The 57,671-nt window shown below is 72.6% G+C and carries 44 protein-coding genes, 1 tRNA gene and 2 pseudogenes (1 of these 47 running past the window's edge); 34 read left to right on the forward strand and 13 right to left on the reverse strand.

The window, feature by feature from the left end; genetic code table 11:
• Positions 1–72: 72 nt before the first annotated feature.
• The 4 genes from ACX6XY_RS12315 to ACX6XY_RS12330 are packed head-to-tail and all read right to left on the reverse strand — an operon-like array spanning position 73 to position 4,061.
• On the reverse strand, positions 73–921 hold the full coding sequence (locus ACX6XY_RS12315; RefSeq protein WP_460329296.1) for a phosphonate ABC transporter ATP-binding protein: 849 nt from the start codon (positions 919–921) through the stop codon (positions 73–75).
• On the reverse strand, positions 918–1,850 hold the full coding sequence (locus ACX6XY_RS12320) for a putative selenate ABC transporter substrate-binding protein (protein ID WP_460329298.1): 933 nt from the start codon (positions 1,848–1,850) through the stop codon (positions 918–920). The genes ACX6XY_RS12315 and ACX6XY_RS12320 overlap by 4 nt, the downstream gene beginning before the upstream one ends.
• A 2-nt stretch (positions 1,851–1,852) precedes the next feature.
• On the reverse strand, positions 1,853–2,878 hold the full coding sequence (locus tag ACX6XY_RS12325) for an Rv1678 family membrane protein (protein ID WP_460329300.1): 1,026 nt from the start codon (positions 2,876–2,878) through the stop codon (positions 1,853–1,855).
• Entirely contained in the window at positions 2,871–4,061 is a 1,191-nt protein-coding gene (locus ACX6XY_RS12330) for a radical SAM protein (RefSeq protein ID WP_460329302.1), read from the reverse strand. The genes ACX6XY_RS12325 and ACX6XY_RS12330 overlap by 8 nt, the downstream gene beginning before the upstream one ends.
• A gap of 126 nt (positions 4,062–4,187) precedes the next feature.
• On the opposite strand from ACX6XY_RS12330, the gene ACX6XY_RS12335 reads away from it, so the two are divergent.
• Positions 4,188–4,832 (forward strand): class I SAM-dependent methyltransferase, encoded by a 645-nt coding sequence (locus ACX6XY_RS12335; protein ID WP_460329304.1) that lies wholly within the window; start codon positions 4,188–4,190, stop codon positions 4,830–4,832.
• 36 nt (positions 4,833–4,868) lie between these two features.
• On the opposite strand, the gene ACX6XY_RS12340 is transcribed toward ACX6XY_RS12335, so the two are convergent.
• Positions 4,869–5,558 (reverse strand): GntR family transcriptional regulator, encoded by a 690-nt coding sequence (locus ACX6XY_RS12340; protein ID WP_460329443.1) that lies wholly within the window; start codon positions 5,556–5,558, stop codon positions 4,869–4,871.
• 155 nt (positions 5,559–5,713) lie between these two features.
• Here ACX6XY_RS12340 and ACX6XY_RS12345 point away from each other — a divergent pair, with 155 nt between their 5' ends.
• Positions 5,714–6,505, forward strand: coding sequence for a hypothetical protein (locus tag ACX6XY_RS12345; protein ID WP_460329306.1), 792 nt, complete (start codon positions 5,714–5,716; stop codon positions 6,503–6,505).
• A gap of 87 nt (positions 6,506–6,592) precedes the next feature.
• On the opposite strand, the gene ACX6XY_RS12350 is transcribed toward ACX6XY_RS12345, so the two are convergent.
• A complete protein-coding gene (locus ACX6XY_RS12350; protein ID WP_460329308.1) occupies positions 6,593–7,645 on the reverse strand; it encodes a methyltransferase domain-containing protein in 1,053 nt (350 codons plus the stop codon).
• Between the two features lie 227 nt (positions 7,646–7,872).
• Between ACX6XY_RS12350 and ACX6XY_RS12355 the strand changes: the two genes are divergently transcribed.
• The 9 genes from ACX6XY_RS12355 (at position 7,873) to ACX6XY_RS12395 (ending at position 20,305) form a co-directional block, all read left to right on the forward strand.
• Positions 7,873–9,387 carry a dihydrolipoyl dehydrogenase family protein gene (locus ACX6XY_RS12355; protein WP_460329310.1) on the forward strand — a complete coding sequence of 505 codons (1,515 nt, stop codon included), beginning with the start codon at positions 7,873–7,875 and terminating at the stop codon, positions 9,385–9,387.
• Positions 9,388–9,474: 87 nt separating this feature from the next.
• The gene (locus ACX6XY_RS12360; RefSeq protein ID WP_460329312.1) at positions 9,475–11,745 is read left to right on the forward strand and encodes a TIGR04283 family arsenosugar biosynthesis glycosyltransferase; all 2,271 of its coding nucleotides are present in this window, start codon (positions 9,475–9,477) and stop codon (positions 11,743–11,745) included.
• On the forward strand, positions 11,745–13,439 hold the full coding sequence (locus ACX6XY_RS12365) for a radical SAM protein (protein ID WP_460329314.1): 1,695 nt from the start codon (positions 11,745–11,747) through the stop codon (positions 13,437–13,439). Before ACX6XY_RS12360 ends, ACX6XY_RS12365 begins: the two co-directional genes overlap by 1 nt.
• 160 nt (positions 13,440–13,599) lie before the next feature.
• Positions 13,600–13,875, forward strand: a complete 276-nt coding sequence (locus ACX6XY_RS12370) for a hypothetical protein (RefSeq protein WP_460329316.1) — start codon at positions 13,600–13,602, stop codon at positions 13,873–13,875.
• Complete coding sequence (locus tag ACX6XY_RS12375) at positions 13,875–16,274, forward strand: heavy metal translocating P-type ATPase (protein ID WP_460329318.1); 2,400 nt, start codon at positions 13,875–13,877, stop codon at positions 16,272–16,274. Before ACX6XY_RS12370 ends, ACX6XY_RS12375 begins: the two co-directional genes overlap by 1 nt.
• Positions 16,271–16,891, forward strand: coding sequence for a copper chaperone PCu(A)C (locus ACX6XY_RS12380; RefSeq protein ID WP_460329320.1), 621 nt, complete (start codon positions 16,271–16,273; stop codon positions 16,889–16,891). The genes ACX6XY_RS12375 and ACX6XY_RS12380 overlap by 4 nt, the downstream gene beginning before the upstream one ends.
• Positions 16,892–17,084: 193 nt before the next feature.
• Positions 17,085–18,167 carry an ABC transporter substrate-binding protein gene (locus ACX6XY_RS12385; RefSeq protein ID WP_460329322.1) on the forward strand — a complete coding sequence of 361 codons (1,083 nt, stop codon included), beginning with the start codon at positions 17,085–17,087 and terminating at the stop codon, positions 18,165–18,167.
• A 188-nt stretch (positions 18,168–18,355) separates the two neighbouring features.
• Positions 18,356–19,375 (forward strand): FecCD family ABC transporter permease, encoded by a 1,020-nt coding sequence (locus ACX6XY_RS12390; protein ID WP_460329445.1) that lies wholly within the window; start codon positions 18,356–18,358, stop codon positions 19,373–19,375.
• Positions 19,376–19,399: 24 nt separating this feature from the next.
• Positions 19,400–20,305, forward strand: coding sequence for an ABC transporter ATP-binding protein (locus tag ACX6XY_RS12395; protein ID WP_460329325.1), 906 nt, complete (start codon positions 19,400–19,402; stop codon positions 20,303–20,305).
• A 99-nt stretch (positions 20,306–20,404) separates the two neighbouring features.
• Here the strand turns inward: ACX6XY_RS12395 and ACX6XY_RS12400 are convergent, their stop codons facing one another.
• On the reverse strand, positions 20,405–20,623 hold the full coding sequence (locus ACX6XY_RS12400; RefSeq protein ID WP_460329327.1) for a heavy-metal-associated domain-containing protein: 219 nt from the start codon (positions 20,621–20,623) through the stop codon (positions 20,405–20,407).
• A 233-nt stretch (positions 20,624–20,856) separates the two neighbouring features.
• Between ACX6XY_RS12400 and ACX6XY_RS12405 the strand changes: the two genes are divergently transcribed.
• From ACX6XY_RS12405 to ACX6XY_RS12470, 14 genes are all read left to right on the forward strand, one after another.
• Entirely contained in the window at positions 20,857–22,374 is a 1,518-nt protein-coding gene (locus tag ACX6XY_RS12405; RefSeq protein ID WP_460329329.1) for an MFS transporter, read from the forward strand.
• Positions 22,375–22,654: 280 nt separating this feature from the next.
• A complete protein-coding gene (asnB, locus tag ACX6XY_RS12410; protein ID WP_460329331.1) occupies positions 22,655–24,487 on the forward strand; it encodes an asparagine synthase (glutamine-hydrolyzing) in 1,833 nt (610 codons plus the stop codon).
• Positions 24,488–24,548: 61 nt separating this feature from the next.
• Positions 24,549–25,844 carry a cytochrome P450 family protein gene (locus ACX6XY_RS12415; protein WP_460329333.1) on the forward strand — a complete coding sequence of 432 codons (1,296 nt, stop codon included), beginning with the start codon at positions 24,549–24,551 and terminating at the stop codon, positions 25,842–25,844.
• A 175-nt stretch (positions 25,845–26,019) separates the two neighbouring features.
• Positions 26,020–27,000 carry an L-tyrosine/L-tryptophan isonitrile synthase family protein gene (locus tag ACX6XY_RS12420; protein WP_460329335.1) on the forward strand — a complete coding sequence of 327 codons (981 nt, stop codon included), beginning with the start codon at positions 26,020–26,022 and terminating at the stop codon, positions 26,998–27,000.
• A 127-nt stretch (positions 27,001–27,127) separates the two neighbouring features.
• On the forward strand, positions 27,128–28,855 hold the full coding sequence (locus ACX6XY_RS12425) for a CoA transferase (protein WP_460329337.1): 1,728 nt from the start codon (positions 27,128–27,130) through the stop codon (positions 28,853–28,855).
• Positions 28,856–28,916: 61 nt separating this feature from the next.
• Complete coding sequence (locus ACX6XY_RS12430; RefSeq protein ID WP_460329339.1) at positions 28,917–29,513, forward strand: RNA polymerase sigma factor; 597 nt, start codon at positions 28,917–28,919, stop codon at positions 29,511–29,513.
• Positions 29,510–30,670: a zf-HC2 domain-containing protein gene (locus ACX6XY_RS12435; protein WP_460329340.1), complete on the forward strand. Its 1,161-nt coding sequence runs from the start codon at positions 29,510–29,512 to the stop codon at positions 30,668–30,670. Before ACX6XY_RS12430 ends, ACX6XY_RS12435 begins: the two co-directional genes overlap by 4 nt.
• 149 nt (positions 30,671–30,819) lie before the next feature.
• Positions 30,820–31,806 (forward strand): alpha/beta hydrolase, encoded by a 987-nt coding sequence (locus tag ACX6XY_RS12440; RefSeq protein ID WP_460329342.1) that lies wholly within the window; start codon positions 30,820–30,822, stop codon positions 31,804–31,806.
• A 57-nt stretch (positions 31,807–31,863) separates the two neighbouring features.
• Positions 31,864–32,043 carry a hypothetical protein gene (locus ACX6XY_RS12445; RefSeq protein ID WP_460329344.1) on the forward strand — a complete coding sequence of 60 codons (180 nt, stop codon included), beginning with the start codon at positions 31,864–31,866 and terminating at the stop codon, positions 32,041–32,043.
• Between the two features lie 780 nt (positions 32,044–32,823).
• Positions 32,824–33,597: an FHA domain-containing protein gene (locus tag ACX6XY_RS12450; RefSeq protein ID WP_460329346.1), complete on the forward strand. Its 774-nt coding sequence runs from the start codon at positions 32,824–32,826 to the stop codon at positions 33,595–33,597.
• A 3-nt stretch (positions 33,598–33,600) separates the two neighbouring features.
• The gene (locus ACX6XY_RS12455) at positions 33,601–35,232 is read left to right on the forward strand and encodes a serine/threonine-protein kinase (protein ID WP_460329348.1); all 1,632 of its coding nucleotides are present in this window, start codon (positions 33,601–33,603) and stop codon (positions 35,230–35,232) included.
• Between the two features lie 502 nt (positions 35,233–35,734).
• Positions 35,735–37,096 carry a peptidoglycan DD-metalloendopeptidase family protein gene (locus tag ACX6XY_RS12460; RefSeq protein ID WP_460329350.1) on the forward strand — a complete coding sequence of 454 codons (1,362 nt, stop codon included), beginning with the start codon at positions 35,735–35,737 and terminating at the stop codon, positions 37,094–37,096.
• Positions 37,097–37,177: 81 nt separating this feature from the next.
• On the forward strand, positions 37,178–38,911 hold the full coding sequence (locus tag ACX6XY_RS12465; RefSeq protein ID WP_460329352.1) for a family 43 glycosylhydrolase: 1,734 nt from the start codon (positions 37,178–37,180) through the stop codon (positions 38,909–38,911).
• A gap of 50 nt (positions 38,912–38,961) precedes the next feature.
• Positions 38,962–40,296, forward strand: coding sequence for a M23 family metallopeptidase (locus tag ACX6XY_RS12470; protein WP_460329354.1), 1,335 nt, complete (start codon positions 38,962–38,964; stop codon positions 40,294–40,296).
• Positions 40,297–40,379: 83 nt separating this feature from the next.
• Here the strand turns inward: ACX6XY_RS12470 and ACX6XY_RS12475 are convergent, their stop codons facing one another.
• The 5 genes from ACX6XY_RS12475 to ACX6XY_RS12495 form a co-directional block, all read right to left on the reverse strand.
• Positions 40,380–43,220: a type 2 lanthipeptide synthetase LanM family protein gene (locus ACX6XY_RS12475; RefSeq protein WP_460329356.1), complete on the reverse strand. Its 2,841-nt coding sequence runs from the start codon at positions 43,218–43,220 to the stop codon at positions 40,380–40,382.
• 116 nt (positions 43,221–43,336) lie between these two features.
• Positions 43,337–43,540: a DUF6229 family protein gene (locus tag ACX6XY_RS12480; RefSeq protein ID WP_460329358.1), complete on the reverse strand. Its 204-nt coding sequence runs from the start codon at positions 43,538–43,540 to the stop codon at positions 43,337–43,339.
• Between the two features lie 389 nt (positions 43,541–43,929).
• A complete protein-coding gene (locus ACX6XY_RS12485; protein WP_460329359.1) occupies positions 43,930–44,445 on the reverse strand; it encodes an enoyl-CoA hydratase/isomerase family protein in 516 nt (171 codons plus the stop codon).
• A gap of 169 nt (positions 44,446–44,614) precedes the next feature.
• The gene (locus ACX6XY_RS12490) at positions 44,615–45,910 is read right to left on the reverse strand and encodes an MFS transporter (RefSeq protein ID WP_460329361.1); all 1,296 of its coding nucleotides are present in this window, start codon (positions 45,908–45,910) and stop codon (positions 44,615–44,617) included.
• Between the two features lie 140 nt (positions 45,911–46,050).
• Positions 46,051–46,656 (reverse strand): PadR family transcriptional regulator, encoded by a 606-nt coding sequence (locus ACX6XY_RS12495; protein ID WP_460329363.1) that lies wholly within the window; start codon positions 46,654–46,656, stop codon positions 46,051–46,053.
• A gap of 328 nt (positions 46,657–46,984) precedes the next feature.
• On the opposite strand from ACX6XY_RS12495, the pseudogene ACX6XY_RS12500 reads away from it, so the two are divergent.
• The 3 genes and pseudogenes from ACX6XY_RS12500 to ACX6XY_RS12510 form a co-directional block, all read left to right on the forward strand.
• Positions 46,985–49,108: pseudogene (locus tag ACX6XY_RS12500) on the forward strand (condensation domain-containing protein); the annotation flags it as partial.
• Between the two features lie 62 nt (positions 49,109–49,170).
• A pseudogene (locus tag ACX6XY_RS12505) lies at positions 49,171–49,890 on the forward strand (phosphopantetheine-binding protein); the annotation flags it as partial.
• 63 nt (positions 49,891–49,953) lie between these two features.
• Entirely contained in the window at positions 49,954–50,790 is an 837-nt protein-coding gene (locus tag ACX6XY_RS12510) for a methyltransferase domain-containing protein (protein ID WP_460329365.1), read from the forward strand.
• Between the two features lie 78 nt (positions 50,791–50,868).
• Here ACX6XY_RS12510 and ACX6XY_RS12515 read toward each other — a convergent pair.
• A tRNA-Arg gene (locus ACX6XY_RS12515) sits at positions 50,869–50,940 on the reverse strand.
• A gap of 149 nt (positions 50,941–51,089) precedes the next feature.
• Here ACX6XY_RS12515 and ACX6XY_RS12520 point away from each other — a divergent pair.
• The 6 genes from ACX6XY_RS12520 to thrB all read left to right on the forward strand — a co-directional run.
• Positions 51,090–51,629: a response regulator gene (locus ACX6XY_RS12520; RefSeq protein ID WP_460329367.1), complete on the forward strand. Its 540-nt coding sequence runs from the start codon at positions 51,090–51,092 to the stop codon at positions 51,627–51,629.
• A gap of 131 nt (positions 51,630–51,760) precedes the next feature.
• Entirely contained in the window at positions 51,761–52,825 is a 1,065-nt protein-coding gene (gene nrtL / locus ACX6XY_RS12525; RefSeq protein WP_460329369.1) for an ArgS-related anticodon-binding protein NrtL, read from the forward strand.
• Between the two features lie 28 nt (positions 52,826–52,853).
• The gene (gene lysA, locus ACX6XY_RS12530) at positions 52,854–54,245 is read left to right on the forward strand and encodes a diaminopimelate decarboxylase (protein ID WP_460329371.1); all 1,392 of its coding nucleotides are present in this window, start codon (positions 52,854–52,856) and stop codon (positions 54,243–54,245) included.
• Positions 54,246–54,409: 164 nt separating this feature from the next.
• Positions 54,410–55,708, forward strand: a complete 1,299-nt coding sequence (locus tag ACX6XY_RS12535; RefSeq protein WP_460329447.1) for a homoserine dehydrogenase — start codon at positions 54,410–54,412, stop codon at positions 55,706–55,708.
• A gap of 6 nt (positions 55,709–55,714) precedes the next feature.
• A complete protein-coding gene (thrC, locus tag ACX6XY_RS12540; protein ID WP_460329373.1) occupies positions 55,715–56,800 on the forward strand; it encodes a threonine synthase in 1,086 nt (361 codons plus the stop codon).
• Between the two features lie 254 nt (positions 56,801–57,054).
• On the forward strand, positions 57,055–57,671 hold the 5' portion of the coding sequence (gene thrB, locus ACX6XY_RS12545; protein WP_460329375.1) for a homoserine kinase. It continues 301 nt past the right edge of the window; only the first 617 of its 918 coding nucleotides appear in the window; the start codon lies at positions 57,055–57,057; the stop codon falls past the right edge of the window.

Here is a 57,671-nt window from a genome sequence, read left to right on the forward strand (position 1 = left end):
GGGCGGACGCGGGCGGCGGCGACGGCGCGGCGGGCGGCGGCGGTGGCGGCGGGGCGGCGCCGAGTCGGAGCGTCACGCGAGCGTGTCGAGTGTGTAGAGCTCGTGCAGGGCCGCGTCGCTCACGTCGGCGGCCGGGCAGTCCAGGACGATCTCGCCCTGCCGCAGGCCCACCACCCGTGTGCAGTGCTCGCGCGCCAGCGCGGGCTGGTGCAGGCTGACCACCAAGGTGCGCACCTGGGCGTGCACCTGGGTACGCACCGGCGGCTCGGCCGCGCGCGGTGCGGTGCCGAGCAGGGCGAGGATGCCCGCCGCGCGCACCGGGTCGAGGCTGGACACCGGCTCGTCGGCCACCACCAGCTCAGGCGACTGCACAAGGAGCCGGGCGATCGCCACCCGCTGCCGCTCGCCGCCGGACAGCCGCTCGGTGCGCTCGTGCAGCGCCCAGCCCAGGTCGACGCGGTCCAGCGCGTCCTGGACCTGGTCCAGCGCGCGCGGCCAGACCAGCGAGGCCAGCGCGCGCGGCGTGCTCCACCGGCCGAGCCTGCCCGCGTTGACGTTGTGCAGCACCCGGACCTGCTCGATCAGGGCGAGGCGCTGGCTGACCGAGCCGATCCGCCGCTGGAGCAGCCGCCGCCGTGGCGCGGTCAGGCGCGCCGGGTCCTCGCCGAACACCTCCAGCGCGCCGCTGGTCGGCTCAAGCGACCCGTTGAGCAGCGCCAGCAGGGTGCTCTTCCCGGCGCCGCTGGTGCCGAGCACCGCCACCCGCTCACCCGCGTACACGGTCAGGTCAAGGCCGCGCAGCGCCTCGTGCGCGCCGAACCGGCGACCCGCGCCGCGCAGTCGCAGCACCGGCGCCGCGTCCGCCGCGTCGGCCGTGCCCATCGCGTCCGCCGCATTCGCCGCGTCCGCCGCGTGGCTCACCGGAGCAGCCCCAGGTCGCGGGCCACGTCCTCGATCTGGTCGTAGGCCGAGTCCTCGGCGGCGATGAACGACCTGGCACCGAAGAGCTTCAGGAGTTCCGCGTCGTCGGGGTCCTGGTGGTCGAGGCCCAGGAGCAGATCCCGCACCTTCCGCGAGGTGCCCGCGCCGTAGGTCTCGTCGAGATCCGGGCGGGCCAGCCAGTGGTAGTCGGCGTAGCCGGGGGTGCGCCAGAGCACGCTCACCGTGTCCTGGTCGACGTCGCCCGCCGCGACGGCCGACTTCCAGACCTGCTCGTTGACGGCCCCGGTCTCGTAGCTGCCGCTGGCGACGAGTTCGATGGTCGCGTCGTGGGAGCCGGAGAAGCCCGGTTTCCCGCGCAGGTCGCTCGGCTTGAGCCCCGCCTGCCGCATGAAGTACTCGGGCATCAGACGGCCGGATGTGGAGGTCTCGCTGCCGAAGGTGAGGGTGTGGCCCGCGAGGTCGCGCAGCCCGTCGACCGTCGTGAAGGGCCGCAGGCCCGCCTTGCTGTGGGCGATGAACAGGCTGTGGAAGTCGGCGTCGATGTCCCGCTGCGCGAGCGCGGTCGCGCCCGGCCTGCGGGCGCGCGCCTGGACGCCGGTCAGCCCGCCCATCCAGGCCAGATGGATGTCGCCGATCTCGAAGGCGCGCACCACGGCGGTGTAGTCGGTGACAGGGCGGTAGACCACGTCCAGCCCGGTCGCGTCGGCGAACCGCTCGGCCACGGCGGGATAGAGCCGGTTGAGCAGCTCCGGGTCCTGGTCGGGAATCGCCGTGATCCCGAGCGGCCGCGCGCCCGAACCAGACCCGCCGCCGCTGCCGCCGTCGCCGCCGCTGCCGCAGGCGCTCAGCAGCAGGGTCGCTCCAGCGCCGAGCAGCAGGGTACGGCGGCCTATCGGCCTCATGGGCATGGTCACTTCCCTGCGCTGGACGGAGTGCCGGACGGATTACGGGACGGGGTACGGGGCTGAGGTGGCGCGGCCACCGTCGCGGCGACCAGGGCGACGGACAGCAGGAACGCCGCCGACGTCGCGTTGCCGCCCAGCAGCGGATCGCTGAAGCCGATCTGCGCGTACAGCGACACCGCGGCCGCGACGCCCAGGGCCGCCGCCGCCCACCCCAGTACGCCGGTCCGGGTCCGGGCGGCCACCAGCGTCAGTACGCCGACCAGCACCAGCACCAGCCCGCCGACGAGGTTGTACCGGCCCAGACCGAGCGACCAGTCGGTGGAGGTCAGCCCGGAGCCGACGCGGGCCAGCGGCTCGTCCGCCGACGCCACCGCGCTGAACACGCCCACGGCCACCGCCACCGCGCCCCACACCTGGCCGAGCGTCCGCGCGGAGCCCGTACCGGACCGCACCGCGTCCACCGCGAACACCCGCCCGGCCGACGAGAACAGGATCACCAGATGCGCGCCGATCATCAGCCAGTAGGACCAGGTCCATTCGTGTGGCGCGAAGGCGACCGAGAAGCCGATGGCGAGGGACTGGGCCACTCCGAGGGCGGCCGCCGCCCGCACCCACGCGCCGGTCAGCAGCAGCACCGCGAGCGCGGTCTCGGCGAGCAGCACCAGCCACCCGAAGACCGCCATGTTGGGCAGTACGGCGTGTTCCACGACCCAGCTGTACGGCGGGAGCACCGGGTCGCTCACGGCGAACGAGGTGAAGTGGAACAGTCCCCGGTCGGCGTCCTCGCCGAAGTCCGGCGGGCGCTTCCAGGCCACGTTGTAGAGCCACATCAGGCCGAGCAGCACGCGCAGGAACGCCGCCGCGCAGGCCTGTTCGCGCCGGACTTCGTCGGTCGCGGGGGCGAGCAGCCAGCGTACGGGCGCGAGCAGCGAGCGGGTTCGCGGTGTCTCAGGCTCAGGTGTCTCAGGCCCTGGAGTCTCAGGCCCTGGTGTCTCAGGCCCTGGTGTCTCAGGCTCAGGCGTCTCAGGCACAGCGGAACACCTCGCGTCCCGCCCGCGCCGCGGCGTCCTGGACGGCGAGCGTGTCCCGTACGACGCCGAACACCTCGGACAGCGGCAGCGGATCGTCGGCGATCCGCATATGGGGGTCGGTGACCGCCACGGGATGCCACCAGGCGCCGTCCACGGTGAGCGTCGGCTCGGGCTCCAGGCCCTCCAGGGAGACATGTACGCCCCCGTCGGCGAAGCCCTCGTGCGCCACCGGCCGGATGATCCGGTCGGGCAGGGCGATCCCGGCGTCGTCGAGCCGCCGGTGCAGCGCCGCGACGCCCTCGGGGTCCTCGTCGTACAGCGTGGCGGCCACCCGCACCCGGAACCCGAGCGAACGGGCCAGCGTGATGCCGTCGACCGCGCGCTGCCACGAGCCCGCGCCGCGCTGCCGGTCGTGCAGCTCGGGGGTGGCCGAGTCGAGGCTGATCTGGAGCACCACATCGCGGTCCAGGCTCTCCAGGGTCTCCCGGCGCGTGCCCTTGCCGAAGATCATGCCGTTGGTCAGCACGGTGCGCTCCAGACCGGCCGCCGCGCCGATCAGGGCGGCCAGCTCGGGGTGCATGAACGGCTCGCCGCCGGTGAAGAACACCTCGCGCCCGCCCTGGGCCGCGAACTCCTCGAACGCCTTTGCGGCGAGGTCCGCGCCGAAGCGGCGGGCCGCCGCCTTCGGGGACGACTCGGCACAGCAGTACGCGCACGCCAGGTTGCAGTCGAAGTTGGTGTAGATCCACAGCCGTCGGCCCACCGGCGACCGCTCACCCGGAGTGAACACCGTGGCGGCCTGGTCTGGATCACCCGCCCCGACCGCCGCGCCCGCCTTGTCCGCCGCGCCCGTCCGGCCCGCCTTGCTCACCGCGAACCACCACGGCCCTTCGGGTGACTCGGCCACCTCGGCGACCACGTCATGCCCGACCAGATCCGCCCAGGCGGGCAGATCGGTGGCGACGCTGGCCTCCGCGCTGCGCACCCCGAGCACCTGGCCGGGGCCGAGCCGCCGCATCGCGCGGGTGATCAGCAGCAGGAGACCGCTGCCGCAGTCCATGTCGCCGCCGTCGACCAGCGCCGCGACCTCACCGAGCGGGTTCGGCTCCTGACCGGGCGCCTGACCAGTTGCCTGACCGGCCGCCTGACCGCCCGTCTGACCAGCATGTGTCCGTTCGACCATGGTTTCACCGTAGCGACGGCGGACAGGGCACGCATCGGCTCCGCTCCTTACGAAACGCTGACGCCGGACCCCGGCGGCGACCCTCCGTACTGCCGTGGCCCACGCACTCGGTCTACCCTCGCCACCATGACCGATCACGGCACACCGCGCCCCGACGACGCCGACGCCCGGACGGAGTTCTGGGAAGGCGTACACCACAGCAAGGACGTCGACGGAGTCTCCTGGTGGCAGTCCGTGCCGGGGCTCTCGCTCGACCTGGTGGACCGGACCGGCCTCGGCCCCGACGAGCCGATCATCGACGTCGGCGCCGGATGGTCGACACTCGTGGACCATCTGCTCGAACGCGGCTACCGCGACCTGACGGCCGTCGACCTCTCCACCACCGCCCTGCGGACCGTCCGCGACCGGCTCGGCCCGTCCGGCTCGGACGTCGTCCTCGCCATGGCCGACGTACTCGACCTGGACATGGGCCGTACGTACGCCCTGTGGCACGACCGCGCGGTGTACCACTTCCTCACCGAGCCCGAGGAGCGCGCCGACTACGCGGCCTCGCTGGAGCGTCAGCTGCGGCCCGGCGGCTGGCTGGTGGTGGCCACCTTCGGGCCGGACGGCCCCACCACCTGCAGCGGCCTGCCGATCGTCCGCTACACGCACGCCGAACTCGCCGCCGAGTTCCCCGATTACGAGCTCGTCGGCACGGCGGGCGAGGACCATCTCACCCCGTGGGGCGCGTCCCAGCAGTTCACGGCGGTACTGATGCGCCGCCGCTGAGCACGAACCGCTGAGCGCCGACCGGGTCCCGGCCTCTTACCGGGTCTCGGTCTCGGCCTCGGCCCGGCTTCTGGCCCAGAGCGAGCGGACGTGCCCCAGATGCTTGGCCATGCACGCCTCAGCGCCCCGCGCGTCGCCCGCCAGCATCAGGTCGAGGAGCTCCAGGTGCTCCTCGGCCGACGGCAGCAGCTCGCCCCGCTCGTCCAGCGCGGTGAGCCCGTACAGCCGCGAGCGCTTGCGCAGCTCGCCGACGGTCTCGACCAGCCGGTCGTTGCCGCACAGCGCGAGCAGCGAGAGATGGAAGCGCCGGTCGGCCTCCAGATAGCCGATCAGGTCGTGTTCGCGCGCGGCCCGCACGATGTCCTCGGCGACCGGCCGCAGGGCCTCCAGCTCGGCACGGTCGGCGGACCCGGTGATCTGGCCGATGACCGGGATCTCGATGAGCGCGCGGATCTCGGTGTACTGGTCGAGGTCGCGCTCGTCGACCTCGGTGACCCGGAAGCCCTTGTTGCGTACGGGCTCGACCAGGCCCTCCCGCGCCAGGTCGAGCATCGCCTCGCGCACGGGCGTGGCCGAGATGCCGAAGTCCTGGGCGAGTACGGGGGCCGAGTACACCTGGCCTGGGCGGAGTTCGCCGGAGATCAGGGCGGCCCGCAGGGCGTGGGCGACCTGGTCGCGCAGTCGCTCGCGGGCGGCGCCGAGGTTGTGGTGTTGCAGGTGCCCCATGGCGGTGGTGGTCCCTTCCTGGCGGAGCGAAGCCACCAGCTTACAATGTCACATTGTTTCCGCAGGTCACGGAGTCAGCGGGGCAACCCTTACGTGAGGGTAGGCTTGTGGGAGGCGGCCAGGGGAGACCGAAGGGGCGGAAGGGGTGAGGGCCGGTGGCGGGTGAGCTGCGATGCCCGTCCTGTGGCGAGCGGGAGGAACTGCGCGGCGAGCCGACCGACGGAGACATCCGGGTCACCTGCCTGCGCTGCCAGGCCCGGTGGATGCGCGGAGCGCCGCGCTGCGCGGGGTGCGGCGGGGCGGACATCGTGGAGCGGCCGCAGGCGATGACCCGTCACTCCCGTGGCACACAGCTGTCGATCATCGGTTGGCGGCAGACACCGCTGTGCCGCGCGTGCGACGCGGACGCCGTCGCCACGTCCATCGAGCAGAACGTCCCCGTCCCTGGCGACTATGTGCCGGTGTGCCTGTGCGGGGACGGAACGGCCCCCGCGCCACCGGCCTCCGCCCCCGAGCCAGCGCGGGCCGCCCCGGCACGTACGCCCGCGCCAGAGCGGAAGGCGCCCGCGCCAGCGCAGAAGGCACCCGCGGCGCGGCGGAAGGCCGCCGGGTCGGCCAAGTCCGCCGCGCCGCGCGGAGTGCCGCGGACCGCCCAGGCCGCGGCGCCCACCGTGCGCCAGGCCATCGCCGCCTTCCTCGGCGAGGCGTCCGGGCAGGCCGACGCCACGGCCATGCTGCTGCTCGGCACGCATCTCGGCTCGCACAACCGCCTGGCGGTGCTGGAGGAGCCCGGCGCGGCCGACGATCTCGCCGACTGGTGCGACGGCCACTGGGCCGATCGCGGAAGTGACCAGGCCCGGCGGGCACTCGGCACCATCTGCCGCGCCGTCGACTTCTGGGGAGCCCGCGGCTGGCTGGCCTCCGACCCGGCACGAAGGCTCCGCTGACCACACGTCCCGCCTCGGGCCTGTCCGGCGGGGGCTGAGAGCACGCACCGCGGGCGACGAAGGGGCTCCCGGAACACGCCCTGGCGGTCAGCAGCACGCGGCACCGGAGTCGACGGCCCCCGCCGACCCCGACCCCGCCCCCGCGACGGGCGCGCACGGGAACAGGCCGTGGTGGGTCGTCTTGTCGCCGGTGACGGTGAAGTGGGGCGCGAAGCGGGTGGCGCTCAGCATGTCGGCGGTGTTGCCGCACACCAGCATCGGCTTGCCGTTGTGGAAACGGTGGTGGTCGTCGAGGTCGAAGGCGTGCGGGTGCTCGGGCAGCGTGCCGTGGTAGACGGCGACCTGGCCGTAGTCCTCGCAGCGGTCCTCCAGCGGCAGCTTGAAGGCGCGCACGGTCCGCGACGAGAAGGCGGCGAAGCCGATCTTCCGGTCGACGTCCGGGTCGTCGATGGTCACCGGCGTGTCGCTGACGGTGCGGGGGTCCGGGCACCCGGCGCGGGCCAGTACCCGGCGGAAGTCCTCGGTGTACAGGGCTCCAGCCAGACACTCGCCGAGCAGGACCGGGTCGTCACGGAGCGCGGCGGGCAGTCGGCGGTCGGCGAAGATGTCGGAGAAGTACAGCTCGCCGCCGGGCCGCAGGACGCGGAAGACCTCGGCGAACACCCGCGGCTTGTCCGGGGACAGGTTCACCACGCAGTTCGAGACGACCACGTCGACGGAGTCGTCCGCGATCCCCGCCGCCCCGAGGTCCTCGATATAGCCGTGCCGGAACGTGACGTTGCCGTAGCCGAACCGCCGGGTGTGCCAGTCCTGGTGGCGCAGCGCGACGTCGAGCTGCTCCTCGGTCATGTCGACGCCGATCACCCGGCCGGTGGGGCCGACCAGCTGGGACAGGACGTACGCGTCGCGGCCGCTGCCGCAGCCCAGGTCGAGCACGGTCGCGCCGTCCAGCGCGGGCGGAAGGGGGGACCCGCAGCCGTAGAAGCGGTCGGCGACCTCCTCGTGGACGCGAGCGAGCGCGGCGGCGATACGCGGCGGCGGCGCGGTCGCGGTGCAGCAGGCGCTGGTCTTCAGGTCAGCGGAGGAAGCGAGTACCCGGCCGTAGTAGTCCTTGACCGAGGCGGCGATGTCGATGGACATGTGGGGCTCCCGTACGGGGTAGGGCGGTGGGGTGACGGCTGACGTGGGCGGGATGGGGAACCTGGTCGGCCGACTGGAGCATTCCCGCTGGACGAGACGGGACGCACGCCGAAAATCTGTGCCCAGACGGAAGGCGACGGCCGTCCCGGCAGGTTCCCTGCCCACACTTTGCTCACACCTTGCTCACACCTTGCCCACACCCTCCCGACTCCCGGAGTACGACTGCGATGAGCGCGAGCGCATACGACCTGGTGGTCATCGGCGGCGGCAGCGCGGGCCTCACGGCGGCCCGCACCGCCGGACGCCTCGGCGCGCGCACCCTGCTCGTCGAACGGGCCCGGCTGGGCGGCGACTGCCTCTGGACCGGCTGCGTGCCCAGCAAGGCTCTGCTGCACACGGCGAGTGAGGTGAGCGCGGCCCGCCGCGCCGGGGCCTACGGCCTCACCGCGCCGAGCGGCCCCGCTGGCCTCGCGGCCGCCATGGCGCACGTCAGGCGGGCGATCGCGGCGGTCGAGCCGCATGACTCCGCCGCGTCCCTGCGCCCGCTGGGCGTGGAAGTGGCCAGCGGCGCGGCCGAGTTCACCGGTCCGCGCACGCTGTCCGTGGCGGGCGGGACCCCCTTCGCCGGTACGGAGTCAGGCGGTACGGCACCGGGCGGTACGGAGTCGGGCGGTACGGCACCGGACGACACGGAGCCGGGCGGCGCGGCACGAGAGGTCTCCTTCCGGTACGCCCTCATCGCGACCGGCTCCGCGCCGACCCTGGCCCCGATCGCGGGCCTGGCCGAGGCGAACCCGCTGACCAGCGACACCGTATGGGCGCTGACCGCGCTGCCCGGCCGTCTGGTGGTCCTGGGCGGCGGTCCCGTCGGCTGCGAGCTGGGGCAGGCGTTCGCCCGGCTCGGCTCGCGGGTGACGCTCGTCGAGGCGCTGAACCGGCCGCTGCCCCGCGAGGAGCCGCGCGCCTCCGCGACCGTCCGGGCCGCCCTGGAGGCGGACGGCGTCCGGGTCCTGACCGGCTACCGCGCCGAGCAGGTCGCCGACGGGGCGCTGCACGGGCCGGGCGGCCCCGTCCCGTACGACCGGCTGCTCGCCGTCACCGGCCGCCGTGCGAACACCGCCGGTCTCGGCCTGGAACGCGCGGGGGTGCGCCTGGACGCGCGGGGGCGGCTCCGTACGGACGGACGGCTGCGTACGACCAACCCGCGGATCTACGCGGCCGGGGACGTCACGGGCCGGTCCGCGCTGACCCACCTGGGCGGGGTGCAGGGCGCGGCCGCCGCCGTGGACGCGCTGCTCGGCGTGCGTCGGCGGATCGACTACGCCGCGGTGCCGTCGGTGACGTACACCGATCCGGAGGTCGCCCGCGTCGGCCTGACCGCCGACGAGGCCCGCACCCGGTACGGGCACGGGGTACGGGTGCGCACGCTGGACCACGACCGGGTGGACCGGGCGGTCGCCGACGGCCGCGCCGACGGCTTCAGCAGCCTGGTGCTCGCACCGCGCGGGAAGATCGTCGGGGCCACGGTGGTCGCGCCCCGCGCGGGGGAGACCATCGCCCATCTGGCGGCCGCCGTACGGCTGGGCTGGACAGCCGCCCAGTACGCCAGGACGGTGCACCCGTACCCGACCTACGCGGACGGGCCCTGGCACGCCGCGCTCCAGGACGTCTACGCCCGCGTCGACGGTGCCCGCCGGGCCACCGACGCGCTGCTCGGCCTGCGCAGACGGATCCGGCGCTGAACCCGCGCCCCACAGAACAGACGACGGCGGAGAGACCGGCGGAGAGACCGGCGGAGAGACCGACGGAGAGGCAGGGGACGTACGCTGATGGGACTCGTCGCGACACTGCGCGCCTGGGCGCGCGCCACCCGACCCTACGACCCCGAGTTCGTCGCGGCCATGGCACGCCGCTGGGCCGAACTCCCCGCCACGGCCCGGACCCCGGCCCAGGTCATCGGCCGGCACGGCGTGGGCTGCGAGGGCACCCACGGCGTCTTCCCCAAGTGCGACCTGAAGTGCACGCCCTGCTACCACTCCCGAGACGCCAACGCCGTACGCGTCGACGGGATGCACACCCGCGAACAAGTCGCCGCCCAGATGGGCCTGTTGCGCGAGCTGCGCGGCCCCAGGGCGCACACCCAGCTGATCGGCGGCGAGGTCAGCCTGCTGCCGCCCGACGACCACGCCGCCGCGCTCCAGGTGATGCGCGAGCACGGCCGTGAGCCGATGAGCTTCACGCACGGCGACTTCGACTACGCCTACCTGGAGCGGCTCGCCCTCGGTCCGGACGGAAAGCGGCGCTTCGACCGGCTCTCGTTCGCCGCGCACTTCGACAAGTTCATGTACGGGCGGCGCGGCATCGAACGCCCGCCGAGCGAGCGGGCGCTGACTCCCTACCGGGCCCGGTTCGCCGCCTTGTTCACCCGGCTGCGGCGCGAGCACGGGGTGCGGTTCTTCCTCGCCCACAACATGACCGTCACGCCCGGCAACCTCGACGAGGTCCCCGAGGTCATCCGCTCCGCCTGGGATCTGGGATACGGCATGTTCTCGTTCCAGCCCGCCGCCTTCGTCGGCGACGAGCGCCGCTGGAAGGAGCGCTACCGGGAGGCCACCCCGGACGCGGTCTGGGAGCGGATCGAGCGCGGCGTGGGCGCCCGCCTCGACTACGACGTCTTCCACAACGGCGACGTGCGCTGCAACCGCACCGCCTACGGCTTCGCCGTCGGCCGCCGCTGGTTCCCCTTCCTGGACGGCGACGACCCCCGCGACCTGGCCGTACGCGACGCCTTCTTCCGGCACCTGGGCAAGGTGAGCTTCACCGGGCCGCCGCCGCTGCTGGTCGCGGCCAGGGTGGCCCGAGTAGCCGCCCGGCACCCGTCGGTGATCGGTACGGCGCTGGGGTGGCTGGCGCGTACGGTGCGCCGCGTCGGCGTCGGCAGGCTGGTGCGCCATCGGCTGCGGGTGCGGCCGCTGTCGTTCGTGATGCACGTGTTCATGGACGCCGAACAGGTAGCCCCGGCATGGGAGTCGACGCGGCGCGGCGAGACGAGCGACGACCCGGCGGTGCGCGCCGCACAGGAGCGGCTCGCCGCCTGCCACTACGCCATGGCGCACCCCGAGGACGGCACCCTGGTACCCGCGTGCGTCCAGCACTCCGTGCTCGACCCGGCCGAGAACGCGGCCCTGCGCAAGCTGCTGCCGATCGTCGACGTGCGAGACGGAGACCGAGACGGAGACCGAGACGGAGACGGAGACCGAGACGGAGACGGAGACCGAGACGGAGACACCCAAGAGAAGGAAGGGCCGGAGACGCGCGGGAAAGCCCGGAGCGTGAACGTGTCGATCGTCGTCCCCGTGCTCAACGAACAGGACACCGTCCAGACCGCTCTGGCTCGCCTGTGCCGGGACTTCCCCGACTGCGAACTGATCGTCGTGGACGGCGGATCCACCGACGCCACGCGCGAACTGGCCGCGCATTACGGCACATTGGTGTCATCCCCGCGCGGCCGGGCCCGGCAGATGAACGAGGGCGCCCGGCACTGCGCCGGCGACGTGCTGTGGTTCGTCCATGCCGACACACGCGTGGACCCGGCCGCCCTCGAACAGATCAGGAGCGCGCTCGCCGACCCGCGGACCGTCGGCGGCGGCCTGACCCTGCGCTTCGACCGGCGCGGCCTCGGCCTGGACTACCTGGCGTGGACGTCCAACGCCCGCGCCCGCCGCCTGCGCCAGGTCTTCGGCGATCAGGCGATGTTCATCCGCCGCACCGCCTTCGACGGGCTCGGCGGCTTCCCCGACCTGCCGATCATGGAGGATCTGGAGATGTCCCGGCGTCTCGCGCGGTGCGGCGGCCTCGTCGTACTGCCCGCCACCGCCACGGCCTCCGCCCGGCGGCTGACCGCGCACGGGGTGTGGCGAATGATCGTCTTCATGCAGTACCTGAAGCTCCTGTACTTCGCCGGAGCCGACCCCGAGTCGCTGCGCCGCCGTTACGCCGCTGGCCCGCGGTCGATGCTGCCTGCCCGTTTCCCTGCCCGTTTCCCTGCCCGCTTCCCTTCCCGTTCCCTGTCCCGGCCCGCCTCGGGGAGTGACTCCTGATGCGCATCGCGGTGTGCGGCGGCCCCTACGGCAACCCGTACGCTCTACGGGCCTTCGCCGACGACGCGCGCGCCCGTGGCGCCGAGCGGCTGTACTGCCTGGGTGACCTCGGCGGCTTCGGCGCCGAAGTGGACGCTCTGTGGCCGATTCTGACGGGGCGTGACATCACCTGCGTCGCCGGGAACTACGACGTGGCCATCGCCCGTGGCGACACCGACTGCGGCTGCGGGTACCGAGACCCGAAGGACAACGAGTACGCCCAGCTCATCTACGACCACACCCTGGCCACCACCAGCCGCGCCTTCGCCGCGTGGATGGGCGGCCTGCCCACCGAACGCCGCGAGACGCTCGACGGCGTCGACGTGCACCTGGTGCACGGCTCCACGCTCGCCCTCAACGACTTCTGGTGGGAGTCCCTGCCCGACGAGCAGCACCGGGCACGCGTCGACGCCAGCGGCGCGGACGTCGTCCTGTGCACGCACAGCGGCCTGCCCTGGCAGCGGCGCGTCAAAGACACCCTGGTCGTCAACGTCGGCGTCCTGGGCAAGCCCGCCAACAACGGTCGGCGCACCGTCTGGTACGCCCTGCTGGACCTCGCCGACGGGCGGGCGAGCGCGGAGCTCGCCGAGCTGCCGTACGACTGGCGGGCGCAGGCGGCCTCCATGCGCGCCGCCGGGCTGCCCGAGGTCTTCGTGGAGACGATCGAGACCGGCTGGTGGACGACCTGCCTGGAGATCCTGCCGCCGCGCGAGCGCTCCCAAGGCCGTTACCACCTGTACCGCTCCACCCTCCCCACCGGTTTCACGCCCGCCGACGACGGCTGGGGGCCGACCACGGCCACAGAACCGGAGGGCGAGCGCCCGGTGGTCCCGCTGTTCGGCAGCCCGTACTTCCCCTCCCGGCTGTGGCTGTACACCAACTTCCACTGCAACCTCGCTTGCGACTACTGCGCCGTCGCCTCCTCGCCGAAGGCCGCCCCCCGCACGCTCCCCGCCGACGCCTGCCGCGCCTTGGTGGACGAGGCCGCCGCGGCTGGCTTCACCGAGCTGTACGTCACCGGGGGCGAGCCGTTCCTCCACCCGGCCATCGTCGAGCTGCTCGACCACGCCGCCGCCCGGCTCCCGACCACCGTGATGACCAACGCCATGCTGCTGCGCGGCCGCCGCGCCACCGGACTCGCCGAACTCGCCGGTCTCGCCACGCGCGCGGGCCGCGAGCTCACCGTCCAGACCTCTCTGGACGGCGCCACCGCCCGCACCCACGACGCCCACCGGGGCCGGGGCTCCTTCCAGCGCACCCTCGACGGCATCCGCCACCTCATCTCGCTCGGCCTGCCGCCGCGCGTCGCGCTCACCGAGACCCCGGAGAACTCCGCCGAGATCCCGGCGACCGCGGCCCTGCTGGCCGGACTCGGCCTGCCCGCCGACCGCTTCGCCGTACGTCCGCTGCTGCGCCGTGGCTTCGCCGACACCGGCGTCGAGATCGGCGCGGACACCTCGGTTCCCGAACTCACGGTCACCGCCGACGGGCTGCACTGGCACCCCGCCGGGGCCGACGCCGTCACCAGCCCCGACCTGCACATCGCGCCCGCGGGCACGTCGCTCGACGCGGGCAAGCGGCTGGTGACCGAGCGGTTCTTCGCCGCCCGCCTGGCCGACGGAAGCCTGCCGCGCCCCGTCCACTGCGCCGTCTGACCCGACGGGTGTGTGACGCGCGCCACGGCAGAGGGCTGGAACCCGTCCATATCCCCGTCCGACTCCTGAATCGGTACAGCTCACCGAGATCGCCCCGGATCGCCCGGATCCCGCGTTCCGAGCTGTCCGAATGCCCGAAGCGCGGATCAGGAGGCCGGTGATGGAAGAGTCCGAGCAGCACTCGCCAGGGGCGGGTGCGACGCTGCGGCGACTGGCGCCGCCGCCCGCCCTCTGCGGCTTCCTGCTGTTGCTCGCCCTGGTCTTCACGGTGTCGTACGCCTACGGGTCCGCCGTCGGGCCCGTGGCGCCCGGCATGCGCCCCGGAACGAGCGGGAGCGGAAGCGACGGGGACGGCGGGAGCGGCGGCGGTTCCGGGCACCACGGCCTGCGCGAACTCGGCACCCCGCGCGTGACGCTCGACGGGAGCGTCAACTGATGGCCACCGAACCCGCGCCCGCGACCGAACCCGCGCCCGCGCTGCTCACCACGGACCTGACCGTCGGCGGGATGACCTGCGCCGCGTGCGTCCGGCGGGTCGAGAAGAAGCTCGCCAAGCTGGACGGCGTGACCGCGACGGTCAACCTGGCCACCGGGAACGCCCGCGTCAGCCACCCCCCGCAGGTCAGCCCGGAAGAGCTCGTCACGACGGTCGAGCAGGCCGGGTACACGGCCGCCCTGCCCGCACCGCCCAAGGAACAGCGGAGTGAGAAGACCGCGCGGACGGGCGGCACGGGCGGCGCGGACGGAGCCGAGGACAGCGAGGCCGCCGAGGCCCGGCGGGAGCGCGAACGGCTGCTGATCACCGCACTGCTCTCGGTGCCGGTGCTCGTGCTGTCCATGGTGCCCGCCTTCCAGTTCCGCAACTGGCAGTGGCTGTGCTTCGCGCTGGCCGCGCCGGTCGCCCTGTGGAGCGCGTGGCCGTTCCACCAGCGCGCGGTGCGCGGGCTGCGGCACTCCGCCGCGACCATGGACACCCTGGTCTCGCTCGGCGTGGCGGCGTCCTTCTCCTGGTCGGTGTACGCGCTGTTCTTCGGCGGCGCGGGCGATCCCGGCATGACGATGCCGTTCAGCCTGCTGTCCGAAGCCTCGCACGGCACGGCGCACGTCTACCTCGAAGCGGCCGTCGGCGTACCGCTGTTCGTGCTGGCCGGGCGCTACCTGGAGGCGCGGGCGCGGCGCGGCACGGGGGCGGCCCTGCGGTCGCTGGCCCGGCTCGCCGCCAAGGAGGTGTCCGTACGCGAGGGCGGCGTCGAACGGCTCATCCCCATCGAGGAACTGACGGTCGGACAGGTCTTCGTCGTCCGGCCCGGCGAGCGGGTGGCCACCGACGGCGAGGTGACGGACGGCTCGTCCGCCGTGGACCTCTCCCTGGTCACCGGGGAGAGCGAGCCGGTGGAGGTCCAGCCGGGCTCCGCGGTCGTCGGCGGGGCCGTCAACGCGGGCGGGCTGCTGTTGGTACGAGCCACGGCCGTCGGCGCGGACACCCAACTCGCCAGGATCACTCACCTGGTGACCGAGGCTCAGGCCGGGAAGGCGAAGGCGCAGCGACTGGCCGACGCGGTGGCCGGGGTGTTCGTGCCGGTGGTGCTGGCGCTCTCGGCGACCGTGCTCGGGTTCTGGCTGGGCGCGGGCGCCGACCCGCAGGCCGCGATCACGGCGGCGGTGGCGGTGCTGGTGGTGGCGTGTCCGTGCGCGCTGGGGCTCGCGACGCCGACCGCGCTGATGGCCGCGACCGGGCGCGGCGCCCAACTGGGCGTCCTGGTCCGGGGCCCGCAGTCACTCGAAGGGCTCCAGCACATCGACACGGTCGTCCTCGACAAGACCGGCACCCTCACTACGGGGCACATGTCCGTCGCCCGCGTCACCGCCGCACCCGGCGGGCTCGGCAGGGACGAGGCCCTGCGGCTGGCCGGAGCGGTGGAACAGGGCTCGGAGCACCCGCTGGGCCGGGCGATCACCGCGTACGCGCGCCGGTCGCTGTCCGGCGCCCCGCTGCCCGACGCGGACGACTTCGCCGCGACGGCGGGCCGGGGCGTGCGCGGGCGGGTCGAGGGACGGCTGGTGGAGGTCACGGCCCCGGACGGCGACCTGCCCGAGGCCCTGGCCGACGCGCTCACCGCCGCGGCGGCCGACGCGTACACGCCCGTACTGGTCAGGATCGACGGGACGGCCGAGGCGCTGATCGAGATCGGTGACGTCGTACGGCCCGGCAGCTACCGGGCGGTGGAGCGGCTGCGGCGGCTCGGAGTGCGCCCGGTGCTCGCCACCGGGGACCGCGCGGCGCCCGCCGACGCCGTCGCCGACGCGCTCGGCATCGACGAGGTGCACGCCCGCTGCACCCCCGAGGGCAAGGCCGAGCTGGTACGGGAGTTGCGGGCGGCGGGCCGCCGGGTCGCGGTGGTCGGCGACGGCGTGAACGACGCCGCCGCGCTGGCCGGAGCCGACCTGGGCATCGCCATGGGCGGCGGCACGGACGCGGCGATCGGCGCCGCCGACGTGACGCTGGTACGCGGGGACATCGAGGCGCTCGGCGACGCGGTGCTGCTCGCCCGGCGCACGCTGGGCACGATCCGGGTGAACCTGGCGTGGGCCTTCGGCTACAACGCGGTGACCGTGCCGCTCGCCATGGTCGGGCTGCTCAACCCGATGATGGCCGCGCTGGCGATGTCGCTGAGCTCGGTGCTCGTGGTGGGCAACAGCCTGCGGCTGCGGGCCTGGCAGCCGTCGCGGCCGCCGGGCCGTGGCGGTGGACGCGGCGGCAGTGGCAGTGGCAGTGGCAGTGGTCACGGTGGCGGACGGGGACAGGTCGTTCGCGTGGGGGGTACGACACGATGACCGAACGCACCGAACGCACCGAACGCACCGAACGCACCGAGGGCGCTGAGCGCTCCGAGCGCTCCGCGCTCTCCGTCTGGCGGCCGACCCGTAGCAAGGTGACCGGGGCCCTGGTCACCGCGCTCGCCCCGGTGGCCGCGTGCAGTGTCGCTCTCGGCGGCCTGACCACCTGGGTCGTCGTCGGCAAGGCGGGCGACCCGCCCCGTATCGGCGTCACCGACGCGCGCGTCTACCTGCCGACCGGCTCGACCCCCGAGACCGCCGCGTTCTTCCGGATCTCCAACTCCGGGGACGCCGACGACGCGCTGGTGAAGGTGACGTCCACCGCCACGGGCGGCGACATCGTCCTCAGCGAGCACCGCATGAACGACGGCGGAGGCGCGTACTCGGAAGTCGTGGAGTCGGCGGACGTCCCGGCGGGCGGCACCGTCGTCATGGACCCGTTCTCGCTCGACGTGGTGCTGCGGGAGGTCCCGAAGTGGCGTAAGTGGGACCGAGTGCCGTTCACGCTGCACTTCCGGCACAGCAGGCCGGTGAAGGTCACGGCGATCGTGGTCCCCGTCGGGGGCGACGCGGCGGCACGGATCGGCGTCGAGCCCTTCCCCGGCGAGCGCTGACCCCGCCGCAACGCGGGCAACGCAGGCAACGCGGGCAACGCGGGCGTCGCGGTCTTCACGGATCTTCACCGTCTTCACAGGCTTCGCGGGGGAAAACACGCGAAGCCACGGGAACCGGCGCGACGTCGACGCCGACTACTGGACCGGGTGGCGGACGTCCGCCCGTGTACCAAGGCGATCCTGGAGAAATGTGATGCGTTCTCGCGTGTGGTGGGGTGCGACGGCCGTGGTAGTCAGCCTGCTCGCGGCGGGCTGCGGCGACGGTGACGGCGGCGGCAGCGGGGACACGGGCGCGGCGGGCTCCGGTACGGACAAGGTTGCCGCCGACGGGTACCCGGTGACCGTCACCGACTGCCGGGACGCCAAGACCACCTTCGACTCCGCCCCCGAGAAGATCGTCACCAGCAACGCCGCCAGCCTGGAGCTCCTGCTCAGGCTCGGCGCCGGAGACAAGGTGATCGGCACCGGCTTCCCGCCGGGCAAGGGCGCCCTGCCCGGCGACCTGGACGCTCAGGCGCAGCGGGTCGAGGTGCTCAGCGACTCCGTCATCCCCAAGGAGAAACTCCTCGGCTCCGGCGCCGACCTGTACATCGACACCTTCGCCGCCATGAACCACGGGGGCGGCGGCATGGGCGGCGTGCCCACCGAGGACGAGTTCAAGGCCGCGGGCGTCAAGCACATCTACCTGAAGTCCACCGCGTGTTCGGGCACCCGCAAGGGCCCGGTGACCGATCTGTCGGCGGTCGAGGAGGACATCGTCTCGCTCGGCGCGGTCACCGGCACCAGCGCGAAGGCCAAGGAGCTGGTCGACGGGATGAAGGAGAAGGTGGACGCCGTCCAGCGGGCCGTGGGCGACACCCCGGAGCAGGACCGGCCGACGTACTACTTCTTCGACTACGACGCCGGGACCAAACAGCCGACCGCTGTCTGCAACCGCCAGATCGCGCACGCCGTGATCACCCTGGCCGGGGCCCGCAACGCCTTCGCCGACTGCGACGCCGACCGCAAACAGGTCGGCTGGGAGGACGTCGTCGCCAAGAACCCGGACTGGATCCAGCTGGCCGTACGCGACCGGGGCGGCGAGGCCGCGAACGACAAGGCGTTCGACGAGGCCGAGGACTGGCTCAGGAACAACCCGGCCACCAAGGGCCTGAAGGCCGTCAAGGAAGGCAACCTGCTGCGGATCCGCTCCGAGCAGACCACCATCGCCGGTGTCACCAACGCCGACACCGTCACGGAGATCGCCAAGGCGCTGTACCCCGGTAAGGTCAAGTGACCGTGGCGGACCGTCTGTTGAGTCGCAAAGGCGAAGCGGGGCGGCCCGGCGCGGGGCGCTCTGACGCGGGAGGTTCCGACGCGGGAGGTTCCGACGCGGGGGGCCCCGACGCAGGGGGCCCCGACGCGGGGCGACGCGCGTCGGGGCGGCGCTCCGGGCCCCGCGCCGCGCCCGCCGGGCCGCGCACCATACCCGCCCTGCCGCTCGTGCTGGCCCTGGCCGTCGCCCTGCTGCTCGCTCTCACCGCCGCCGTGTCCTGGGGCTCCACCTCCGTCCCGCCCGGCGAGGTGTGGGGCGTGGTGTGGCGCAGGCTGTCCGGCGAGGCCCCGCGGCCCGGCACCGCCGACCTGATCGTGTGGCAACTGCGCGTCCCCCGCGCCCTGCTGGCCGCCCTGGTCGGCGCGGGTCTCGGCCTCATCGGCACGGCCATGCAGGCCCTGGTGCGCAACCCGTTGGCCGACCCGTACATCCTGGGCATCTCCAACGGCGCCTCGCTCGGCGCGGTCGCCGCGATCGTGCTCGGCATCGGCGCGGGCGGCGCACTCGGGCTCGGCCTGTCCGGCGCCGCGTTCGCGGGCGCCCTGGTCACCTTCGCGATCGTCTGGACGGTGGCCAGGCGCGGCGGGGGTTTCGGGCCGCTGCGGCTGATCCTGGCCGGAGTGGCGATCGGGCAGTTCCTCTCCGGGTTCACCAGCTATCTCGTCCTCCAGGCCGGAGACCAGCAGCAGACGCAGAGCGTGCTGTTCTGGCTGATGGGCAGCCTGAGCGGCGCGAGCTGGCCGCTGCTCGTCGCCCCCGCGGTGGCGGTCCCGGCCACGCTGCTGTGGCTCCTGGCGCGAGCGCGGGGCCTGAACACCCTGCTGATGGGCGACGAGACCGCGGCTGGCCTGGGCATCGACGTCGTACGGCTACGGCGCGAACTGTTCACGCTGACCAGCCTGTTGACCGGCGTCCTGGTCGCGGTCTCCGGCGCGATCGCCTTCGTCGCGCTGATGGTCCCGCACGCCTGCCGCCTGGTCGTCGGCGGAGACCACCGGCGGCTGCTGCCGGTGGCCGCGCTGTTCGGGGCGCTGCTGCTCGTGGTGGTCGACATCGTCTGCCGGACCGCCATGGACACGCAGGAGCTGCCGGTCGGCGTGGTCACCTCGCTGATCGGGGCCCCGGCCCTGCTGTATCTGCTGGACCGGCGTCTGGCGAAAGGGAGTTGAGGGTCACGTGAAGGTGGGAGTCCGTTGAGAGTCGAGATCGAGGACCTGCACGTCGCGTACGCGGGCGACACGGTCGTGTCGGGGGTCGGGCTGCTCGCGGCCGAGGGTGAGATCACCGGTCTGATCGGCCCGAACGGCAGCGGCAAGTCCACGCTGCTGCGGACCGTCTACCGGCATCTGAAGCCCACCGCGGGGCGGGTGCTGCTGTCCGGGACCGACATCCGCGAGCTGAGCCCGGCCCGGTCGGCCCGGCATGTGGCCGCGCTGCCGCAGGAGCGCGGCGGCGACTTCGAGCTGAGCGTGCGCGAGGTCGTCGCCATGGGCCGCACGCCCTACAAGCGCGCCTTCGCGGGGGACGACGCCACCGACCGCGATGTGGTCGCGCGGGTCCTGGCCAAGGTCGGCATGGCGGAGCACGCGGGCCGCCGCTTCACGGCCCTGTCCGGCGGCGAGCGCCAACGGGTGCTCCTCGCCAGGGCGTTGGCCCAGGACCCGGACGTCCTGGTGCTGGACGAGCCGACCAACCACCTGGACATCCGCCACCAGGTAGAACTGCTCGTCCTGCTGCGCGCCCAGCGCCGCACCACGCTGGTGTCGCTGCACGACCTGAACGCGGCGGCCTCGGTCTGCGACCGGCTCCACGTCCTGCACGACGGCACCCTGGTCGCCTCCGGGCGGCCCCGTCAGGTGCTCACGCCCGCGCTGCTGTCCGAGGTCTTCGGCGTACGGGCGGCCGTGGTCGACCACCCGCTGACCGGGGACCCGCTGATCGCCTTCGACCACCGGTCGGGCGTGGTAGGCGAGTCCGCGGGGCCCGCCGAGTCCGCCGGACGCGTGGAGCCCGCCGAGCCCGCCGGTTCCGCCGAACCCGCCCCGCGCGCCGAACCCGCCGGGGCGCGGGAAGCCGCCCCGGCGGCAGTGGAGGCCTGAGGAGCGCGGCATCGCGGCCCGCCCGGACGAACTCGGGGCCGCCCGCGACCCCGAGAGGGTGCGGGCGGCCCCGAGTTCGTCCGGGCGCGGCGTGCTGCCTCAGGCGGCGGTGGGCAGGTCGGCCACGCCGTACCCGGCCTCGACGATCGCGGCCCGCACACGGGCGTCGTCCAGGGCGTCGCCGTGCACGGTGACGGTGTTCGCGGCGAGATCGACGACGACCTCGCTGACGCCGGGCACCTCGGAGACCTCCTCTCTGATGCTCGCCGCGCAGTGCTCGCAGGTCATGCCGGTGACGTCGTACTGCTTCTGGGGCATGGGAGGGCTCCGATCCGGGAGAGGGCCGTGGGATTCAGGTCGCCCCAGTAGTCGGAAGGGGCCTCGAACCAGTTCCCCGCCCGGCGGATCGGAGCCACTGATTCATCACATCGGCTGAAACAGCGCGGTAACCCGAGAAATTTTCGATACTCCGGGAACTCACCGGTGCCACGCCCCGACGTATGAAACGGGGCTGTTGTCCGGCAGCCCTGATCCAAGGGGGAGGACACGAAGTGGCGGCGCATCAGGAACCTGGTTCGGCGGAGCAGTCGGGGCGTACAGTCCCCGCGGCCCCAGGGGGCGCGAGAGCCGAGGGAGCCCCGCACGAGGGGGACCGCTGGGCGTTGGTGGCCGTGGCGGGCGTGCTGGCGTTCGTGGCGATGCTCGACATGAACATCGTCAACGTCGCCCTCGCGGACATCTCCGACGGGCTCGGCGTATCCGCGGCGACCGCCCAGTGGGCGGCGCTGGGCTACCAACTACCCGTAGTGGCCCTCCTGTTGCCCGTCGGCCGCTGGCTGGACACGGTGGGCACGCGCCCCGCGCTGATGGCGGCGACCTGCGGCTTCGCGCTGTGCAGCGCCGCCGCCGCCCTCGCCCCGTGGCTGGCCTGGCTGATCGCCGCCCGCGTCGGGCAGGGCGCGTTCGCCGCGGTCCTGTTCGTTCTGATGCCGGTGCTCGCGATGCGCTCGGTACGTCCGGAACTGCGCGGGCGGGCGATGAGCGTGCCCGCCACGCTGGGGCCGCTGGGCGCCGTCACCGGACCGGCCGTGGGCGGCCTGCTGGTCGACCACCTGGGCTGGCGCGCGGTGTTCTTCGTCAAGCTCCCCTTCTGCCTGCTGGCGCTGATCGTGACCTGGCGGGTGATGCCGAAGGCGGTCGGCGGCGGGCTGCGCCGCCCCGACCAGCGGACGTCCGCGGACGCGCTCCTCGTCGGCACGGGTGTGGCCGCGCTGCTGCTGGCGCTCAGCTTCGGGTCCGACACCCCGGCCTGGCTGCTGCTCGCGCTCGTCGCCGTACCGCCCCTGTGGTGGTGGCTGCGCGGTCCGGGCGGCCGTCCGGTGACGGGCGTGCTGCGGACCGGGGGCCTGTGGCGTCCCCACGGGTCGGTGCTGGCCCTGGCCGCCGGGTTCGCCGCCATGCACTACGTCATCGCGCTGCACCTCCAGACCGGCGAGGGCGCCAGCGCCACCGCCACCGGCCTGACCATGCTGGCCTTCCCGCTCGGCATGGGCCTGGCGGGGCCGCTCGGCGGACGGCTCGCCGACCGGTACGGCGCCCGGCCCGTCGCCTCCGTCGGCGCCTCGCTCACGGCCTGCGGCCTGCTGCTGCTCGTCCCGTTCGGCGACGGCTGGTCCTCGCTCGACGTGGCCTGGCGCCTCGCGGTGGCCGGGGTCGGCATGGGCCTGAACGGCGGCCCGACCCAGGCCCTGGTGATGAGTTCGGCCCCGCCCGGCAGGGCGGCCACCGTCGGCTCGACGGTCCAGCTCTCCCGCAGCCTCGGCTTCACCCTCGGCCCGGCGCTCGCCACCGCCGCCTGGGGCCTGGCGGAGGCGGGCACGGACGGGCAGCCGGGCCTGACCGGCGCGCGTGCGGGCCTCGCACTCGCCGCGACGGCCGCGTGCGTCGCCGTACCCCTGATCCTGTCGGCCAGACGCCCTGGAACGCCACAGCCACAGCCACAGTCGGAGTCGGACTCGGAGTCACAGCCGCAGCCGAGCGCCGACGCGGCGCCCGCGGCGCGCCGCTGACCCGGACCCGGCCCGCACCCGGCGACTCTCGCTCGCCCCCGGCAACTCCACCCCGGCGACTCCCTCGCCCCGGCACCCCGTCCCGGCGACTCCACCCGCCCCGCGAACCACCCCCGACACGACTGACACGACAACGCCCGCGCGCCAGCCACCCAGGCGCGACGCGGCGCCCATACCCCACCCCACTCACCCACCCCACCCCCACAACGCGGCGCGCTCCCCGCTCCACCTCTGACGGGGCGGGCCCGCGGCCCCTCAACGACCCCAAGGAGCCACACCCATGTGCGGAATCACCGGCTGGGCGTCCTTCCACCACGACGCCCGCGACCAGGCCCCGGTCATCGAGGCCATGACCGGGACGCTGACCCGGCGCGGCCCCGACGCGGGCGGCGTCTGGCTAGGCGAGCACGCCGCCCTCGGCCACCGCCGACTGGCCGTCATCGACATCGAAGGCGGCGTCCAGCCCATGACCGACCGGCCGGACGAGCCGACCACGGTCCTCAGCTACAGCGGCGAGGTCTACAACCACCACGAACTCAGGGCCGAACTGCGTGCCCGCGGCCACCGCTTCCGCACCCGCAGCGACACCGAGGTGGTGCTGCGCGCGTACGCCGAGTGGGGCGAGGCGATGGCCGAGCGCCTGGACGGGATGTTCGGCTTCGCCATCTGGGACGAGCGGGCGCGGAAACTGCTGCTGGTGCGCGACCGGCTCGGCGTCAAGCCGCTGTTCTGGTCCGCCGTCGACGGGGGAGTGGCGTTCGCCTCCGAGCCCAAGGCCCTGTTCGCCCACCCGGAGCTGCGGCCTCGGGTGGACGCCGACGGCCTGCGCGAGGCGTACAGCCTGCTGTTCAACACCGGCCCCACGGTGTGGTCCGGCGTCCGGGAGGTCGAGCCGGGCGGCCTGCTCGTACTGGACCGGGACGGCGTCCGGGAGCGCCGCTACTGGCAGCTGGAGTCCGGAGCCCACCCCGACGACCACGACGCGGACACGGCCGTCGAGCGGGTCCGCGACCTGGTCGGCACCGCCGCCCGCGCCCAGCTGGAAGCCGACGTCCCGCTGTGCTCCCTGCTCTCCGGCGGCATCGACTCCACCGTGCTCACCGCCCTGCTCGCCGACGAACTGCGGCTGCGCGAGGGCCCGGACGCCCGTATCCGCTCATACGCCGTCGACTACAGCGACCAGGCCGAGCAGTTCACCGGCGACGTCCTGCGCACCGGCCACGACACCCCGTACGCGACCGAGGCGGGCGCCTTCATCGGCACCGACCACTCCACGGTCGTCCTCGACCCGCGGTCCCTGCTCGACCCCGAGCACCGGCGGGCCGTCGTGGTCGCCCGAGACTCGCCGATCGGCGTCGGCGACATGGACACCTCGCTCTACCTGCTGTTCGGCGAGATCCGTCGGCACTCCACGGTCGCGCTGTCCGGCGAGGCCGCCGACGAGGTGTTCGGCGGCTACCCCTGGTTCCACAACCCCAAGGCGCTCGCCGCCGACACCTTCCCCTGGCTGCTGGTCACCGGGGACGAGGCTGCGATGCCGATGAACCCCGAACTCGACCTGTGCATCGGCGAGTTCCGGGCGGACACCTACCGCGACGCGATGGCCGCCGTACCGCACGCCGCGGGCGAGTCGGCGGCCGAACACCGGCAGCGCGAGATGCAGCACATGTCGCTGACCCGCTGGCTGCGCCAACTGCTGCACCGCAAGGACCGGCTGAGCATGGCCCAGGGTCTTGAGGTGCGCGTCCCGTACTGCGACCACCGGCTCGTCGAGTACGCCTTCGCCACGCCCTGGGCGCTGAAGAGCTTCGACGGCCGGGAGAAGAGCCTGCTGCGCGGGGCGGGCGCGGGCCTCGCCCCCGACTCCGTACTGCACCGGCCGAAGAACCACTACCCGGCCACCCACCACCCCGAGTACAACCGCGGCCTCCAGGCCATGGCCCGCGACGCGCTGGCGAACGACCAGGTCCGCGCCGTGGCCGACGAGACCCAGATCAAGCCGTGTCTGGACACGCCGCCGGACCGGCTGGAGTGGGGCCACCGCCTGCGGCTCGAACGCGTCATCGACCTGGCCCTCTGGCTGGACCACTATCAGCCCGAACTCGCCCTGTAAGACCCGTAAGACCCGTAAGACCCGTAAGACCCGTAAGACCCGTAAGAGGAGTACATACGCCATGACCATCCAGGAACCGGTACCGACCGCACAACCGGACCCCGCCACCGCCAAGGACGCCGACCCCCAGGCCCCCCTCCCCGACCCGGTCCCGCTGAAGGGCTGCCCGTACAAGAGCGACCCGTACCCGCTGTACGAGCGGATGCGCGAGGCCGCCCCGGTGCACCGCGTCGAGTTCCCGAGCGGGGTGCGCGCCTGGCTCGTCACCGGCTACGAGGCCGCCCAGTCCGCCCTGACCGACGACCGCCTCGGCAAGAACCACGACCGGGGCAACGACGCCTGGCGGGCCCGCGCCTCGATCATGCCCGAGCCGCAGCACTCCCAACTCCAGGTCCACCTGCTCCACCAGGACCCGCCCAAGCACACGCACATGCGGCGCTTCGTCGCCGACGCCTTCACCCCCCGCCGCATGGAACGGCTCCGCCCCCGCTTCCAGGAGCTCGCCGACACGCTCGTCGACGCCCTGCCCGAGACCGGTCCCGCCGACCTGGTCGCCGGGTTCGCGGCCCACTTCCCGTTCCAGGTGCTCGCCGCGGCCATCGGCCTCCCGGCCGAGCTGGCGGCCCGCTTCGACCGCGACTGGGGCAAGGTCGTCCAGCCCGTCGGCCCCACCGACCCCGGACGCGCACGGTACGAAGGCCGCCTGCACGGCCTGCAGAGCTATATCGCCGAAGTGGTCGCGCACAAGCGCGAGCACCAGGACGACGACCTGCTCAGCCGCCTCGTCGCGGCCCGCGACGCCGGTGAACTCTCGCCGGAGGAGCTGGACTCGATGATCTTCCAGCTCCTGGTCGCGGGCCAGGAACCGGTGACCAACCAGATCACCACGGCCCTGATCGCCCTGTTCCGCCACCCGGCCGACCTGGCCCGCCTCCGCGACGACGCCGACCTCCTGCCGCGCGCGATCGAGGAACTCCTCCGCTATGACAGCGCCTTCGAGCTCACCACCTGGCGCTTCTTCGACCAGGACAGCGACCTGTACGGCGCCGACGTCCCCGCGGGCGACTCGGTGATCGTCTCGCTGTGCGCCGCCAACCGCGACCCGCGCCGCTTCCCCGACCCCGACGCCCTCGACCTCGACCGCTCGCCCAACCCGCACCTCGCCTTCGGTCACGGCATCCACTTCTGCCCCGGCGCGGCGCTCGCCCGGATCGAACTCCAGATCGCCATCGGCACACTCCTCAGACGGCTGCCGGGCCTGCGCCTCGCCGCCGCCGATGAGGACATCGAGTGGATCCCGGCCGTACTCGGCCGCGGCACCAACCACCTGCCCGTCACCTACGACCACCGCCGATAACACCACGCCGGGCCTGACAGCGCGGTCAGGCCCCACCCGATAACCGAAACCGAGCCCGACGACACCGGTGCCTGGCGAACCCGCCAAGGCGCTATCTCACGACGCCCAAAACCTCCTGACAAAACATCACAGACCTTACAAACCGCACAAATCAACGACAGAGGAATCAGCACTCATGTCACTGCCCCACACCAACGCCACCACCAACGCCACCACCCCTGCCCACACCCCGGACGACGCCCTCTGCACCAAGACCGGCGTCGCCGTCCTGGAACTCCTCCTGCCCCACATCCGCACGACCGACGACCTGTCCACGCCCCCGTCCCCCGAGGCCTTCGACCATCAGCTCCGGCAGATAGCCGACTACATACGCACCGGCGAACCCATCGTGTTCACCATGCCCGGCTTCCCCTGCAAGTCCCCCAACCCCGCCAAGGTCCTCGACCACCTCCCCGACCAGGGCGAACGCCTCTCCCTGACCTTCCTGAACACGCTGTGCGAGGACATCGCGCGGATCCACGCGCCGGGCGCTCAGATCGTCATCTGCTCCGACGGCCATGTGTTCGGCGACCTGATCCGCGTCCCCGACGCCCACATCGACGCCTACGCCGACGAACTCCGCGCCCTCATCAAGGAGCTGGACCTGCGCCACCTGTCGGTCTTCGATCTGCGCGACGTACTCGGCGACCTGTCGCACGACGCCAAGCGCGCCCACGTCCACGACCGCTACGCCCCCACCGTGGACGAACTGCGCGCCGAGGTGCGCGCCGACGACAACACCCTCGCCCTCTATCGCGGCATCACGCGCTTCCTGTTCGAGGACACCGCCGACTTCACCGGCACCCGCTCCGCGCTCCAGCGCGAGTGCCGCAAGCGCGCGTACGGCGTCATCCAGCGCAGCCGCGCCTGGGGCGACCTGATCGCCGAGCACCACCCGCGTTCCGTACGCCTGTCCATCCACCCCCAGCCGGTCGGCGCCCCCAAGTTCGGCATCAGCCTGCTCAACGCCCCCGACGCCTGGACCACCCCCTGGCACTCGGTGGCCGTGCACGAACCCGACGGCAGCTGGACCCTGATGCCCCGCGCCAAGGCCGAGGAAGCGGGCCGCCCGGTCCACGACGAGAACGGCCGCGCCACCCACTTCGCGCGCGCCTGACACATCCCGCCCGGCCGTCCCCACGGTCCTTCCGTCCTTCTTTTCAGACAGTTGCGTAACAGCCCATGTGCCACGTGCATCTGACTGGGTGATGTGTCTGACTTCGCGGAAACCGGAAGGGCTGGTCGTGCTGGTGGACAGGGGCTGGTGGAGTCGTCATCTGGCGCAACTCGGGCTGGACGCACGGCCCGTCGACGCGGCGGGCGGGCAATGGGAGGTGACCTACGGCCCCGCCGCGCACCGGCCGCTCACGCTGCGGCTGGCGTCGGCCCGGCGGTCCGGCCTGGCGGAGGAGTCCGCGCTCCAGGCCGGGGCCGGGCTGATGGTCCTGTTCGGACTGCGCGAACAGGACGGTCCGCGGCGGCTGGGGGTCGGCTTCGCCTCGGCGGTGAGCGCGGTGGCGGCCGGACAGGGAGTCCTGGCCGCCCTGCTGGGCCAGGCCAGGGGAACCCCCCAGCCGACGTCGGTGAGCGTCAATCCGGGTACCGCGGTCCTGTTCAGCCAGAGCCATCACCTGGAGTTGGCCGCAGCGGGACCGGACACCGCCGCCTTCGGCACCGGGCAGCCTCCCCCTTTCCGCACGTCGGACGGCCGTCTGGTGGAGGTCGAGACGTTCCGTCCGGAGCGGTGGGCGGCGTTCTGGCGGCTGTTGGGCGCGGATCCCCGCGAAGCGGGCCAGGCCTGGCGCTCGCACGAGGCCCGGCAGTGGACCGCCTGCTGCCGGGTGCCGCTGGGCCTGCACACGGCGGCGTTCCGCCCGCTGGCGGACCTTCGGGCCGCGGCCGACAGCACGGGGGTCTGTGTCGTACCGCTGGACGGCACGGCGGGAGACCGTCTCACCGAGCCCTGGTCGCTGTCACCGGCGCCGACGCCGTCATCGCAGCGGCCCGCGGTGGCGTGGGAGGGGAGCGGGCAGCCCCCTCCGTCCGACCTTCCGCTGTCGGGTCTCACCGTGCTGGAGGCCACCCACTACCTGCAAGGCCCCTACACGGGACGCGTCCTGGCCATGCTGGGAGCGCGGGTGATCAGGCTCGAACCCCCGCAAGGGGACCCCGCACGGGGCGTCGAGCCGGTCACGGACGGCTGCTCGGTCGCCTTCCGCGCCCTGCACCGGGGCAAGGAACCCCTGCTGGCCGACCTGACCCGCTCCCAAGGCCGCCGCCTGGCGCACGAGGCGACGGCACGGGCCGACGTGTTCCTGACCAACTGGTCACCTGGTCTGCTCGAACGCACCCAGCTCGGTCCGGCGGTCCTGCGGAGGATCAACCCGGCCCTCACCTACGCGCGGGCCGGCGGAGGCCCCGCCGACGACGACGCCTGGCCGCACACCGCCACCGACTGGTCCATCCAGGCGGCCTCCGGCCTGGCCCGCGCGGTGCGGCCCGACGGCGAATCACCGGCGGTCAGCCAGCTCACCCTGCTCGATCCGCTGGGCGGGCTGCTGTGCGCCCAGGGCGTCCTGGCCGCCCTGCTCCACCAGCAGCACACCGGCCAGGTCAGCCGCGTCGACACCTCTCTGCTGCACGCGGCCCGCTTCCTGCGCGCCTTCCCCCGCTCCCGGCCCGGCCCGGCCCTCCACCCGCTGCCCACCGCGGACGGCCACCTCGCCGTCGAAGACACCCCCGCCCTGCGCCGCACCCTCGGCCTGACCGACACCGCCGACCGCGTGGACTTCACCCGCGCCCTGGCCCCACGGACCGCCCGGGACTGGGAACGGGAACTCACCCGGACTGGAATCACCGCCACACGGGTACGCGGCCTCAGCGAGATTCTCGCCGCCCCCGCCGACACCGGGTGGCTCCGGTACGCGCACAACGGCCCCCACGCCGCGCGGCCCTGGAACATCAGCGCGTAACAGCACGCCCCCGGCGTGCATCTCCTAGGCAGGACGCGACTGATGTGACGAGAGAGGACGGATGGACACCGAGACCGTACACGGGTTCCGCCGCGGTGACCCGGCGGCCGTACGACAGGTACTGCGGAGCCACGGCTCCTCGCTGTACCGCATCGCCCGGCGCCTCACCGGCCACGAGCAGGACGCCGAGGACGTCCTCCAGGAGTGCCTGACCATCGCGTACACCCGGATCCACGAACTCCGGGACCCGGAGGCGTTCGGCCCCTGGCTTCGCCGCATCACCGTCAACGCGTCGCTGATGCGCCTGCGCTCCCGGCGACGCGAGCCGGAGTCGCTGGCCGATCTGCCCGAGCCCCTGCCAGGCGACCGGCAGGGGCTGATATCCGCCCACTGGACGCCCCAGCCCGAGGAGCGGCTGATCAGCGCGGAGTCGCGACAGGCCATCTCCGACGCCGTACAGCGGCTGCCGGACGGCGCTCGGGTGGTCTATGTGCTGGCCGAGATCGAAGAGTTGAGCCACGCGGAGACCGCGTCCCTGCTGGGCATCTCCGAAGGAGCGGTACGGGCCCGGCTGCACCGGGCCCGGCTGTATCTGCGGGAGGCCCTGACCGGCTACTTCGCCGAGCGGCACCCCACGCATAAGGAAGGACGACGATGAGCGCCCCCACCCTGCCCGTTACCGAACGCACGGCCTGGCCCGGACCGGTCCGCCGCTGGGACACCCTGGTCACCGCGCTGCGGGTCACGCTCGGCACGGTCTTCCTGATCGCCGGACTGAAGACGGTCTTCCCCCCTCTGGTGGAACTGGCCGACCACACCGCCCTGGCAGACAAGTTCACCCAGCCCGTCACCGGGTTCATCGCCCCCTGGCTGGCTGAGCGGATCACCTCGCTCGGCATCCCGCTGGACACCTTCATGCTGGTCAAGGGGATCGCCGACACCTTGATGGGCCTCGCCCTCATCGTCGGTCTCGGCACCCGGATGAACGCCGCCGTGATCGGCCTGCTGCTGTGCGGATTCACCTTCGCCGCTCCCGAGGCGGGCGGCGTCCGGCTGGCCCGCGACCTCGCGCTGGCGGTGCTGGTGCTGGCGCTGGTGTACACCGGCCCTGGCCGCTGGAGCCTGGACCGGCGCATCGCCGCTTCACGCCTGTGCCTCGCCGAGGGCGGAAGCCCGCCGCGCCGCGCCCTGCGCGCCCTCTTCCGCTCCGAGGCGCTGCCCGCCGCCCACCGGGACCGTGCCCTGCTGCTGCTCCGTATCGGCCTGGCGATCCCGCTGCTGACCTCGGCCGTCTTCGCGGGCGGCCCGGAGGGCATCTTCGACAACCCGCAGAACACCCTGCTCCCCCAGCCGGTGCTGCTGCTCCTGGGCGGCGCACTGCTCCTCGGCCTCGCGCCCCGGTATGCGATGGCGGCCGTGGCGGTGCTCATGGCCTGGCTCGTGGTGAAGGGGCTCGTCGAGCACTGGTTCTACCCCGGTCTTGACGGCATCAAGCGGGAGATCCCGATGCTGGCCGCCGCCGCGGTCTACGCCCTGGCCGGTCCGGACCACCGGAGCCTGCCACGCCCGAAGCGGGTGCGCTGCCGGGAGGTGAACGCGCTGCTGTCGGCGTACGCGGACGGCTCCCTGAGCCCAGGGGAGCGGGCTGCCATGGAACGGCACTTCTCGGACTGTCCCGAGTGCTGGCGCTATCTGGCCAGCTACCAGGAGACCACGGCGCTCGGCCGCCGACTGCGCGACGACACCATCCCGGAAGATGTCCAGACCCGCCTCCTGGCGTTCGTGGCCGAGATTGCGACAGACCGCCGTCCCTAGGGCACAGGCCCTAGCCGACACGCGTCGCGTCTGTCAGTCCGTAAGGTTCCGGATACTCCCGCCGGGCGGGCGTCGCTAGGTTCCGAACGGGTCGTGCCGCCGGGAGGGCGACGTGGCCCGCCAGCCACGCTCGCTCACAGGAGGTCACCGTGACCGCGCAGAACCCCACCCGCAGGAGCATCCTCAGGTCCGCAGGCGGACTCACCGCCGCCGCGGCCCTGGGCGCCGGAGGCGTCCTCGCGGCGGCGCCGACGGCCGCGGCGGTCGGCAACGGCCGCGGCCTGACCATCACGCAACGCGGCGAGCAGGACCACCGGATGTGGTACTACCGGTTCCGGACCGACGCGATCGGCTGGGACCCCGCGGTCAACGTGCTGCTGCCCGACGGCTACCACACCAGCGGACGCCGCTACCCCGTCCTCTACCTGCTGCACGGCGGCGACCAGGACTTCATCAGCTTCGACGCGTACTACTGGATCCGGGAGCTGACCGCCTGGAAGAACCTCATCGTCGTGATGCCCGACGGCGGACGCGCGGGCTGGTACTCCAACCCGGTCAGCTCCGCCGTCGGCCCCCGCAACTGGGAACACTTCCACATGGCGCAGCTGCTGCCGTGGATCGACGACAACTTCCGTACCTACGCCGAGTACGACGGCCGCGCCGTCTCCGGGTTCTCCATGGGCGGCTTCGGCGCGCTGAAGTACGCGGCCAAGTACTACGGCCACTTCGCCTCGGTCAGTTCCCACTCCGGCCCGGCCCACCTGCGCGGGCCCAACGGCGGCCGGGTGACGGACTGGGCCAACGCGTCCTCCGCTGCCGTGGAGCTGGGCGGCGGCATGGTCTACGGAATCCCCTGGGACGAGGCCAGGGTCAGCGCCGACAACCCGGTCGAGCGCATCGAGAGCTACCGGCACAAGCGGGTCTTCCTGGTCGCGGGCACCAGCCCCAATCCGATCAACTGGTGGGACGTGGCCAACGAGGAGATGGTGCTCCGCACCCAGCGGGAGTTCCGGTACCACCTCAACCGCGTGGGCATCCCGCACGAGCCGCACGAAGTGGAAGGCGGCCACATCGTCCGCAAGGAGATGCTGAGGAACGACATCGACGGCGTCATCGCGCGCCTGCGCAAGGCGTGACGGGGGGACGGCACGTGTTGCTCGGTCTCTCCCGACGGACCGGATCGCCGTCGAGACGTGCCGTCGGCGCGCGGCCTGCGCCGCGTCCAGCTCGACCCGGACGCCGACACCTGGTCGGACTGCGCGGAGTTCGGCGGACCGGCCGGGGCCGCCCCGCCGTCGCCCGTGACGCCGACGGCGGGGCGTGAGATCTTCGCGCTGAGCCCCGGCGACGGCAGCGCTCGCCCGGTGCGCTGACCTGGGATCCGCGGGAGGTCGGATTCGACGGTCCGGTCGGCACCCCGCCCACCGTCGCGGTGAACGCGGACGGCTGCCTGAGGGTGTTCGCCCTCGAACCCTGCGGCGCGGAGATCTGCCACCGGTGGCAGCGTGCACCGGGCGGCGACTGGGCTGCGTGGAACCGGTCCGGCACCGCGGCCAGTACGCCGCCGCGGGTGGCGCGCGGCGGCGTCGGCTCACCGCCGCCGCGATCGCCCCGTCCGGCGTGGCGTCCTTCCACCGCCGCCAGGCGCGGCCGAGCGGCGGAGGGGACGACTGGCGGCCGCGGCACCGCTGCTCGTGCCCAGCGTGGACGGGAGGCGGGAGGCGTTCGCGCTGCCCCCTGGCGGCGATCGGCTCGGTCACCGTCGGCAGACCGCGCTCGGCGGCGACCGGGCCCCAGGCGTGGAGTTCGGCGAACCCGGTGTCGTGCGCCGTCCGCGTCCACCGCGGCCGACGCGACCGGGCATGCCTGAGCGGTCGCCGCCGAAGTCCGGGTGCGCACCCGCGTGCGGGTACGCTCGAGCGGCGGCCGGGGTCCTGGGCCCCGTTCGGTGACCGGCTCGTGGCTCGGTCAGGCTCGTGACTCGCCCCCCTTTGAGGTAGAGGCTCCCGCTCTGTGCCGAGCCGCCGTGTGGCGTGATCCGTGCGGCGTCCGCGAAACGTGAGTTATGCCACCGAGTGAACCCCCGCGTGCTGACGGTAACGTGCGCTCTGTCGGTCGCAGTGATGGGCGCGAGCAGCGGGGGGAGCGGGACGTTGAGCGGGATTGTCGTGTACCTGGCGGAAGGGGACGGTGGGGCCCCGGCGACCCTCAGGCTCGGTCCGGGGCAACGCGCACGGTTCGGCCGCGGCTCGGCCGCCACGCCGGTCGAACTCTGCCTCGCCGACGCGACCGTGTCCCGCCTCGCCGGAGAGATCCACGCGACCGACGACCACTGGCAGCTGAGCAACCTCAGCGCCACACACAGCTACCTGGTGCAGAACCCGGAAGGCGCGGGCGAGTATCTGCGCGTCCCGCCGCGCCGGGCCGGAGCGCCCATCCCGTTCGAGTTCTCTCGGGTGGTGCTGCCCTCGCGCCGCGACACCCCGGTCTTCTTCCAGGTGTTCGCGCCCGACCATGTGTACGTCGACCCGCGCGCCACGGCCGGGCCCGGCGGCGAGAGCCGCACCCTGACGGCGTACTCCCTGGACGAGACCGCCACCTACTTCCTGGTGCTCGTCGCGCTCTGCGAGCCGTGGCTGCGGGACAGCTGGCCGGTCGCCGTGCCGACCACGCCCCAGGTCGTCGAGCGGCTCCGGGACCATCCCGCGTGCGGCAGGCTGACGGCACGCGCGGTCAGTTCGCACATCGACTACCTCGCCGACGAGAAGCTGCGCGTGCAGACGCCCGCTCCCGACGGGACCGGGCGGGCGGACCGCAGGAACGGCAAGCGCGAGGCCGTGGTCGGGGTCGCGCTGAAGTTCGGCATCGTCGGGGAGGAGCATCTCGCGCTGCTGCCGCGGCGAGCCCAATCCGCCACGAGCCGGTAGACCGTGGTGCCCCTGTACGACCGGGCCGCCTCCAGGGACAGCGGCCGCCTGGAACTCCTGCCCCGCGGGCACCGCGTGGGCGACTGGATCGTCGACGAGCCGATCGGCGCCGGAGGCTGGGCCACCGTCTACGCGGCACGACCCGCGGACCCGGAGGGTGCGGCGGACCCTGAGGGCGCGGCGGACCTGGTGGGCCCGGCGGGCTCGGCGGACATGGCAGATCCGGCGAACACGGCGGGCTTGGCGAACACGGCAGGCTCGGTAGTCGCGGCAGGTGCGGCACCGGTACGTTCGGCGGCCCCGGCAGATGCGGCGGGCTCGGCGGACCCTGCGGACCCTGCGGGCGCGGCAGGCCCGGCGGATCCGGCGGACCGCTTCGAGGTTGCTCTCAAGGTCATGCCGACCGCGGGCCTGGCCCCCCGACAGGCCCGTGACGTGGCCGAAGCCGCCCGTCGCGAGGTCGAGGTCGGCCGCGACACGCCCCACCCGAGGCTCGTCAGGTTTCTCGACACCCTCGTCCTGAGCGCACCGGAGCGGCCAGCCCTCGACGGCGCGATCGTCCTCGTCATGGAACGGGCCGCAGGCAGCCTGCGCGACCTGCTCGCGGCGGGGATCACCGAGAGCCAGGGCGGCCGGATCGTCGCCGGGATCTGCGAGGGCCTCGCCCATCTGCACCGTACCGGCTGGGTGCACACCGACCTCAAGCCCGAGAACATCCTCGTCGACCAGGACGGCGAGGTACGGCTCTCGGACTTCGGCTTCGCCATCGAACTCACCGGCACCCACGGCTACGCGGCCCCCATGGGCACCCCGGACTACCTGCCGCCCGAGCGCTGGCGGCAGCCGCTCGGGGAGCAGGGCGTACAAGTCAGGGCCACGGCCGACATCTGGGCGCTCGGGATCGTGATCCACGAGGTGTTCGCCGCCGGGGTCTCGCCGTTCCCCGGCGCGACGCCCACCGCGCGGGGCGCCGCCGTACAGGAGTACGCCGAGGGCAGGGCGCCCCTGCGGATGGACCACGCCGTGCCGGAGTTCTGGCGCGAACTGGCCGCCGACTGCCTCGCCCCCACCCACGCCGCGCGCGCCGCGCACACGGCCGAGAGCCTGCTCGAACGGATCGAGGCCGCCGGGCCGCGACCCGCCCGCCGCCCGTCCCGTCCCCGGCCCTGGCTCCGTTCTCGGCTCCGTTCCCGTTCCCGTCCCCGGCTCCGTACCGCGCTCCTCGGCGTCCTGCTCACCCTCACCGCGGGCTCGACGACGGCCGCCGCGCTGGGGTGGCCCTGGGGCCAGGACGCCTCCGACCAAGGCCCCGCCCGCGTCCGGGTGTTCAACGCCGAGCGAGGCTGTCAGGAGCGCGCGGACCGCGACCCCCACTGCAGCCTGGGCCTCGCGATAGACCCGCGCCAGCCCTACACGGCCGAGAACGTCGTGGCCACTCGGGTGTGGCACGACGACGTCCTTGACGCGGACTGCCGACTGCGCGACGGCCAGCCCATCATCGACGAGGAGGATCTGAGCTCCAGCGTCTGGTTCCGCGTCCGCCTGCCCCGTACGGACCCGGCGTCCACGGCCTGGCTGCCCGCCGTCCGCACGCGGGACCGTCCGGCCCTCCCCTCTTGCGCCATGCCGTCGTAACGGCTCCGCCCGCGAGGGAGTCGACGCGCGATCGCGGATGCCCGACCCGGTCGCGGGTATCACTCCGGATCGTTCCGGACGCCGAGCCCGATGCTTCCCCGCTACCTTGCGACACCGTCCGCAAGGCCCACCCGTCTGGAGTCCGGGGAGCAGTGATGCCCACGCACGTCACCACCGACCGCCCCGCCGTGACCGTGCTCACCCGCCAGGAGAGCAAGCGTGCTCGTCATCGCCGCGGCCAGGACCGTCACCGGCAGGACCGATGAAATCTCGATGACTGACGACGAGCCCGCCACGGGGACGCCTCCGCGTGCCGGGAGGTCTTATCCCGAGCCGTCGACCCCTGTCACTCCGTAGAGTTCCGGATTCACCGACCCTGTGCCCGTCCGTACCTTCCTCCCCGTAGCGAGCGGATCCGCGGCATCGCGAACGGGATTCCGGGCTCTGGCCACCGCGAAGCCGCCCGCCACCTCTTCACGATGTGAGTGACCAGGAGGTCATGGTGAGCGAGCACCGTCCCACACGCAGAAACATCCTCAAGTCCGCCGGCGGGCTCTCGGCTGCGATGGCCCTGGGCGTCAGCGGTGTCTCACCGGCGCGGGCAGCGGGTATGGAGGACACCCGGCCGGACTTCCTGCTGCCCTTCCCGTGCGGCGTCAAGGTCGAGCTGAAGACCTACCCCACCCACAATCCGGTCGACAAGAAGATCGACATGTACCGGTACGCGATGCCGGAGGGAAGTCGCATCCTCGCCTCGGCGAGCGGCCTGGTGCACGAGAACTTCTCACCGGGCGGGCTGGAGATCAGACACGGCCAGGGCTGGTTCACCGTGTACCTCCACATGACCGGCGTCGCCAAGCCCGGCACCTGGGTCAACCGCGGTGATGTGATCGGCTACATGGGGGACGTCGGTGCACCGGGCAAGCCGCACCTGCACTACGAGCAGCTCTACAACCCCGACAGCGACCAGGACGCGGACAACCAGCACATAGTCCATTCCAGGATCCAGGGGCAGTTGCTGGTCATGGACCCCGACAACCCGGTGGACATGGTCAGTACGAACTGTGGTGGTCCCGCTCCGAGTGGGAGCGGCCTGTTCGCGTTGTCGCCGGACCGGTCGGGCGTGTACCAGTACTCCGGCCAGGGCGACGTGTGGACGAAGGTCGGCGGTGCCGCGGGCGAGCTGATCACGGGTGGGGCCGGGGTGTTCGCCACCAATCCGTCCACCGGTGATCTGTACAAGTACAACGGCACGCCGGAGGACTGGAGCAAGGTCGGCGGGCCCGGCGCGCAGTTCGCCGTCACCGCTGGCCACCTGTACGGGCTGAGCCCGGACAAGGCCGCTGTCTTCCGGTGGTCCGGGTCGGGGATCTCGTGGGACAAGGTGGGCGGTGCCGCTGGCAGGCTGTACGGCGGCGGGGCCGGGCTGTACGCGACGAACCCGTCCTCCGGCGACCTGTTCCAGTTCACCGGCACGCCGGAGAGCTGGAACAAGGTCGGCGGCCCCGGTGCGCAGTTCGCCGTGACCGGCAGGTACGTATACGGGCTGAGCCCGGACAAGGCCGCTGTCTTCCGGTGGTCCGGATCCGGGACCTCATGGGACAAGGTCGGCGGTGCCGCCGGGAGACTGTACGGCGGTGGCGCCGGGCTGTACGCGACGAACCCGTCCACCGGTGATCTGTACAAGTACAACGGCACGCCGGAGGACTGGAGCAAGGTCGGCGGGCCCGGCGCGCAGTTCGCCCTGACCAGCAAGCACGTATACGGGCTGAGCTCGGACAAGACCGCTGTCTTCCGATGGACCGGATCCGGGACCTCATGGGACAAGGTCGGCGGCCCCGCACACTCCCTCGCAGGCCGGTAACCGATACCGATACCGATACCGAACCGCAGGCGGTCCGGCAGCCCGGTCCGCCTGCGGCCGTTCCCATGGAGACACCTCACCATGATCTTGCGCATGGTTCTTGCCGCCGTCCTCGTGACGGTCTCACTCGGGGTGGCGCCCGCAGCGGTCGCGACGCCCACCGAGTCCGCCGCGTCGCCCACCGAGTCCGTGGTCAGTGGAGACTTCGTTCGGATCTATGACCCGTCGGTCGGGGAATCCCGGCCCTGGTACATCAACGACCACACCATCGTCCGGGACGAGTCCACCGGGACGTGGCATCTCTTCGGCATCACCCACGCCGAGCCCGCCGACCCCGAGGCCGAGGACTCGTTCGCCCACGCCACGGCGCCCAGTCTGCGCGGACCGTGGACCAAGCAGCCCATGGCGCTGAACGTCGATCCCGCTTATGGCGAGTCCCACCTCTGGGCACCGCATGTCATCCGCTCCGGTTCCACGTACTACATGTTCTACGCCGGCGGACAAACCGAGGGAGATCCGTCGAGGAGTCAGATCAATCTGGCCACGTCGACGGATCTGCACCACTGGAAACGCCGAGCCGACGGGCCGCTGTTCCGTGACGGATACGAAGCGCGCGACCCGATGGTCACCCGAGTGGGGACGCAGTGGGTGATGTACTACACCGCCACGGAGACAGCCACCGGGGGCCGCAGTGTCGTCGCCTACCGGACGAGCCCCGACCTCGTGTCGTGGGGTCCCCGGAAGACCGCGTTCACCGCTTCGGGAGGCGGCTGGACCGAATCTCCGTACGTCATACAGCGCGACGGTCTCTGGTACCTGTTCATCGGAGGCTCCTCCGCCACGGACTATGTGGGAGCCGAGGTCTACGCGAGCGCTGACCCCTTCCGCTTCTCACCCTCCGGGCAAGTGGGCCGACTGCCCGCGCACGCCGCGGAGGTCGTTCCGGACCACGACGGAAGCCTCTGGGTCAGCAGTGCGGGCTGGGGTAACGGCGGCGTGGACCTGGCTCCACTCAGCTGGCGCGCGCGGCCGTTCGCCCCGCGTCATGTGTACGGCCTGAGCCCCGACAAGAGCGGCGTCTATCAGCGGACCAGCGGAACATCCTGGGTCAGGATCGGAGGGGCCGCGGGAGCGCTGATCGGAGGCGATGGCTCGCTGTTCGCGACGAACCCGTCCTCCGGCGATCTGTACAAGTACAACGGCACGCCGGAGGACTGGAGCAAGGTCGGCGGCCCCGGCGCGCAGTTCGTCGTCGCGGACGGCCGCCTCTACGGGTTGAGCCCGGACAAGGACGCCGTCTACGAGTGGACCGGATCGGGAACCGCCTGGACCAAGGTGGGCGGTGCCGCCGACAAACTGTACGGCGGTGGCGCCGGGTTGTACGCCACCAATCCCGCCACCGGTGACCTGTACAGGTACCTCGGCACGCCGGACAGTTGGAGCAAGGTCGGCGGGCCCGGCGCACAGTTCGCCGTCACCGAAGACCACCTCTACGGACTCAGCCCGGACAAGAGAGCCGTCTACCAGTGGACCGGATCCGGAACCGCCTGGACCAAGGTCGGCGGTGCCGCGGGCGAGCTGATCACGGGCGGGGCCGGGGTGTTCGCCACCAATCCCGCCACCGGCGATCTGTACAGGTACCGCGGCACACCGGAGAGCTGGAGCAAGGTCGGCGGGTCCGGCGCACAGTTCGCCGTCACCGAAGACCGCCTCTACGGCCTCAGCCCGGACAGGAGCGCCGTCTACCAGTGGACCGGCCTGGGGACGGCCTGGACCAAGGTCGGCGGCCCCGCCGCGAGCATCGCGACCGACTAAGCCTCCGCCGCCCCACCCGCACAGACGATATTTCGCCCTAAGGAGAGGCCTTGAGAACCGTCAGACGGTACGGCTTCCTGGCAGCGATAGCGCTGCTTCTCGCCCTCGTCTCACCCCTGCCCACCGCGACCACGGCCCAGGCCGCGGGCTCACCCCCCGCCTTCCAGCTGCCCGTTCCCTGTGGCGAGAAGTGGACGACGTCCACGCACGGCGGGCACGCGAGCCCCTACATGATCGACATGATCCCGACCAGCGGAGCCACCCTGGGCAAACCGGCACTGGCCTCGGCCACGGGACGCGTCGTAGTGTCGCAATACTCCAACAGCGCCGGGAACTTCGTCGTCATCGATCATGGTGGCGGCTGGCAGACCCGATATCTGCACCTGGACCGGCTCGACGTCTCGGTCGGCACCGACGTGGAGCGGGGGCAGCAGATCGGCACCGTCGGCAACACCGGCGCCTCCGACGGGGCGCACCTGCACTACGAGCAGAAGCTGAACGGCTCGGTCGTGCAGGCCACCATCGACGGTCATGCCGTCCCGGTCTCGGACCGCTACGGCAAGCACTTCGAGACCAGTCGCAACTGCGGTGATCCGCATTCCGGCGGGAGCGGCCTCTTCGCGTTGTCGCCGGACCGGTCGGGCGTGTACCAGTACTCCGGCCAGGGCGATGTGTGGACGAAGGTCGGGGGTGCCGCGGGCGAGCTGATCACGGGCGGGGCCGGGGTGTTCGCCACCAATCCGTCCACCGGTGATCTGTACAAGTACCACGGTACGCCGGACAGTTGGAGCAAGGTCGGCGGGCCTGGAGCGCAGTTCGTCGTCACGGGTAACCATCTCTACGGTTTGAGCCCGGACAAGAGCGCCGTCTACCAGTGGACCGGATCGGGAACCGCCTGGACCAAGGTCGGCGGAGCCGCAGGCGCCCTCTACGCCGGCGGCGCCGGACTCTTCGCCACCGACCCCGCCACCGGTGACCTGTACAGGTACAACGGTACGCCGGACAGTTGGAGCAAGGTCGGTGGGCCGGGCGCGCAGTTCGTGGTCACGGGTAGCCATCTCTACGGGCTGAGTCCGGACAAGAGCGCCGTCTTCCGGTGGTCCGGGTCGGGGACCTCGTGGGACAAGGTCGGCGGTGCCGCCGGCGTACTGTACGGCGGCGGGGCCGGTCTGTACGCGACGAACCCGTCCACCGGTGACCTGTACAGGTACAACGGTACGCCGGACAGTTGGAGCAAGGTCGGCGGACCTGGAGCGCAGTTCGCCGTCACCGCTGGCTACCTGTACGGGCTGAGCCCCGACAAAACCACCGTCCACCAGTGGACCGGATCGGGAACCGCCTGGACCAAGGTCGGCGGAGCCGCCGCGAGCATCTCAGGCCGATAACCGACACCGAACGGACGGGTGGCACCTCAGTACGGGGTGCCACCCGTCCGTTCAGGGGCTGTCCGGGAGCACGCTCCGGTGCGTCACGACGCCGGAGGGAGGGCCAGCAGGAGAGGCGAGCTCAGCCGGGCGTCCGGGTGCATCCGCAGCAGATGGTGGACCACTCCGGACAGCCCCGGCAGCAGCCCCGGCGCGAACGCCTCCTTGGCGAGCCCGCCGACCGGACCGCGCTCCTCGATTCCGGTGACCAACTCGGCGTCGGCCTGCGCGGCGGACGGACCCTCGTACTCCTCCAAGGCGCGCAGCCCGTGGAGGAGTTCCCACAGTCCGAGGTCGCCGTGGCAGAGGGTGTGGCTCCAGCCGAAGCCCTCGCGCATCCCGGCCGGTCCCGAGCGGAGCGCGGTGCCCAGATGGCGGGGATCGCCGGTGCGCCGGTAGAGGTCGACGGCGGCGAGGCCGATGCCCGTACTGCCGTGGCACCACGCGGTGGGGTAGTCGACCTCTCCTCCGATCCGCGCGTCGGTCCAGGCGCGTTCCGCGGGGGAGTACAGCGACTCCTCGAAGTCGTGGGCCAGGGCGGCGAGTTCGTGCCAACGCCGCCGGTCGGCCGCGCTCCCGGCGGCGGACAGGGCGAGCCGGGTGAGCGCCCACCCGGCGCCAGTGGCGCCATGGGCGAAGCCGCCGATGCCCTCCGGGAACATCACCGTGGACCACCGTGCCCCGCGGTCGTCGGTGACGGCGGTCCGCTCCAGGCGCCGACCCGCTTCCGCGGCGGCGTCCAGCCACCGTTCCTCGCCGGTGAGTTCACCGAGGCCGAGCAGCGGAACGATCACCCCGGCCACGCCGTTGAGCACGTCCAGCGCCTGGTCGTCGGCGATGGCCTCCGGGGTCAGCAGCGCCGCCCTGGCGCGGGCGCGGTCAAGCGGCTCGGGCGTACCGAGGAGCCGGTGCAGCGCGGCCCAGGTCCACACCTGGGAGGCGAGGCCGGTGAACCCGCCGAGCTGGCGGACCGGGGTGGTGTCCTCGGTGGCGGCCAGCACCTCCAGGGTCCCGTGCAGCAGGGACTCGACGCCGGGCACCGGGTCGGCCCGGCCGGCCCGCTGCTCCCGCAGGTACTCGGCGAGGGCGACGGCGACGCCGCCCTGCCCGGTGTAGAGGTCCGCGCCGAGCGGGCGGATCGCCCATCCGTAGTCGGTGAGCACCGGGCTGATCCAGGTCGCGGTGGCGTCCGTGCCGCGCACACTCGCCGCGCGGATCGTCTCCATGGCTTCGGCGGCCAGTGTGCGCCGTCGCCGGTCCAGGTCGTCGGAGCTCGGCGCGCGGGTGGGCGTCCGCACCCGTTCGGGCAGTCGCCGCTCGTTCAGATAGGCGCCGACCAGCGCGCTGCGGATGGTGTCCCGCTCGCGGGTGAGGTCCGCTCGCCGCCACCCGGTCAGGAAGTCGGTCAGCCGCTGCCCGTCCACCCGCTCGTCGAACACCGGGACGTCGCCGACCAGCAGATCCGCGATCTCCCCGTCGATCACCGCGGGTTCGCGGGGCGCGCCCGGAGCGGCGAGCGCGTTGCGGTGGAGGACGTCGCGGGCCCGCGCCAGGGCGGCGTCGGGGTCGTGCAGTGACGCCGGGTGCCAGAGCATCCGGCCGATGTCCGTGTACGACTGGGTGGGCCGTCGGATCCTGCGGACCCGGCACCCGTCGAACACCTCGGTCAGTGTGCTCAGTTCGCCACGCGCGTCCAGCTCCGCCAGACTCCCGGTGAGCGCGTCGAAACCGACCAGCACCTGGTCCCAGTGGCGGATCAGCACGGGTTCGGGGCTGGGGTGGTTGCCGGCCGGGGGCAGGTCCACCACGCCGATCTCCATCCGGGCGGTGTCCAGACCCCCGTCCGCGATGACCGGGACGCGGATCTGCGGCTGCTGACCGGGCAGACCGCCCGCGGCCGAGAGGTCCACACCGGCGAGGGCGTAGCCGTCGGTACGGAGCGGAAGGATCCCGGTGCGCAGCACGGTGTTGCGGATGGCGCGGGCCGCCTGGTCCACGGCGTCGCCGCGTCCGCTCGGCGGAACCTCGACATCGGGAGTGAACAGGGCCTCGGCGTCGACCACGGCGGGCGTCGGGCCGTGCGCCACCAGGTTCTCGGCGTGCAGGTCGGTCCCGCCGAGCAGCCGCATCACCGCCAGCCAGCCGCCCAGGGCGCGGTAGAAGCGGGCGAGCTCCGCCTCGTCGCGGCAGTAGCGGTGGTCGAGGTACTGGGCCCAGCCGTAGCCGTCCCGTACCACCACCCTCGGTACGGCCAGGTCTCCGGCGCCGGGGACGGCGGCGACGAAGGAGCGCAGCGCGGCGTCTGCCTCCGCCGGACGCGGCTTGTACATGACGCTGTCCGTCTCGAAGACCAGCCGGGCGACGGCCCGGCCGCCCTGGTGGGTGTCCCCGCGCGCGAGCTCCAGGGCGCGCAGCGGCCCCGGATCGTCGCCGAGCAGGCCGGCGACGGCCGACCGGTCGGCGGCGAACCGCGCGCCCGCCTCCACGGCGCCCTCGATCAGCAGACGCCCTGAGGCGAAGGCCCGTTGGCGCAGCGCCGGGTACCGTCGGCACAGGGCCTCGGCGAATCCGGGTGTGGCGGCGCGCCGCAGGAAGGAGTCCCAACGGGCGGCCGAGTCCGCACCGGGCAGTTCGCCGGCCAGGGCGGCGGCGCGAAGTTCCAGCAGAAGCACCCGGTTGAGCCGGAGCTGGAGGGTACGGCTGAGCGCCTCGCGCGCCGACTCGCGCAGCACGCCCCGCTCGTCGGAGGCCAGCCCGGCGATCCCCGGAATCCGGTCGTCCAGCTCCTCGAACAGCGGGCCCGCGAAGGCGTCCACCGGCCCCGCGAACCATCCTTCGGGCGGGGGTTCGTCCGCGGTGCGGGCCGCTGCCACCGGTTCTGCCATGCCGAGTCTCCTCGTCCTCTCCTCCTGCCGACTGGGTCACGTCCGCACGGTCCGGCGCGAGACCGGGGAACCCGTGAGGGCCCCCGGCCTCGCGCGCGGCGCGGTGCGGTGGTGCGTCAGCAGCAGTAGCTGTGCATCGAACCGCTGCAGCTGCTGCACGCGGTGAACATCGCCTCGGTGGCGTCGGTCAGCGCGGCCTCCCCGGCCGCGCCGCCCACGTAGAGCGGACCGGCGGGGTTGTCGGTGCCGCAGGCCGTCTCGGCGCCCTGGAGCCAGGCGGTGACGATCTCGTCGGTACGGGTGGCGGACATGACAGACATGCGGTTCCTCCTACGAATCGACGGAAGTGCACGGAGCTACAGAATCACCCGGAAGATCTCGCTCCGGGTGCTCAGGAACCAGCCATTCGACAAACGGACGTACGAGCGCCCCCGCCCCGCTCCGGAAGCCCCCGCCGCGCTGCCGCCCCAGGGCTCGCCCATGGCCACATCGGGGCGTCATCCGAGGTCGGCACCCCGTGCCCGTCCTCGCGCGGCCATGCCCGGCGACTTCACCCCGGCCGCCCGAACCGACGAGAACACCATCCGTCAAGGGGCAGGGACCCTATGGAATCGGCCATTCACCGCCCCGTCATCCGGACATCCCGCACCGCTCCACGGGCCTTGTCGGTCCGGAACGCCCCCGGCAGCACTCGCGCCCATCCCGGCCGCTACGACCGCTCCCGAGCCGCCGAGAAGCGCGTCACCTTCCCGATCACGTCCTCGCTGTACAGCCGCAGCGCCTGCTGCACCGCGAACTGCGCCATGTACGCGCGGAACGCGTCGGGCGGTTCCTCCGCGAGCCGCAGCATCCGCCGGTTCGTCACCACCGCCGGGTTGTCCAGCCGCTCCACCGCCGTCGCCACCGCCCGGTCCATGCCGGCACGCTCCACCACCTCGTCAACGAACAGCCGGGCGTCCGGCTCCGTCGCCCAGATCCGTCGGCCCCACAGGACGATCTGCCGGGAGATCCGCGCCCCCGCCGCCTGCTGGAGGCGGAAATTGGAGACGCCGGGGATGATCCCCTCCTGCGCGGCGGGCAGGCTCAGGTACGCGTCCGACGCCGCGATCACCCGGTCGAAGACGAGCAGCAGCTGCACCCCGCCGCCGATGGCGAACGCTTCCACGGCGGCCACCCACGGCTTGGCCACGGTAGGGGAGTGCCAGGCGCCTTCGTGGTCCACCATCAGTCCCCGAGAGAGCTTCGCGATGTATCCGAGCTCGCGGCGGCGCGGCCGCGTCGGCGAGCTCCGCGAGGCGGGGCGCCGGGCGCGCCGGTCCGTCAGCTCGTCGTCCTGGCGCCCGGAAGGGCGCCGCTGGCCGGCGAGGACGCGAGCGCCGAGGTCGTGGCGAGTCTCAACCCCTGGGGGTTTCCCGCTCCTCGGGCCATTGCGCCCTGCGCAGCTCCCGTGTGCACAGGCCCACACACCACGCCGCCGCCAGCACCGCGACGAGTGCCAGCACGGTGACCGTGTCCGACGTGTGCTCCAAAAGCTGGCCGGCCGTGAACACCCCCAGTGACGCCCCCGCGCCGAACACCGTCATACAGGCGGCCACCGCGCGCCCTCGTTGCTCGTCCGGGACCTGACGGAAGATCAGAATGTCGACGAGTACGCGCATCGACGGCCCGCCCAGCCCCAGCAGGAACAGCGCGACGCCCGGCCACCACCGGCCCCAGGGCGCCGACAGCGATCCGATCAGCAGGAACGCCGTACCGCCGAGCCACAGCATCAGGAGCCCCGGTGTGAGCAGCCGGTGCAGTGGCGCCACCAGCACCGTCCCCACGAGCCCGCCGACCGCCAGGCACATCGTCATCAAACCGATCGTCGTGCTGGACAGGCCCTGTTCGCGCAGCCGTACCACCACCGTGAGGATCACCGGCGCCGTCACCGTGTTCATCGCGGCGGCGAACAGCATGCCCGTGCGCAGCGTGGGATGCCCCCATACCGCGCGCAGGCCCACCGTCATCCGCGTGAGCGGCGGCTCCTTGTCGGCCGCGCGCATCGGCGCGTGGGGCGTCTGGACCGGTGGTCGCACGAACAGCGTGAGCACCAGGGACGCCGCGAACGAGCACGCCGTGACGACGAACGGCACCACCTGCGCCACCGCGTACAGCGCGCCGCCCAGCGGCGGCCCCGACAGCGCGGCGGAGTGGCTGCGGACTTCCTCCTGCGTCAGTGCGGCCGTCAGCTGCCGGGGCGGCACCAGCGAACGCACCAGCAGCATCCGGGTCGACCCGCCCAGCGGCTGCGCCGCGCCGACGACCGCGGCCACCGCGAGCAGGTGCGGCAGCGACACCGCGTCCAGCAGGAAGGCCGCCACCACGCTTCCGGTGGCCAGGGCGCGGACCGCCTCCACGCACAGCAGCAGTCGGCGCCGGTCGTAGCGGTCCGCCAGTTCGCCCGCGGGCATTCCGCAGAGCAGCGCCATGAGGATCTGCACACCGCCGAACGCGCCCGCCCAGCCGGGTGAGCCCGTGAGTGTCAACACCACTAGCGGATAAGCGAGTTCGGCGATCTCCTTGCCCAGGAAGGCGAACACCGAGCCGGTCCACAGGAGCTGGAAGCCGCGATTGCGCCGCAGCGGAACGTCCGGGGCGGCGGGGCGCTCCGGGGCGATGTCGTGCGGCGGGTCAGCCGACCTGCTCGACAAGATCCCTCCCGATATCGTGTGCGTCTCGTCTCGTCTCGTGGAGTCGGGTGACTGTACGGCGCACGGGGCCGCGACCGCACGGAGGCGGTCCGCATGTGGACAGCCGGACCTTCGACGAACCGGGCCGACCGGCCCCGGTGTTACTCCCGCGACTCTTCGCCCCGGTCCTCCCCTTCGCCCCGGTCTTCCGCCCGGTCCTCCCCTTCGCCCCGGTCTTCCGCCCGGTCTTCCGCTTCGCCCCGGTCTTCCTCTTCGTCCTCCGCCAGCAGCAGATACAGCTCACGCCGGGTGCGGGCCAGCGACCGGCCCGCCCGCTCGACCTGTGTCCCGGTGGCCACGGTCGCCACCTGCTGCACGGCGGCGGCGAGCCGGGTGAGCTCGTGGTAGAGCTCGGGTACCCCCTCGTCGGCCGTATCCCGCCACAGGTCCCACGGCGCCCCCCACTCCCGCGCGCCTTCGTCGCAGTGCCGGGCGCCCTCTTCCGTGAGGTGGAACACCCGCGAGCCCTGACGGCCGGATGCTCGTACGAAGCCCTGTTCCTCGAACTGCTGGAGTACGGGGTAGACGGATCCGGGCCGGGGCCGCCACACCCCGAGGCTGCGGCGCTCCAGCTCCTGGGCGATCTGGTGGCCGCTGTGGGGCTGTTCGCGCAACAGCAGCAGGACAGCCGCGCGCAGGTCGGGACGGCGCGGGGGCCGGGGCGGCGGGGGCGGTGGGGGAGGCGGGGGCTGGGGCGGCAGGTGCACGGCTCCTCCTCGCGGGCCCTTGGGGCGGCGGGTGTGGGGGCAGTCGGCGGAACGTCGTTAACGATATATCTGTAGGGTCAACGAGAGGGAGTCGATAATCGGCCATGCCGACGAGGTCCAGGGCGCTTGCTCTCGGAAGCGTCGTCGAGTACGGCCGGGGCGTCGGCGGCCTGTCATCTTGCTGACAGAGAGGCGCTTGAGGGCTCCTGGAGTCATCCGGACTCCCTAGGATCGAGCGCATTCACTCCTGCCGCCCAACTGTTCCATTCCTGGGGTGCGTTCCCGGTCTTGGGCGAGTTCCCGAGACGCGACGATCCGGAGGGGCATCGTGCTGCCGTTGTCGTTTGCTCAGCGTCGTCTGTGGTTCCTGTACCGGCTTGAGGGGCCGTCGGCGACGTACAACATCCCGGTGGTGACGCGGATCGCCGGGAAGCTGGACCGCGAGGCGTTCACGGCGGCGGTGCGGGACGTGGTCGCCCGGCACGAGGCTCTGCGTACGGTGTTCGTGGAGGTGGGCGACGAGCCCGCCCAGCGCGTCCTCGACCAGTGCGACGTGCCCGTCGAGTTCCTCGCCTGCGCCCCCGGCGAGGTCCCCGGCCTGGTGGCGGAGACGGGCGGCCACCCGTTCGACCTGGCCGCCGACATCCCCTTCCGCGCACGGGTGTTGGAAGTCGGGCCGGACGAGACCGTTCTGGTGACCGTCGTGCACCACATCGCGGCTGACGGCTGGTCGATGGGTCCGCTTTCGGCGGATCTGTCCGCGGCCTATGAGGCCCGGCTTGCCGGGCGCGCCCCCGGCTGGGCGCCTCTGGAGGTCCAGTACGCCGACTACACCCTGTGGCAGCGCGAACTCCTCGCCGCCCAGGAACCACGTCAACTGAGCTACTGGCGTGAGGTGTTGCGGGGGGTGCCGCAGGAGTTGGCGTTGCCTGTCGACCGGCCCCGGCCGGTCCGTGCCTCGTATCGGGGTGGCAGTGTCGGTGTCGGGCTGGGTGCTGAGGTGCACGGGAGGCTGCGGGAGTTGGCCGCGGGCCGGGGTGCGTCGGTGTTCATGGTGGTGCAGGCGGCTGTGGCGGCTTTGCTGACGCGGCTGGGAGCGGGTACGGACATTCCTCTGGGCACGGTCGTCGCGGGCCGGGATGACGCGGCTGTCGAGGAGCTGGTCGGGTTCTTCGTGAACACGCTGGTGCTGCGCAGCGACACGTCCGGCAACCCGACGTTCGCCGAGCTGGTGGACCGTACGAGGGCGGTGGACCTGGCCGCGTACGACCATCAGGACCTGCCCTTCGAGCGCCTGGTCGAAGAGCTGTCACCGACCCGGTCACTGGCCCACCACCCACTCTTCCAAGTCGCCGTATCGGCCAGGGACATGCGCGTCGAACCGGCTCGGCTCGGCGGACTCGCCAGCACCGACGACGGCTACATGCTCGACATCGCCAAGTTCGACCTGGAGTTCACCTTCGAGGAGCGTCACGCGGCCGACGGCGGTTGCGCGGGCGTCGACATCGCCGTCGGATACGCCTGTGACCTCTTCGACCGGGAGTCCGCCCGGCTGATCGGCGAGCGCTTGGTCCGGGTCCTCGAACAGGTTGCCTCCGACCCCGAAACCACGCTTCAGGCACTCATCCTGACGACCCGGCAGGAACGCCACGACCTCCTCGCCCTAGGCTCCGGGCCCGCTCTGCCCCGCACACGCGGCTCGCTCGTGGACGCCTTCGCGGCACAGGCGGCGCGCACCCCCGATGCGGTAGCGGTCGAAACGGGCGGCGCTCACCTCACGTACCGCGAACTCGACGACCAGAGCAGCGGTCTGGCGGCGGATCTCGTCAAGGCGGGCGTCGGCGCGGAGACGGTCGTACCGCTCCTGATGGAACGCTCGGCGGAGCTGGTCGTCGCGATACTCGCCGTACTGAAGGCGGGCGGAGCCTACCTGCCGGTGCACACCGCGTACCCGCTCGCCCGCATGCGTCACGTCGTCGCCTCCGGCACCAGCCCCGTCCTGCTCGTAGACGCGGCCCACCGCGCGCACGAACTGGTGACCGGCCGCGACGCGGAGGGGCCCGAGCCCGTCGAAGTCACGCTCGGCACACCGGAGCACCGCGGATGGCGCCCCGCGGCGACGGCGCCTGAGGCGGCGGCGTATGTGATGTTCACCTCCGGTTCCACCGGGGAACCCAAGGGCATCGTCATCACCCACCAGGGCGTCGTCGATCTGGCGCTCGACCCGTCCTGGAAGGTCGGTCCGGGCGACCGGGTGCTCTTCCACTCGCCGCACGCCTTCGACGCCTCCACATACGAGATCTGGGCGCCGCTCCTCAACGGCGGACGCGTCGTCGTCGCCCAGCCCGGCGAACTCGACGCGCATGCCCTGCGCGAGCTGATCGAACGCCATGCCCTCACCCCCCTGTCCCTCACCGCGGGCCTGTTCCGGGTCGTCGCCGAAGACCTCGCCGAGGGCCTCGCCCGGCTCAAGGAAGTCACCACCGGCGGCGACGTCATCTCCCCGCACGCGGGGGCGCGGGACTCGCCCGCGGCTACGCCGACCGGCCCGGCCTCACCGCCTCCCGCTTCGTCGCCGACCCCTACGGCGATCCGGGCGCCCGGATGTACCGCACCGGAGATGTCGTCCGCTGGGACAACCAGGGCCGCCTGGTATTCCTGGGACGCGCCGACGACCAGGTCAAGATCCGCGGCTTCCGCATCGAGCCTGGCGAGATCGAGGCCGCGTTGACCCACGCGGACGGCGTGGCCCAGGCCGCGGTGGTGGTACGCGAGGACACGCCCGGAGACCGGCGTCTGGTCGCCTACACGGTGCCCGCCGGGCCCCCGCTCGACACCGCCGCGCTGCGCGCGCGGCTCGCCGGTGTGCTGCCGGACTACATGGTTCCGGCCGCGTTCGTCGAACTCGCCGCGCTCCCGGTGACCGCCAACGGCAAGCTCGACCGTGCGAAGCTCCCCGTGCCGTCCTACTCGGCGGCGGCCGGACACCGCGCGCCCCGCGGCGCCCGTGAAGAGACCCTCTGCCGACTCTTCGCCGAGATGCTGGGGGCGGAGCGCGTCGGCGTCGACGACGGGTTCTTCGACCTCGGCGGGCACTCGCTGCTCGCCATCCGCCTGGTGAACCGGCTGCGCACCGCCCTCGGCGTCAACCTGGGCGTGCGCACCCTGTTCGAGAACCCCACCGTCAGAGGCCTCGCCGAGGCCCTGGAAAGCGCGACGCGTCAAGCCCCACGGCCGGCGCTCCGACGCCGGGCCCGAACCCGCGACAGCGGATACGTGGAAGCGAGGAGTTGAGGAATGACGGTACCGCCGATATTGCTCAAGGGTGACGACCTCTTCGAGGACGACTCCACCGTCGACCCGTACGAGACCACGCGTGACATCTCCAAGTACCTGCTCATGCACTACGGGCACATCGACGATGTCTTCGACCGCCCCCATCACCCCCTGGCCGCCGCCCACGGGTACCCGCAGAGACTCTCCGCCCTGCTCGAACTGTGCGCCCTGCGCTGCGGCACGCGGGTGCGCCACGCCCTCGACGTGGGCTGCGGTGTCGGCGGCGTCTCACACGCGCTGGGTGGCTGGGTGGAAGAGAGCGTCACTGGGATCGACATCAGCCCGCGCTCCATCGACGTCGCCCAGGCGCTCAACCGCCACGGCTGCGGCACCTTCAACGTGGTCCAGCAGGGGCCGTACGGCCGAGAGGTCCACATCCGGGTCCCCGCACCCGGCAACGGCCGTGCGTGGGTCGCCTTCGCAGTCGGCGACGCCTGCGACCTCGGTGCCGTCGGGGAGGCGGCGCGCGACCTGGACGCCGTGGTGCTGTCCAACGTCCTGGACCGGGTCGCCGACCCGGAGGCGTGCCTGCGTCAGTTCACCGACTCTGACGAGTACCTGCGCCCAGGCGGCCTGCTCATGGTCGCCTGCCCGTGGTCCTGGTACCCGGCCTACAGCGCCCCCGAGCGCTGGCTCGGCTCCAGCAGCGACCGCACGCCCAGCGAGGAGGCGGTCAAGGGACTGCTCGGCACCGCCTTCGACCTGCTGACGGAGAGCGACGAAGGAGCCGTGCTGCGGCAGAACCCCCGCGAGTACGACTACTTCGAGGCCCACGTGACGGTGTGGCGCAAACGCTGAGAACCGGTACCTGCACGAAGAGGCCATCTGACCTGCATCTCTACAGATCAGATGGCCTCTTCGACACTTCTTCCGAAGTGCCCCCGGCAGGATTCGAACCTGCGCACACGGCTCCGGAGGCCGTTGCTCTATCCCCTGAGCTACGGGGGCGTGTCGGGCGCTTCTGCGCGGCGACGGGTAGAACCTTACCAGCTCATCACGGGTGTTCCGGCACGGGTATTCCGCGCCCGGTGGAGTCCCGCCCGCTGTGAGGCGGTCGGTCGGCGGGTTGTGCGTGTGGGGTGCCCGAGGGGGTGGAAGTGGGGAAAAGCCGGACGCGGCGGCGGGCGCGGACCTACGCTCGAGTTGTGCCAGGGGCGTCCGGCCGCGTGCTTGTTGTGGACGACAACAAGGTCATCCGGCAGCTGATCAGGGTCAATCTCGAGCTCGAGGGCTTCGAGGTCGTGACCGCGGCTGATGGTGTCGAGTGCCTGGACGCGGTGCACCAGGTGCGCCCCGACGTCGTGACCCTGGACGTGGTGATGCCCCGTCTCGACGGGCTGCGGACCGCCGCGCGGCTGCGCGCGGACGCGCGGACACGGAATCTGCCCGTGGTGATCGTCAGCGCCTGCACGCAGTACGAGGTGGAGAACGGCCTGGAGGCAGGCGTGGACGCGTTCCTCGCCAAGCCCTTCGAGCCGGTCGAACTGGTGCGTACGGTACGCCAGTTGGCGGAGCGCGGGCGCCGCCCCGCGTTCGGCGGCGAGCAGCCGTCCGGGCCGGGGACCGGGTGCGCCGGGCGTGCGCGGGAGCGCTCGGATCACGGGTGCGAGCACGGGGCGGGACCCGCGCGGTGCTGAGCCGCGGTGCTGAGCGGGGTGCTGGCCCGGCACCCGGATCGAGGGGTCTGGCGTGCCCCGGCTGTCCGCATCGCGGGAAGTCGGGCTAAACAGTTCGTCTTCTCACCCCCCTCCTCCCATACGCTGGTCCCGTGACCCCCGCCGACCTCTCCCGTACCGTGCTGCGCGCCGTGCGCCGCGCCGTCGAGGAGGGCGAGCTGTGTGTGGCGGTGCCCGCACGCGTCGTGGTCGAGCGGCCCCGCCCCGGCGGCCGCGGGGACTACGCCACGAACATCGCCCTCCAGCTCGCCAAGCCCGCGGGACGGCCGCCCCGTGAGGTCGCGGACGCGCTGCGCGGGCGCATCGCCGAGACGCCCGGCATCGAGCGGGTGGAGATCACCGGGCCCGGATTCCTGAACTTCACGCTGGCCGCCGACGGGCGTCGCGAGCTGGTGCGTACGGTCCTGGCGCAGGGAGCCGGGTACGGGCACGGCACCACGATGGCCGGGCGGAGCGTGACGTTCCGTATCGAGGACGGGCTGCGGAGCCGGGTCGTGACACAGGCCGTGGCGCGGCTGCTGCGGGCGCAGGGCGCGCGCGTCCGTGTGGTGTCGCCCGACGCGAACGCCGATGCGGGTGCGGTCGCGGATACGGCCGCCGAGGTGGTGCCGGTCTTGGCTGTGCCCGCCGGTGAGGGCGACGTACTCCGGCGGTTCGGGCCTGACGCCGTCGTCTGGGCGCTGGTGAGCGGCGCCGCGCGGGAGCGGCCGCGGTTCGGGCCCGGCCTGCTCGTGCAAGATGAGAGCAATCCGTTGTTCCGGGTGCGGTACGCCCATGCCCGTACGCGGGCTCTGGCGCGCAACGCGCGAGACCTCGGGTTCCTGGCCACGGCCGGTGCCGGCACTCAGACGGATGCCTACGCCGCCACCGCCGCCACCGCCACCGGCGACACCGACCGCAGCGCGTTGCTCGACGCGCTCGCACAGTACCCCGCCGCCCTCGAGGCCGCCGCCCACCACCGCGCGCCCGACCGGCTCGCCCGCCAGCTGGTCCCCATCGCCGATGCCGTACTCGCCTGCCAGCACACCGTCCTCCCGCTCGGCGACGAGAAACCCTCGGCCGCCCACCGCGCCCGGCTGGCGCTCGCCGAAGCCGCCGGGACGGTGCTGGCAGGCGGCCTGTCCCTGCTCGGCGTCAGCGCACCCGACCATCTGTGAGATCTGAGATCCGAGAGAGACGATCGACATGAGCCGTTCCGCACACCCCGCCGGGCCCCGACACGCCGACGTCCTGCCCGAGGGCCACTACCACGCGCCGCCCACCGACCTGAACGCCCTGGACGGCAAGGTCTGGGCGCACACCGTCAGCCGGAACGAGCAGGGCGTCGTCACCGTCGGCGGCATCGAGGTCACCCGGCTCGCCGAGGAGTTCGGGACCCCCGCCTACTTCCTCGACGAGGCCGACTTCCGCTCCCGGTGCAAGGCCTGGCGGGACGCCTTCGGCATGGACGCGGACGTGTTCTACGCCGGTAAGGCGTTCCTCTCGCGGGCCGTCGTCAAGTGGCTGCACGAGGAGGGGCTGAACCTCGACGTGTGCTCCGGCACGGAGCTGACCGTCGCCCTCAGCGCCGGGATGCCCGCCGAGCGCATCGCCTTCCACGGCAACAACAAGACCCCGGCCGAGATCGAGAAGGCCGTCGAGGCCGGGGTCGGGCGGATCGTGCTCGACTCCTTCCAGGAGATCGCGCGGGTCGCGCACACCGCGCAGCGGCTCGGCAAGCGCCAGCGGGTGCAGATCCGGGTGACCGTCGGCGTCGAGGCGCACACCCACGAGTTCATCGCCACCGCCCACGAGGACCAGAAGTTCGGCATCGCGCTGGCCGACGGCCAGGCCGCCGAGGCGGTGCGCCGCGCGCTCCAGCTGGACGGCCTGGAGCTCATCGGCATCCACAGCCACATCGGCTCGCAGATCTTCGACATGGCGGGCTTCGAGGTCTCCGCCCGGCGCGTCGTCCGGCTGCTCGCCGAGATCCGGGACGAGCACGGTGTCGAGCTGCCCGAGATCGACCTCGGCGGCGGCCTCGGCATCGCGTACACCTCGGACGACGACCCGCGCGAGCCGCACGAGATCGCCAAGGCGCTCCGCGAGATCGTCACCCGTGAGTGTGAGGCCGCGCGGCTGCGCACGCCGCGGATCTCCGTCGAGCCGGGCCGCGCCATCGTCGGTCCGACCGCCTTCACGCTCTACGAGGTCGGGACGGTCAAGCCGCTGCCGGGCCTGCGGACGTACGTCTCGGTCGACGGCGGCATGTCGGACAACATCCGCACCGCGCTGTACGACGCCGAGTACAGCGTGGCCCTGGTCTCCCGCGGCTCGGACGCCGAGCCGATGCTGGCCAGGGTCGTCGGCAAGCACTGCGAGAGCGGTGACATCGTGGTGAAGGACGCGTTCCTGCCCGCCGACCTGGCGCCGGGCGACCTGATCGCGGTGCCCGCCACCGGCGCGTACTGCCGCGCCATGGCGAGCAACTACAACCACGCGCTCCGCCCGCCGGTCGTCGCGGTCAAGGACGGCCAGGCGCGGGTGGTGGTCCGGCGCGAGACCGAGGAGGACGTCCTGCGCCTCGACGTCGGGTGAGGCGCCCGCGCCGCGACGTCGGGTGAGGCGCCCGCGCCCGGCGCCAGGTGCTGAAGACACCAGGTGATGAAATAGACATCTCAGGATCCGGACTGTGGATAGAAAGTCCGTTCCGGTGGGTGAGACTGGTTCAACCGTCGAAGTACGAGAAGTGAGGTCGGATGATGCGTACGCGTCCGCTGAAGGTGGCGCTGCTGGGCTGTGGGGTCGTCGGCTCAGAGGTGGCGCGCATCATGACGACGCACGCCGACGACCTCACGGCCAGGGTCGGCGCACCGGTGGAGCTGGCGGGCGTGGCGGTCCGCCGCCCCGACAAGATGCGTGCGGGCATCGACCCCGAGCTCGTCACCACCGACGCCACCGCCCTGGTCAAACGGGGTGACATCGATGTGATCGTCGAGGTCATCGGCGGCATCGAACCGGCCCGTACGCTCATCACCACCGCCTTCGAGCACGGCGCGTCCGTCGTCTCGGCGAACAAGGCGCTGCTCGCCCAGGACGGCGCGGCCCTGCACGCCGCCGCCGAGCGGCACGGCCGCGACCTCTACTACGAGGCCGCGGTCGCCGGGGCGATCCCGCTGATCAGGCCGCTGCGCGAGTCCCTCGCGGGCGACAAGGTCAACCGCGTGCTCGGCATCGTCAACGGCACCACCAACTTCATCCTCGACAAGATGGACTCCACGGGCGCCGGATACCAGGAGGCCCTGGACGAGGCCACCGCGCTGGGTTACGCGGAGGCCGACCCGACCGCCGACGTCGAGGGCTTCGACGCGGCGGCGAAGGCCGCGATCCTCGCCGGAATCGGCTTCCACACGCGCGTACGCCTCGACGACGTGTACCGCGAGGGCATGACCGAGGTCACCGCCGCCGACTTCGCCTCGGCCCGCGCGATGGGCTGCACCATCAAGCTGCTCGCCATCTGTGAGCGCGCGGCCGACGGCGGGTCCGTCACCGCCCGCGTGCACCCCGCGATGATCCCGCTCAGCCACCCGCTGTCCTCCGTGCGCGAGGCGTACAACGCGGTGTTCGTGGAGGCCGAGGCCGCCGGGCAGCTGATGTTCTACGGTCCCGGCGCCGGCGGCGCGCCGACCGCGTCCGCGGTGCTCGGCGACCTGGTCGCGGTCTGCCGCAACAAGCTCGCCGAGGCCGCCGGGCCCGGCGAGTCCGCGTACACCCGCCTGCCGGTGAGCCCGATGGGCGAGGTCGTCACGCGGTACCACATCAGCCTCGACGTGGCCGACAAGCCGGGCGTGCTCGCCCAGGTCGCGACGGTCTTCGCCGAGCACGGCGTATCGATCGACACGGTGCGCCAGCAGGGCCGACCAGGGGAGGCCGGCGAGGCATCGCTCGTCGTCGTCACCCACCGCGCGTCCGACGCCGCCCTGAACGGGACCGTCGAGGCGCTGCGCAAGCTCGACACCGTGCGCGGTGTCGCCAGCATGATGCGTGTTGAAGGAGAGTAAGGAACGATGGCCAAGCAGCCCGCCACCAAGGCCGGCGCCCACCAGTGGCGCGGGATCATCGAGGAGTACCGCGACCGTCTGCCGGTGAGCGAGAAGACGCCCGTGGTCACGCTCGGCGAGGGCGGCACCCCGCTCGTCCACGCGGAGGTGCTGTCCGAGCTCACGGGCTGCGAGGTGCACCTCAAGGTCGAGGGCGCCAACCCCACCGGGTCGTTCAAGGACCGCGGCATGACCATGGCCATCTCCAAGGCCAAGGAGGAGGGCGCGAAGGCCGTCATCTGCGCCTCCACCGGCAACACCTCGGCATCGGCCGCGGCGTACGGCGGCAAGGCCGGGATGGTCAGCGCCGTACTGGTGCCCACCGGCAAGATCGCGATGGGCAAGCTGGGCCAGGCCCTGGTGCACGGCGCCAAGATCCTCCAGGTCGACGGCAACTTCGACGACTGTCTGGTTTTGGCGCGAAACTTGTCCGAGAACTATCCGGTGGCGCTGGTCAATTCGGTCAACCCGGTACGTATCGAGGGCCAGAAGACCGCCGCGTTCGAGATCGTGGACGCGCTCGGCGACGCCCCGGACATCCACGTCCTGCCGGTCGGCAACGCGGGCAACATCACCGCGTACTGGAAGGGTTACCAGGAGTACGCGGCGGACGCGTCCGCGACGCGCACCCCTCGGATGTGGGGCTTCCAGGCCTCCGGGTCCGCCCCCATCGTGCGCGGCGAGGTCGTCAAGGACCCGTCCACCATCGCCACCGCGATCCGGATCGGCAACCCGGCCTCCTGGGCCTTCGCGCAGGCCGCGCGGGACGAGTCCGGCGGCTTCATCGGCGAGGTGACGGACCGCCAGATCCTGCGCGCCTACAAGCTGTTGGCCTCCCGTGAGGGCGTCTTCGTGGAGCCCGCGTCGGCCGCGTCCGTCGCCGGGCTGCTCAAGGCGGCCGAGGAGGGCAGGCTCGACCGGGGGCAGCGCGTCGTCTGCACGGTCACCGGCAACGGCCTCAAGGACCCGGACTGGGCGGTCGCCGGAGCGCCGCAGCCGGTCACGGTCCCGGTGGACGCCGCCGCTGCTGCGGAACGCCTCGGCCTCGCGTAGGGTGTGCACGACCTCACTCAGGGAAGGTGAATCCAAAACCACCCAACCCTGGGCAGTGGGTGCATGGGGGGCTTACGACACGCATCGTGCGCCTCCTGTGCGCCCTATGTCGCGGCAGAACCTTCCTTCGATAGGCTGTCCTGAACCCGCCCCACCGCATATGCCAGCGGTGCCGCCGGTATCGGCCTTCGGGTGTTTCTGTCTCTCGCGACACATTCAAAAACTCGCAGCTCAACAAGGAGAGTCATCGAGCGATGGCCGGTCCAGCCTTCCGCGCCGCCGCCGTCAGGGTGCGCGTCCCCGCCACCAGCGCCAACCTCGGTCCGGGCTTCGACGCCCTCGGCCTGTCGCTGGGTCTGTATGACGACGTCGTCGTCCGGGTGGCCGACTCCGGGCTGCACATCGACATCGCGGGCGAGGGCTCCGAGACCCTCCCGCGCGACGAGAGTCATCTGCTCGTACGGTCCCTGCGCACCGCCTTCGACCTGCTCGGCGGGCAGCCGCGCGGCCTTGAGGTGGTCTGCGCCAACCGCATCCCGCACGGCCGCGGCCTCGGCTCCTCGTCGGCCGCCATCTCCGCCGGGATCATGGCCGCGCGCGCGGTGACCATAGGCGGGGACGGCAAGCTCGACGACGCCGCACTCCTTGAGCTCGGCACCGAGATCGAGGGGCACCCCGACAACGTCGCCGCCTGCCTGCTCGGCGGCTTCACGCTCTCCTGGATGGACGGGGGAGCGGGGCGGGCGATCAGGATGGAGCCCGCCGATTCCATCGTTCCGGTGGTTTTCGTTCCGGCCAAGCCCGTGCTCACCGAGACCGCCCGCGGGCTGCTGCCGAAGAGCGTCCCGCATGTGGACGCCGCGGCCAACGC

The organism is Streptomyces sp. O3 (genome assembly GCF_054788135.1).

What these genes read in the sequence shown, in the direction of transcription:
- ACX6XY_RS12435 (WP_460329340.1), top strand. Translation starts at nt 29,510, where the DNA reads ATGAGCGCCCCCACCCTGCCCGTTACCGAACGCACGGCCTGGCCCGGA.
- ACX6XY_RS12360 (WP_460329312.1), top strand. Translation starts at nt 9,475, where the DNA reads ATGGGACTCGTCGCGACACTGCGCGCCTGGGCGCGCGCCACCCGACCC.
- ACX6XY_RS12375 (WP_460329318.1), top strand. Translation starts at nt 13,875, where the DNA reads ATGGCCACCGAACCCGCGCCCGCGACCGAACCCGCGCCCGCGCTGCTC.
- ACX6XY_RS12510 (WP_460329365.1), top strand. Translation starts at nt 49,954, where the DNA reads ATGACGGTACCGCCGATATTGCTCAAGGGTGACGACCTCTTCGAGGAC.
- ACX6XY_RS12380 (WP_460329320.1), top strand. Translation starts at nt 16,271, where the DNA reads ATGACCGAACGCACCGAACGCACCGAACGCACCGAACGCACCGAGGGC.
- ACX6XY_RS12430 (WP_460329339.1), top strand. Translation starts at nt 28,917, where the DNA reads ATGGACACCGAGACCGTACACGGGTTCCGCCGCGGTGACCCGGCGGCC.
- ACX6XY_RS12415 (WP_460329333.1), top strand. Translation starts at nt 24,549, where the DNA reads ATGACCATCCAGGAACCGGTACCGACCGCACAACCGGACCCCGCCACC.
- ACX6XY_RS12480 (WP_460329358.1), bottom strand. Translation starts at nt 43,540, where the DNA reads ATGTCTGTCATGTCCGCCACCCGTACCGACGAGATCGTCACCGCCTGG.
- ACX6XY_RS12385 (WP_460329322.1), top strand. Translation starts at nt 17,085, where the DNA reads ATGCGTTCTCGCGTGTGGTGGGGTGCGACGGCCGTGGTAGTCAGCCTG.
- ACX6XY_RS12350 (WP_460329308.1), bottom strand. Translation starts at nt 7,645, where the DNA reads ATGTCCATCGACATCGCCGCCTCGGTCAAGGACTACTACGGCCGGGTA.
- ACX6XY_RS12400 (WP_460329327.1), bottom strand. Translation starts at nt 20,623, where the DNA reads ATGCCCCAGAAGCAGTACGACGTCACCGGCATGACCTGCGAGCACTGC.
- lysA (WP_460329371.1), top strand. Translation starts at nt 52,854, where the DNA reads ATGAGCCGTTCCGCACACCCCGCCGGGCCCCGACACGCCGACGTCCTG.
- ACX6XY_RS12335 (WP_460329304.1), top strand. Translation starts at nt 4,188, where the DNA reads ATGACCGATCACGGCACACCGCGCCCCGACGACGCCGACGCCCGGACG.
- ACX6XY_RS12465 (WP_460329352.1), top strand. Translation starts at nt 37,178, where the DNA reads ATGATCTTGCGCATGGTTCTTGCCGCCGTCCTCGTGACGGTCTCACTC.
- ACX6XY_RS12340 (WP_460329443.1), bottom strand. Translation starts at nt 5,558, where the DNA reads ATGGGGCACCTGCAACACCACAACCTCGGCGCCGCCCGCGAGCGACTG.
- ACX6XY_RS12420 (WP_460329335.1), top strand. Translation starts at nt 26,020, where the DNA reads ATGTCACTGCCCCACACCAACGCCACCACCAACGCCACCACCCCTGCC.
- ACX6XY_RS12330 (WP_460329302.1), bottom strand. Translation starts at nt 4,061, where the DNA reads ATGGTCGAACGGACACATGCTGGTCAGACGGGCGGTCAGGCGGCCGGT.
- ACX6XY_RS12355 (WP_460329310.1), top strand. Translation starts at nt 7,873, where the DNA reads ATGAGCGCGAGCGCATACGACCTGGTGGTCATCGGCGGCGGCAGCGCG.
- ACX6XY_RS12365 (WP_460329314.1), top strand. Translation starts at nt 11,745, where the DNA reads ATGCGCATCGCGGTGTGCGGCGGCCCCTACGGCAACCCGTACGCTCTA.
- ACX6XY_RS12535 (WP_460329447.1), top strand. Translation starts at nt 54,410, where the DNA reads ATGCGTACGCGTCCGCTGAAGGTGGCGCTGCTGGGCTGTGGGGTCGTC.
- thrC (WP_460329373.1), top strand. Translation starts at nt 55,715, where the DNA reads ATGGCCAAGCAGCCCGCCACCAAGGCCGGCGCCCACCAGTGGCGCGGG.
- asnB (WP_460329331.1), top strand. Translation starts at nt 22,655, where the DNA reads ATGTGCGGAATCACCGGCTGGGCGTCCTTCCACCACGACGCCCGCGAC.
- ACX6XY_RS12370 (WP_460329316.1), top strand. Translation starts at nt 13,600, where the DNA reads ATGGAAGAGTCCGAGCAGCACTCGCCAGGGGCGGGTGCGACGCTGCGG.
- ACX6XY_RS12320 (WP_460329298.1), bottom strand. Translation starts at nt 1,850, where the DNA reads ATGCCCATGAGGCCGATAGGCCGCCGTACCCTGCTGCTCGGCGCTGGA.
- ACX6XY_RS12475 (WP_460329356.1), bottom strand. Translation starts at nt 43,220, where the DNA reads ATGGCAGAACCGGTGGCAGCGGCCCGCACCGCGGACGAACCCCCGCCC.
- ACX6XY_RS12485 (WP_460329359.1), bottom strand. Translation starts at nt 44,445, where the DNA reads ATGGTGGACCACGAAGGCGCCTGGCACTCCCCTACCGTGGCCAAGCCG.